42 protein-coding genes and 1 pseudogene (1 of these 43 only partly in view) are annotated in these 54,499 nt (G+C 33.5%); 20 read left to right on the top strand and 23 right to left on the bottom strand.

Translation table 11 applies throughout. From position 1 onward, the window contains the following. Positions 1-388: 388 nt before the first annotated feature. Together BW942_RS02565 and BW942_RS02560 are read right to left on the bottom strand one after the other, a co-directional pair. Positions 389-1,129: an SIR2 family NAD-dependent protein deacylase gene (locus BW942_RS02565; protein ID WP_000657518.1), complete on the bottom strand. Its 741-nt coding sequence runs from the start codon at positions 1,127-1,129 to the stop codon at positions 389-391. Next, a complete protein-coding gene (locus BW942_RS02560) occupies positions 1,126-1,671 on the bottom strand; it encodes a DJ-1 family glyoxalase III (RefSeq protein WP_001127205.1) in 546 nt (181 codons plus the stop codon). Before BW942_RS02560 ends, BW942_RS02565 begins: the two co-directional genes overlap by 4 nt. A gap of 158 nt (positions 1,672-1,829) precedes the next feature. Here BW942_RS02560 and BW942_RS02555 point away from each other — a divergent pair, with 158 nt between their 5' ends. Continuing rightward, a complete protein-coding gene (locus tag BW942_RS02555) occupies positions 1,830-2,948 on the top strand; it encodes a PHP domain-containing protein (RefSeq protein WP_000231432.1) in 1,119 nt (372 codons plus the stop codon). Between the two features lie 754 nt (positions 2,949-3,702). Beyond that, a complete protein-coding gene (locus BW942_RS02550) occupies positions 3,703-4,629 on the top strand; it encodes a S1/P1 nuclease (protein WP_000959932.1) in 927 nt (308 codons plus the stop codon). 313 nt (positions 4,630-4,942) lie between these two features. On the opposite strand, the pseudogene BW942_RS21655 reads toward BW942_RS02550, so the two are convergent. The 3 genes and pseudogenes from BW942_RS21655 to BW942_RS02520 all read right to left on the bottom strand — a co-directional run bounded on the left by BW942_RS21655 (position 4,943) and on the right by BW942_RS02520 (position 9,206). After that, a pseudogene (locus tag BW942_RS21655) lies at positions 4,943-5,823 on the bottom strand (FkbM family methyltransferase). A gap of 900 nt (positions 5,824-6,723) precedes the next feature. After that, on the bottom strand, positions 6,724-7,050 hold the full coding sequence (locus BW942_RS02530) for a hypothetical protein (protein ID WP_001001933.1): 327 nt from the start codon (positions 7,048-7,050) through the stop codon (positions 6,724-6,726). 560 nt (positions 7,051-7,610) lie between these two features. Next, positions 7,611-9,206 (bottom strand): methyl-accepting chemotaxis protein, encoded by a 1,596-nt coding sequence (locus BW942_RS02520; protein ID WP_001180837.1) that lies wholly within the window; start codon positions 9,204-9,206, stop codon positions 7,611-7,613. A gap of 12 nt (positions 9,207-9,218) precedes the next feature. Between BW942_RS02520 and BW942_RS02515 the strand changes: the two genes are divergently transcribed. The 5 genes from BW942_RS02515 (at position 9,219) to BW942_RS02495 (ending at position 15,885) form a co-directional block, all read left to right on the top strand. Next, positions 9,219-9,398 (top strand): hypothetical protein, encoded by a 180-nt coding sequence (locus BW942_RS02515; protein ID WP_000713528.1) that lies wholly within the window; start codon positions 9,219-9,221, stop codon positions 9,396-9,398. Positions 9,399-10,156: 758 nt separating this feature from the next. Continuing rightward, positions 10,157-10,657: an SRPBCC family protein gene (locus tag BW942_RS02510; protein ID WP_000697175.1), complete on the top strand. Its 501-nt coding sequence runs from the start codon at positions 10,157-10,159 to the stop codon at positions 10,655-10,657. A 1,434-nt stretch (positions 10,658-12,091) separates the two neighbouring features. After that, positions 12,092-14,284, top strand: a complete 2,193-nt coding sequence (locus BW942_RS02505) for a TonB-dependent receptor (protein WP_000656800.1) — start codon at positions 12,092-12,094, stop codon at positions 14,282-14,284. 26 nt (positions 14,285-14,310) lie between these two features. Beyond that, positions 14,311-14,871 carry an LIC_11695 family lipoprotein gene (locus tag BW942_RS02500; protein ID WP_000738272.1) on the top strand — a complete coding sequence of 187 codons (561 nt, stop codon included), beginning with the start codon at positions 14,311-14,313 and terminating at the stop codon, positions 14,869-14,871. 447 nt (positions 14,872-15,318) lie between these two features. Continuing rightward, positions 15,319-15,885, top strand: coding sequence for an LIC_11695 family lipoprotein (locus tag BW942_RS02495; RefSeq protein WP_000753426.1), 567 nt, complete (start codon positions 15,319-15,321; stop codon positions 15,883-15,885). A gap of 407 nt (positions 15,886-16,292) precedes the next feature. Here the strand turns inward: BW942_RS02495 and BW942_RS02490 are convergent, their stop codons facing one another. Both BW942_RS02490 and tyrS read right to left on the bottom strand, forming a co-directional pair. Next, positions 16,293-17,489 (bottom strand): polysaccharide deacetylase family protein, encoded by a 1,197-nt coding sequence (locus BW942_RS02490; RefSeq protein WP_000947641.1) that lies wholly within the window; start codon positions 17,487-17,489, stop codon positions 16,293-16,295. Between the two features lie 45 nt (positions 17,490-17,534). Next, positions 17,535-18,752 (bottom strand): tyrosine--tRNA ligase, encoded by a 1,218-nt coding sequence (gene tyrS, locus BW942_RS02485; RefSeq protein ID WP_000354445.1) that lies wholly within the window; start codon positions 18,750-18,752, stop codon positions 17,535-17,537. Positions 18,753-18,784: 32 nt separating this feature from the next. Between tyrS and BW942_RS02480 the strand changes: the two genes are divergently transcribed. The 3 genes from BW942_RS02480 (at position 18,785) to BW942_RS02475 (ending at position 20,943) form a co-directional block, all read left to right on the top strand. Next, a complete protein-coding gene (locus BW942_RS02480) occupies positions 18,785-20,437 on the top strand; it encodes a glycerol-3-phosphate dehydrogenase/oxidase (RefSeq protein WP_001165152.1) in 1,653 nt (550 codons plus the stop codon). Between the two features lie 92 nt (positions 20,438-20,529). After that, positions 20,530-20,694 carry a hypothetical protein gene (locus tag BW942_RS21370; RefSeq protein ID WP_000800311.1) on the top strand — a complete coding sequence of 55 codons (165 nt, stop codon included), beginning with the start codon at positions 20,530-20,532 and terminating at the stop codon, positions 20,692-20,694. A gap of 45 nt (positions 20,695-20,739) precedes the next feature. Beyond that, entirely contained in the window at positions 20,740-20,943 is a 204-nt protein-coding gene (locus BW942_RS02475) for a hypothetical protein (RefSeq protein WP_001074417.1), read from the top strand. A gap of 123 nt (positions 20,944-21,066) precedes the next feature. Here BW942_RS02475 and rpoD read toward each other — a convergent pair whose 3' ends face one another. The 6 genes from rpoD to BW942_RS02440 form a co-directional block, all read right to left on the bottom strand. After that, positions 21,067-22,824, bottom strand: coding sequence for an RNA polymerase sigma factor RpoD (gene rpoD / locus BW942_RS02470; protein WP_000429410.1), 1,758 nt, complete (start codon positions 22,822-22,824; stop codon positions 21,067-21,069). A gap of 16 nt (positions 22,825-22,840) precedes the next feature. Continuing rightward, positions 22,841-24,637 (bottom strand): DNA primase, encoded by a 1,797-nt coding sequence (gene dnaG / locus BW942_RS02465; protein ID WP_000066266.1) that lies wholly within the window; start codon positions 24,635-24,637, stop codon positions 22,841-22,843. Between the two features lie 18 nt (positions 24,638-24,655). Continuing rightward, positions 24,656-25,102, bottom strand: a complete 447-nt coding sequence (locus BW942_RS02460) for a GatB/YqeY domain-containing protein (RefSeq protein ID WP_000058095.1) — start codon at positions 25,100-25,102, stop codon at positions 24,656-24,658. Positions 25,103-25,161: 59 nt separating this feature from the next. Next, complete coding sequence (gene rpsU, locus BW942_RS02455; protein ID WP_000232823.1) at positions 25,162-25,371, bottom strand: 30S ribosomal protein S21; 210 nt, start codon at positions 25,369-25,371, stop codon at positions 25,162-25,164. A gap of 175 nt (positions 25,372-25,546) precedes the next feature. Next, positions 25,547-25,759: a hypothetical protein gene (locus tag BW942_RS02450; protein WP_000372884.1), complete on the bottom strand. Its 213-nt coding sequence runs from the start codon at positions 25,757-25,759 to the stop codon at positions 25,547-25,549. A gap of 111 nt (positions 25,760-25,870) precedes the next feature. Then, complete coding sequence (locus BW942_RS02440; RefSeq protein WP_000445974.1) at positions 25,871-26,314, bottom strand: hypothetical protein; 444 nt, start codon at positions 26,312-26,314, stop codon at positions 25,871-25,873. A gap of 163 nt (positions 26,315-26,477) precedes the next feature. Here BW942_RS02440 and fbp point away from each other — a divergent pair, with 163 nt between their 5' ends. Beyond that, entirely contained in the window at positions 26,478-27,506 is a 1,029-nt protein-coding gene (gene fbp, locus BW942_RS02435) for a class 1 fructose-bisphosphatase (protein ID WP_000110726.1), read from the top strand. Between the two features lie 791 nt (positions 27,507-28,297). On the opposite strand, the gene lvrB is transcribed toward fbp, so the two are convergent. From lvrB to mgtE, 5 genes are all read right to left on the bottom strand, one after another. Continuing rightward, positions 28,298-29,446, bottom strand: a complete 1,149-nt coding sequence (lvrB, locus tag BW942_RS02430; RefSeq protein WP_001045809.1) for a hybrid histidine kinase/response regulator LvrB — start codon at positions 29,444-29,446, stop codon at positions 28,298-28,300. Between the two features lie 38 nt (positions 29,447-29,484). Continuing rightward, on the bottom strand, positions 29,485-31,983 hold the full coding sequence (gene lvrA, locus BW942_RS02425; RefSeq protein ID WP_000610939.1) for a hybrid histidine kinase/response regulator LvrA: 2,499 nt from the start codon (positions 31,981-31,983) through the stop codon (positions 29,485-29,487). 636 nt (positions 31,984-32,619) lie between these two features. Beyond that, positions 32,620-35,151 (bottom strand): magnesium-translocating P-type ATPase, encoded by a 2,532-nt coding sequence (gene mgtA / locus BW942_RS21365; protein ID WP_000402038.1) that lies wholly within the window; start codon positions 35,149-35,151, stop codon positions 32,620-32,622. A 725-nt stretch (positions 35,152-35,876) separates the two neighbouring features. Continuing rightward, entirely contained in the window at positions 35,877-36,527 is a 651-nt protein-coding gene (locus BW942_RS02415) for an LA_2219 family laminin/E-cadherin/plasminogen-binding protein (protein WP_001274122.1), read from the bottom strand. A 207-nt stretch (positions 36,528-36,734) separates the two neighbouring features. Then, positions 36,735-38,126 carry a magnesium transporter gene (gene mgtE / locus BW942_RS02410; protein WP_000392647.1) on the bottom strand — a complete coding sequence of 464 codons (1,392 nt, stop codon included), beginning with the start codon at positions 38,124-38,126 and terminating at the stop codon, positions 36,735-36,737. 139 nt (positions 38,127-38,265) lie between these two features. Between mgtE and BW942_RS02405 the strand changes: the two genes are divergently transcribed. Together BW942_RS02405 and BW942_RS02400 are read left to right on the top strand one after the other, a co-directional pair. Next, a complete protein-coding gene (locus BW942_RS02405; RefSeq protein ID WP_000802062.1) occupies positions 38,266-39,276 on the top strand; it encodes an OmpA family protein in 1,011 nt (336 codons plus the stop codon). Beyond that, entirely contained in the window at positions 39,276-40,226 is a 951-nt protein-coding gene (locus BW942_RS02400) for a cation diffusion facilitator family transporter (protein ID WP_000340844.1), read from the top strand. Before BW942_RS02405 ends, BW942_RS02400 begins: the two co-directional genes overlap by 1 nt. 389 nt (positions 40,227-40,615) lie before the next feature. Here BW942_RS02400 and BW942_RS02395 read toward each other — a convergent pair whose 3' ends face one another. Next, positions 40,616-41,665, bottom strand: coding sequence for an acyl-CoA dehydrogenase family protein (locus tag BW942_RS02395; protein ID WP_000053472.1), 1,050 nt, complete (start codon positions 41,663-41,665; stop codon positions 40,616-40,618). 16 nt (positions 41,666-41,681) lie between these two features. Further along, complete coding sequence (uvrA, locus tag BW942_RS02390; RefSeq protein WP_001156251.1) at positions 41,682-44,528, bottom strand: excinuclease ABC subunit UvrA; 2,847 nt, start codon at positions 44,526-44,528, stop codon at positions 41,682-41,684. Positions 44,529-44,637: 109 nt separating this feature from the next. Between uvrA and sppA the strand changes: the two genes are divergently transcribed. Together sppA and BW942_RS20725 are read left to right on the top strand one after the other, a co-directional pair. After that, positions 44,638-46,377 (top strand): signal peptide peptidase SppA, encoded by a 1,740-nt coding sequence (sppA, locus tag BW942_RS02385; protein WP_000489489.1) that lies wholly within the window; start codon positions 44,638-44,640, stop codon positions 46,375-46,377. Between the two features lie 1,405 nt (positions 46,378-47,782). Then, complete coding sequence (locus tag BW942_RS20725) at positions 47,783-48,052, top strand: hypothetical protein (RefSeq protein WP_000376307.1); 270 nt, start codon at positions 47,783-47,785, stop codon at positions 48,050-48,052. A gap of 7 nt (positions 48,053-48,059) precedes the next feature. Here BW942_RS20725 and BW942_RS02375 read toward each other — a convergent pair whose 3' ends face one another. Together BW942_RS02375 and BW942_RS02370 are read right to left on the bottom strand one after the other, a co-directional pair. Further along, on the bottom strand, positions 48,060-49,007 hold the full coding sequence (locus tag BW942_RS02375; RefSeq protein WP_001293685.1) for an L-threonylcarbamoyladenylate synthase: 948 nt from the start codon (positions 49,005-49,007) through the stop codon (positions 48,060-48,062). Then, positions 48,988-50,595 carry a glycosyl hydrolase family 18 protein gene (locus BW942_RS02370; RefSeq protein ID WP_000940638.1) on the bottom strand — a complete coding sequence of 536 codons (1,608 nt, stop codon included), beginning with the start codon at positions 50,593-50,595 and terminating at the stop codon, positions 48,988-48,990. Before BW942_RS02370 ends, BW942_RS02375 begins: the two co-directional genes overlap by 20 nt. 163 nt (positions 50,596-50,758) lie before the next feature. Between BW942_RS02370 and BW942_RS02365 the strand changes: the two genes are divergently transcribed. The 4 genes from BW942_RS02365 (at position 50,759) to BW942_RS02350 (ending at position 53,795) form a co-directional block, all read left to right on the top strand. Beyond that, positions 50,759-51,466, top strand: coding sequence for a queuosine precursor transporter (locus tag BW942_RS02365; protein ID WP_002070937.1), 708 nt, complete (start codon positions 50,759-50,761; stop codon positions 51,464-51,466). A 158-nt stretch (positions 51,467-51,624) separates the two neighbouring features. Next, positions 51,625-52,143: a hypothetical protein gene (locus BW942_RS02360; RefSeq protein ID WP_000716861.1), complete on the top strand. Its 519-nt coding sequence runs from the start codon at positions 51,625-51,627 to the stop codon at positions 52,141-52,143. A 12-nt stretch (positions 52,144-52,155) separates the two neighbouring features. Then, complete coding sequence (locus tag BW942_RS02355; RefSeq protein WP_000594556.1) at positions 52,156-52,722, top strand: hypothetical protein; 567 nt, start codon at positions 52,156-52,158, stop codon at positions 52,720-52,722. Positions 52,723-53,204: 482 nt separating this feature from the next. Continuing rightward, positions 53,205-53,795, top strand: a complete 591-nt coding sequence (locus BW942_RS02350; RefSeq protein ID WP_000231419.1) for a hypothetical protein — start codon at positions 53,205-53,207, stop codon at positions 53,793-53,795. Between the two features lie 119 nt (positions 53,796-53,914). Here BW942_RS02350 and BW942_RS02345 read toward each other — a convergent pair whose 3' ends face one another. Continuing rightward, positions 53,915-54,247 (bottom strand): glyoxalase/bleomycin resistance/dioxygenase family protein, encoded by a 333-nt coding sequence (locus BW942_RS02345; protein WP_000249791.1) that lies wholly within the window; start codon positions 54,245-54,247, stop codon positions 53,915-53,917. A 68-nt stretch (positions 54,248-54,315) separates the two neighbouring features. On the opposite strand from BW942_RS02345, the gene BW942_RS02340 reads away from it, so the two are divergent. Further along, positions 54,316-54,499: the beginning of a 2-isopropylmalate synthase gene (locus BW942_RS02340; protein WP_000116258.1), read on the top strand. 1,403 nt of this gene lie beyond the right edge of the window; only the first 184 of its 1,587 coding nucleotides appear in the window; its start codon is at positions 54,316-54,318; its stop codon lies beyond the right edge, outside the window.

Raw genomic sequence — 54,499 nt, 5'->3', positions numbered from 1 at the left:
TGAGTTTTCCAACGCGATTCATAAAGAGCGTTGTGTTGAGTTTTCCCTATTTTTGGGTGGGGGACGGAGGTGGTAAGGTTCGGAAAATTTTTTTCTATCAGAAAAACATACTTTTTGCAAGTAAAAAGACTCATTCTTGTCGGAACACTTGAAAAATGTGCCTTTTTGAGCCTAGAACGGCGATCCATAGAAAGCCCGTTCTGTTGAGTTCATTTTGATTCTAAAATCCTATTCAACTTGTGGGGTTGGTTATGGCTCTCTCCTATGTTTCTTGTATGCAATTTATTAACCAGAGTTAAAGAGCCTACTAGTCTGGCTTGTTATAGGCAAGCTGGATCGTCTCGATTTTATTACGACGTACTCAAGTTAACATAAGTCAAATGAGACGTTAGGATGGATTGTCTAAAATTTCTCGTATTAATTCTGGTAAAACCTCACCCGTCTTGCCTTGTAGAAATAAATCAACGGAAGAAGAAAAGGAAGAACGTTCCGGGTTGATTTCTACAAGAAGCGCACCAGAGTCCTTTGCGATCTGCGCTAGATAAACGGGCATACTGACAGAACCCGAAGTTCCAAGAACGAGTAATAGATCTGTATGTTTCATTCTTTGGATAGAAAAATTCAATTTAAAATCATCATAACTTTCTCCGAACCAAACGACTCCTGGTCTTAAAAAAGAATTACAATTCTGGCATTGTGGGGGAAGAGGAGTTGTGTTTTCAGATATCGTTTCCTTAGATTCTTGTCCGCAAGAAATACATCGATTGATAAAAATATTTCCATGAATTTCGGTTAACTTTTTAGAACCTGCTTGAGAATGGAGCCCATCCACATTTTGGGTGATTAGAAAAAAATCAGGATGTATTCTTTCTAATTCTACAAGAGCAAAATGTCCAGGGTTGGGACGTTTGGTCTCGATGATATTTCTTCTCCAAAGATACCATTCCCAGACTAGTTTAGGGTTTTTGGAAAAAGCTTGAGGAGTTGCAAGATCTTCCGCTCTAAAATTTTTCCATAGACCTTCACTTCCACGAAACGTAGGAATTCCACTTTCGGCAGAAATACCTGCTCCGGAAATTGCGCTAATTTTTTGAAATTTATCTCTGTGTTTTGTTATAAATTCTTTCATGAAGCCAGTTGAAGGGCTGATTTTACTTTTAACATGGATTCTTCTCCAGATAGAATTTTAACGAGTTCTAAAGCAAATTCAAATGCGGAACCAGGGCCTATGCTCGTAATTATTTTTCCGGAAATTTCTAACCGGGAACCAGTGTAACCGGAGTTATTCGATATAATTCCTGGAAACGCAGTAAAACGATCCTTAGATGTTAAAATATTTTGATGTACTAAAATACTAGGAGCTGCGCAGATTGCGGCGATCCATTTGTTTTTTTCTTTTGCATTTTTGAGAAGTTCTGAAACTTTTGGTTCTGCACTTAAAACTTTTGTTCCACCTCCACCTCCTGGAAGAACAATCATATCAAAATCTTCGAAATTAATTTCATCTAATGTTGTATCTGCTAAAATACGTATTCCTCTGGACGCCTTTACTGGACCTTCTTTTAGAGATGCGCTTAAAACTTCTATTCCGGCCCTACGAAGAACGTCTACTATGATAACTGCCTCCATCTCCTCCATTCCTTCTGCAAATGGAACTAAAACCTTTGGCATAAAATACCTCCTGGAAAACTAATTTAAATTATCTATAAATGAAAGATTACAAATCTCTGACATTTTAAAAAAACTTCTAAAAAATCCGAATATAAAAATTGAAAAAGAAAAGAATATTTTTTTTCAGAAAATACGGAAATTTTGAAATGGAATTTATCATGGTATTTAAAAGAAGAATTCATCCTAGAGTCCTGTATAAAGTTTTAGGCGCGTTTACTTTTTTTGTTATTATACATCTTCTTACTTCTTTTATTTTAACAAAAGATCTAAGATTGACCAAAAATTCTCCATTTAAAGGAAATAGAATTTATTCTCCTTATTCTGAAACGAAACATAGATGGTTAAAGATGGCGTTTCATCTTCATTCGGATCGGGATGGTTTTTCTCCTTTTAGAAGTTCTCCGGAAGAGATTCAGGAAAAATATTTAGAAAAAAAATACGATCTAATTAGTATTACGGATTATTTAAAAATTAGCGGAACTGAATCTAAAGATCTTAAGTATTTTCCGGGGTATGAATGGGGAAGGGACTTTAATAGGAAACACATTCTTGCGTTAGGTGCTGAAAGCTTAATTCGAGATTTTTTTCCTCTATATGCTTCTAAAGAAAATATACAATGGACGATTGATCAGATGCAAAAATCGGGAGCTTTTATTGTGATAAGTCATCCCGGTTTAGAAGGATCCATTTCTTATAAAATTTTAGAACGTTTACAAGGAGTAGATGCAGTGGAAGTGTTTTCTACTTACGGAGATACTTTTGAAAATTGGATTCGACTTTTAGATCAAGGAATTCCGATGTTTGCAACGAGTGGGGACGATTTGCATTATTTTCCCGGAGAATTGATTCGAGCTATGAAACTTCCTCTTTATCAGAGAATTTTTCATGAACTTACTTTTTCAGATCAAAATGAAGGAGAGGCTTTTGTTCGTTATATTTTATTGAATACCCATTCGACAGAACGGGATGAAATTATTCGGAATCTTAAAAAAGGAAATTATGTTTCTGTAATAAAGATTGCGGATTATATGGAAGATCCTAAAATTACGGAATTAAAATTAACAAAAGATCGGATCTTTGCGGAGTTTCCAGATAAATTTCTCAAAATAGTATTTATTGGAAAAAATGGAAAAATTCTCAAAGAAGATCAACTAGAATTTAGATCTTCTTATCAATTTCAAAACGAAGACGAATATGTAATCGTGAAAGTAACTTTTTCTTCCGGGTATATATATTCAAATCCATTTTATAGAACCTCTAACTCTGATACAAAATAATATTTTTATCTAAACGTAGGATTCATTTTGAAAGTGAATTCTGTTTTATTAAAACTATAGAACAAAGTGGCTACTTAGAAAATTACATAATAGTGTATCCAACCAATCATTTACACATCAATTCAAAGTAAGAAAACCGGGGCGAATCGGCTTTGCTAAACTGTGCTTTTAACTCCAATCAATAAATTGTATGAAAGAAGCGTAATGTGATATTTCGTTTTAATTGATTATAGAACGCGATCTGTTGAACTCTCCAGAAACCCCAGCAGACCTCTCTAAGGATCGGCATTCAGGGAGTGATCTCTAAAGTTTGAAAGAGTGTTTTGCTGTGCTGAGTTTAGTTACGCCTCATAAAGTTGATTACCTAAATTTTTATCTAAAAACCTATTTCGAAGCAAAATTCTGTTATATAGTTTTAATATAAATTTTTATCACAAAATTCCGTTTAGATTCAAAATATTATTCATCCTTATAAAATTAGTTACCTAAGAATCTATCACAAAGTGTTGCTTCTGTAAGTTTGATAAAATCCAATGCAAAAGCGCAATTGAGGATCAAGTGATTTTCAATTGAATATTTGTTTTGTGACTTTACTGTTATATTTTCAATAAAAACATTTATATCATATCTTAAAAAAATTATTTTTTTTGTTAAATTTTTATATGTATACTTCCTTTTATTATTTTTAATATTTTATTTTTTGAATATAATACTTAAGTAATTTTTATGTAATAAAATAAAGTTTTTAAAAATTTTGCTTGTATTTCAACAAATTCAATTTAAGAAAAGGAGTTTTATGAAAAAGGTTTTTTTTCAGATAAAGTTTTTAACTTTTGTGATTATTTTTTTATTATGTAATTATAATGTTTATGCTTGGGGATGGGAAGGGCATCGTACAATTGGAATTATTGCGCAACAATTATTGATAAATTCTAAAAAGTTTGATCCAATAAATGATATTTTAGGAGATCTAACTTTAGAACAAATTTCTACTTGTCCGGATGAGTTAAAAGCATTTCAGTCTCAAAGAAGAGAGATGAGTCCAGTTTGTAGTCAAGTGTTTAGCAGTCCAGCACCTCCGACAAATACAGGTCCTTGGCATTTTATAGATATTCCCATTTCATTGACGAATCCTACCCATGACGATATAGAAAAAATTTGTAAATCTACCTGTGTAGTAGCTGAAATTAATAAATGGAGTAGTGTGTTAGCGGATACAACTCAGACAAAAGCAAAACGATTACAAGCTCTTTCTTTTGTTGTACATTTTATTGGGGATTTACATCAACCTTTACATACTGCGGAAAGAAACAATGATCTTGGGGGAAATCGGGTGAGTGTGCAAATTGGAAAACGTAAGACTAATTTGCATAGTATGTGGGATATCAATTTAGTAAATTATATCAGTACAAACCCAGTCACGGTGACTATTATTTTAAAATCGGACATAGCTTTTGCACAAAGTGAAACTCAAATGAATCCTGAGGTTTGGACGTTTCAAAGTTTTCATTTTGCTCGCAATGTCGCTTATGATGGAATTCCAAGTGGTCGTTCAATTACAAGAATTTCAGATTCATATATTCAAAATGCGTTGCCAGTTGTAAAACATCAGCTTGCAAATGCAGGCGTTAGATTAGCTAGGCATTTGGAGAAATTATTTTCTAAGCCTGGTTCTGAATAATGCTAAATTAGTATTTAATAATATATTGAATTTATAGATTAATTAATTTTTTGAATATCTGTATGTTATATAATATGTATTATGGGAATTTAATGGTTCGTAGTTAAGTTTTGGAGAAATAAATTTTTATTACTCGATTTATAAAAATTAGTAAGTGTCTATTTTTAATAAAAAGTATTTTATGGGTGCTTTGTGATTTTGGTCGTATGAAAAGTCTAAGCATATATATTATTCTATTTTTGAAATATAATATCTGAGTAGAAAGTAAATTCTTAATTATGTAGAATTAATTTTAATAGACACAATAAAAAGCTTATTTTGATTTTTTATAGAAAATGTAATTATAAAAAGAAGAATAACTCTCTTTATGAAATATTGTTTCATGTTGGTATTTTTCAATTTTATGAAAACCTGATTTTTTCATTATCGAAACAACACGAGTAACATGATCAATTTCATTGTCATTAAGTTCGATTGATACTGATTTTAATTTAGGATTGTTCAATATCTTTACGCCTCCTTTTATAATTTTATACCCAAAATTATCAACGTCGATTTTAATATAATTTGGAAGAGGTGGTTTGTACAGATCAACAAAGGAATCGATTGTATAAGATGTTATAGCTTGTCTACAGTTAATTTGAATAATTCTACCGCCAACTTTAGTTTCTTTTATTATATCTTTTTCACTAAAAAAATTCATAGTACCTCCGGGAGTATCAGAATTCATATGAAGATAACCAAGAGAGTTAAGATCATTAAATGCTATTGGATAGGCACTGATGCTTTGGTCCATTTCGTTTAAAAATATATTTCTATTCAATAAAAAAAATTTACTGCAGATGGCTCAAAAGCTAATATTTTTAAATTCTTATTTAAATTTCCTGCATATATAGAATAATTTCCTATATTAGCTCCAATATCCCAAAAAACAGAATCGTTTGAAAATGTTTCTATCCATTCAATAGTCTCAGGTTCTTGTATAAATAAAGTTTGAGCCTTCCAAATTGTAATTGGTCCAAAACCAAAAAATTTAATTTTTCCTTTTTCTGTTTTGATTAATATATTTTCGAAAGATGAGTATAGATCTAAATTGATAATCTTTTTTATAATTTTATCTAGTTTTATTAAAGTTTTAAATTTGCAAATTAAAGGCTTTAAAAGTTTTGTTATTTTGCCAAAAATCAAAAGCATATCCTCAACTTCCCATAATACATATTATGTCCCTTTATGGGGAAACTGGGGAAGAGGGGTTGCTCACGGGAGCGATCTTCTTTACCAGAAAGTTGTCGTCCAAGCTTGTCGGTGAAAGTCCGATCCGGGTAAACGCCAGAGCCCGGTAGCTATTCTCGGATGTTTTTGGGCAACCGGAGATGTCTGCAGCGCTGTTAGATTAACAGTAGAAATACCGGACAAAGAGTCGAGCCTGTCGTAGTGAGGCGAAGACAATAGAAGAAGCGAAGATTCTGGAAATGCAGCTTCGAAGAACTCCTCGGCGTAAGGAAAATCCTGATGAATTTCATAGCCAAGAATGGTTCAACTGCACTGAACTCGACAATTTCTCACTTCTAATTATACCAAAAATTACATCGGTTGTGGGACCGATGATCTGATAGGATCTCTCACGTTCCGTCGTCGTCCACTTTCACAACATTCCGATCCCCTTACGCCGAACTTACATTAATTAGAAAGTTATTATTTGTTTAGTTTGTTGATAAAGATGTTTGATTTGGGTAAACACTGAAAAGCTGGTAGAAAATTCTGGATATTTCCCTAAATAAAATTTCTAGGTAAAATCACTGTTAGATGATAATGTTGCCAAATAAAAAATTTATTTTACCCAGAACGTTATCTTTAGAGTTTGTTTTCAAACCTCAAAGAATTTTACGAGATAATTTTTTAGAAATTTTTAATAATATGCAGTAGTTCCTACAATTAGGTCCCATTTGCGAACTTTCAAGCAGTTTTAATCTCGTTAAACTTTCGTAGTAGTTCCCACACATTATGGGTTTTGGAACAAGCTCTTAAATTTTTTTAAAAATAAATAATGGTGCTCCATTTATGAAAATAAGATAAAACACCATTTAAAAATTTTTAATAATACTGGCCGAGACTGATTGTAACAATAGTTTTATTGTTATCTTTTTTGTTGATACATTCACATTTAACTTGAGCCGACTGACTATAATAACCTTGTTGCGCGGAAAAGCCTGGGGCTGCTTTGCAACTTTTGTACATTCCCTCGTTTACCAAACGATTACATGCCTCTTGAATCGCAGCTGCAGCATCACTTGCTTGCGAAAATACTTTTCCAGGCAGCAACAAAACTCCAGTTAAAACTAAACTTAAAAATAACACTGTTTGAAAATGTTTTTGAATCACGTAAAAATTCCTCTCTTTACGAAGAGAGAATTCATTCATGATTTGTTAAAATTTCAAGAGAGAATCATGAATTTTGAAATAAATTTTTGAAAATTCTAAAGATTTTCTAAAAGTATAAGTTTTCTTGCTATAGACAGAAATAACGTGAATTCTGAGTAAAATCCATTTTTGAGCTTGTCCCAAAACCTCAAATAATTTTACGCAATAATTCTTTAGAAATTTTTAATAAAATGTAAGTTCCTATAAATTAGGTTGTATTTGGGCAATTCGCGAACTTTCGAACGGTTCTAATTTTGTTAAATTTTCATAGTAGCTCGTTTCTTCTTTACATTTTGTGAAACTCAAATCCACTCCTAAGGATCGTTTGATAGATTTTGGGACAAAGTTCTTTGTCAAAAAAGTTGAGATCTAAATTTTTACACATCGATTTTTAAAATGTGAGAACTACTGCACTGCAGATTGCAAATCAGGATTTTTATGAACAAATTCTACAATTGTAAGAACTCATAAATTGCCTCAAAATCCTTGGTATACTATTTTATAGGAATTTACAGAATCGATTTTAAAAAGGATAAAAAATATTTTTTAAAATTTCGAAATCAACTTTCAGATTGAATACTTAAAAGTCTAAGTTCAGAAGCTTGGGTTTTAATTCTTACAATTTCCTCTTGGAGTTGTCCCGAATCTTCGTTGATTTGATTGATTTCAGAACCTAAATTTCCCATCGTCTGAACCATCTCTTTTTGTCCCAACATTTGCTCCTGAGTAGATCTGAGAATTTTTTCAGAAGTCAATTTAATTCGATTCACTTCTGAGACAAATTTTTGGATAATTGATTTTTGCTCTAGATAGAACTGATTCATCTTATCGATTCGATCTGCGGTATCTAAATTTTTCATCTTCTGATTTTCCGTCAGATTTCCAGTTTCTGTAGATGCAATTCTTGCCTCTTCAATAAATTTTCTGGACTGATTGACAATTTCAGAAATAGATTTGGCATTACTGGAAGTAAATTCTGCAAGTTTACTTACTTCATTTGCGACTACTGCAAACCCTCTTCCGGCTACACCTGCCCTTGCGGCTTCGATCGAAGCATTCAGAGCAAGCAGGTTAGTTTTATCTGCAATTTCACTCATAATTCGATTGATTTCGTCTACTTTGTTAAACGAATTCGAAATATCCATGAGATAGGATTTTGTTTTTTCTGCAGCGATCGTTACGTTTTCCATATCTATTTTATTCTCTTTAGCAAAAATGGCGAGAGCTTCACTTAGAGAAGCGCTGTTTTTTAAGATTTCGTCTAACTTTTCTGAATTGCCAACAAGTTCGCTTAAACTCAAATTCTGGGTTTCGATAGAATGTGTAGTGTTTGAAGAGGAAACGGAAAGTTCTTCAATCACTGCGTTGACTTCTTCGATAGCAGCAGCTTGGGATTCCATCTTTTCTCCGGTTCGATTGATAAATTCCGCGAACTTACGAATTGAAGATTCCAAATTTTCAGCTGAATTTTCCAATACTTCACGATCCTGAGTGAGTTTCTTTAAGAGGTGTTGAGAATCTTCGTAAAGCCTTGAACCTTCTGTAGTAAGTTTATCAAAAAGTTTCATCAAATGAAAAAGAATCACACTGGCAGTAAATACGAAGGTAACTTTAATGATCTGGACGGAAAATATCAGGCTACCTGGATTTTTACCTATTTCTGGATCTTCTGTGAGAATCATACCACCTTTCCAAGCTACAAAAACTGAAGTAATGATGCCTAACGCAGAAAAAACACCAACCAGAAGTATGAATTTCTTTTCACCTAAAAAAGACGAATAAAGCATGATGTAAAAGTAAATAAAGAATATAAGCATATTAGCGAGTATGCCGGAAGATACTTCTGGCTCGATAGAACAATCTACCATGAGAGTTAAAGAAAGAATGTTAACATCAAAAAGAACTAACGTTTTCTGAAATCGAACTCCTACTTTACCGGCCCGATGAAGAATAAATTCTAAAAGACAATAAAGTCCCATTAAAGTTGTACCGGCTACGTGTGCGATTACTTGAGTGGGATGATTCGTTTTAGAAACGCTGATTAATGTAAGAGAAAAAAGAATGACCAATCCGAAACGAATTCGATTGATAACTACGGCACCTTCTTTCCAAATCTGATGGATGGAAGATTTTTCGGATTGGATTGGATTCTGCATGAGAATGCTCCTATGAAGAAGTTCATTTTGAAAGTGCGGATAAAAAAGAAAAGCAAAAACTTCGGAATAAAAAAATCGGATTTAAGCGTCCGTTGTAAAAAGGTAAATTCAAAGGATGTAATATTCCCAGTGTTAAATAAAAAAGTAAAAAGACACTTATCTTTTCTAGATGTTTCCCATCCTGAAAAATGAAAAAGTTTATAAAATTATAACGAAAAGACTTCTAACTTAAATTTTATAACTGTGCTTTTTTAAGTCAAAAATTATCTGAAACATTTGTTGTCATCACTCCTCTAAACAGTAAAATTTATAATTTTAAAAATAAGTACAACCTAAGATAAGTTTTGAAAATATTTACTAAAACAGAAAAATGTTTGAGTGAGAATTTATTTTGATTTGTAACAGTAAACTTTATTTTTATACAATTGAAACGAATATTTTTCGGAACAAAAGTAATTTCATTTCTGAAATTTTTTTATAAGTTTAAAATTCTGGTAAACTAGAAATCCCTTATTATTATTCTATTAAATTCTGTGCTTGTGGTTTATACAAAATCAAATTCCAAGTTTACACTTTGATTACAAAATCTATGATACATCTTTGAATAGGTTTATAAGAGAAGATACTTATAAGTTCGAATAGAGTATCCAAAATTCTGTCTTTAAACTGAGATTTGGTTTAAAATTTATGGTATTTTTATATAGGAATGAGTAGTACAAAATTATAAGATTTACTTGACAAGAAATCTTAGATTATTAACGAATGAATGGCTCCTTTGGAAAAATTTAGGAGAGAAAATTTTGAGGGTCTATGTAAAATCCAAAAAAAGAATGATTATCCAATCAAATTTCAGCATAGAAGCTCTGTTTGGCGATGATCATAGTAGCTAAAATTTATTTTATAGAGATTTCATTAAGTAAAATTTTAAAAACATAATAAAGGAAAAAATAATGAAAATATTATTCGGTTTATTAGGAACGATTTGTATTCTTGGTTTGGTTTTTTTGGGTTTAGGAGCTTTTGCAAATCCGAAATTTGAAGGTGACATTTCGGGAACGATAAATGCGCCTGTGAAAAAAGTATTTCAACATCTGTTAAATTTAGAAGAGATTCCAAAATATAGAAAAGAAGTGGTGGATGTAATTCTGGAAGGAAAAAACACAAAAGGATATCCGATTTGGAAAGAAGGAACGGATATGGGGGGATATATTCATTTCGAAATGACTGAAAGAGAAGAAAACTCTCGGGTTCGAGTTGAAATGAAAGAAAGTAGCTTTGGAATGAAAGGATCTTGGGATTATAGATTGCAACCTGATGGAGACAAAACAAAAATTACGATTAGTGAGGTTTCAGAAGTTTCTAGTATTCCAATTCGAGCGATTTTTATGATTGTTGGAAAAGATGCAAATCTCAAGAAGGAACTTGAAATCTTAAATAATGTTTTTCCTTAAAAGAGTTTTATTAGAAATCTTGATCGTATTTAATTTGAATTTAAGAATTGTTTGTTATCCTAAAATTTGATTTTTCAATCATGAAAGGAAAATACAACACATTCCATAAAATTTTGTTAGAATGTGTAAATTTTTTAAAGGAACGTAGGATACAATTGAATTATTGTATATGTTAAAGTTCTAATTTTAAAATGTGAAAAACTTTAACTCAACTTCTGTAAGTTTTCCAAAAATTGAAAATTCACCTATAATTTAAAAAACAATATGCAAAAAATAGAGATTACTTTTCATTTGAAAACAAGTCATAATTGTTCTTCGAGTTGTTATTTAACGTAAATTCTATGTAAGAGATCCTTACATAGAATAGAAAGAACTTTTAATACGAATATCTACTTTAAAACCAGAATTCTGAGTATTTAATACGAATTCGAGAATTTGATGTAAGAAGAAAAATTTTTCTTAAAGTCTGTAATTCTATTAGATGATTTATGTTTAATTTCCTAAAGACCTCAAAAACAATAGAGTTTCCACGTTCATTTTTCTATTTCCACAAAAAATCAAATTCTATAAAACAGATCAGTTACAAATCTCAATAACTAAAAATGATTGTTTAAAAATCTGTAATGTGGCTTGGCTTAATTAATTTGTAGAAATTATTACCACAAATTAAAATTTCACCCTACTACTCTTGTTTTCTCCTACTTAACGTGAGTTCGACATAAAGAATCCCGTGATTCATTTTCTAAAAAAGTTAGAATTTGAACTTTGCAGATCCTATCCCTAAAATGTGGGAACTCCCGCAAATCACGATTTTAAAAACAAATTCTAAAATTGTAGGAACTCATACTTTTGGAAAATTCTTTCTTGTTTTCTTAGGTCGAGTTTCACGTTAATTTTGAACGATTAGTAATATTATTTTTAGAGAAGTCCTTTTTATTTTTATATGTCATCACAACGTTTCTTTTGATAGATCTGATTTTTTTATCCAAATCGGACCATTTAAATTAATTTCAATTTATAAAATAGTTATTTTGTTGGTATACTTTTTGATTTCTTAAATGTGAATTTTATAGTAACAATAATTGTCAATTGGGTTCCAATTTTACGAAATCAGCTTTTTCTCAACCGAAAACTTTCATTTGATCCATTTTTAACATAATTGATTTTGAGTCCTAAAATCATATATCCTCTTTACAAATAAAACAACTTATTTCTAATGTGTTCATGTTATATAAGTTTGTTGTTCTATCTTGTTTCCTAAGTGATGCAGTTAGAAAGTATCTTTTAATTTTAAAAAATACAACTCAGCACATAACTTTAAAAATAAGATTCTTAAATTCTAATGTTATTTTTAATTTTTATAAATCATTTATTAGAATATTATTATTTATAATAACACTCACTCTTGATGGACAAGAGTCTACCCTCCCTACTTTGAAAGAAGAAGATAAAAAAACTTCTGAAAAAGAAAACGGAATTATGGTTCAGGGTAAAAAAGATAAAAGGGATATTGAAATATTCAAAACCCCGAGTAGTATTTCTAGATTTAATGAACAGGATATTTTAGATAAAGGTATATCTAGAACTAATGATATTGATAAGCAAGTTCCAAATTTTGCAATCATAGATTCGGGCGCTCGTAATTTTACATATTATAATATTCGAGGAATGAGAAGTACTCTTTTCAGTGACCCTTCCGTTGGTTTGATTGTAGATGGAGTTCCTCTTGTCGATAACGTCGCATTAAACACGGAACTATTTGCACTAGATAGTATCGAAGTTCATAGGGGTTCTCAAGCGACTGTATTTGCAAAAAATTTCCAAGGTGGTGTGATAGAGATTAATACCAAAAAACCGAATAATATGCCTCAGGGCAGATTTATGGTTGATTGGGGGAATTACAAAAAGAAGGAATATTCTTTTTTTTATAATACGCCTCTAATTAAAAATAAACTCTATATAAGTATTTCAGGAAAATCTACTCAAAGAAATGGATATTTAAATAATGTAAGTGGATTTAATTACCCTAATAATTTAGTTTCTGACATACCAATTGAAGTTCATAAAACACATCCAGATGGACGAAGAGGAAAATCTGGAAGACTTAGATTGTTTTGGACTCCTTTAGAAAATTTAGAAGTCGATTTACAAACAAACGCCGAAAGTTTTGACGACGGCTCCTTAAATATAGTCAATTACCTTGCTTCAAAAACGGAAAGACGCAAAAGCCTAGTAAAAGGATGTGTGGTTAGCCCAGAAGTTTGCGATAAAAATATCCGCACTTATATCAATCGTACGAAAGCAGTTCGAAAAGTGTTTTGGGATTATGAAGGTGTTTCAAATACAACTGGGAAAACATATTCCAGTAATATTACCTATAAATTGCCTAAGGCAATTTTTAAGACAGTTTATAGCATTAGAAAAATGGAAATTGATCCTTTAATTGTGGATGGAGATTTTACAAGAAGTCCGGTAATTAAATCCGAATATATAGAACATTCCACAACTAGAACTCACGAGACAAGTATAGAATCAAAAAATAAAAAAGAACCATTACAATTTAAAATCGGAACATTATTTTATCATAAAATATCTGATAAAGAGTTTATTCAAGAACGTTTGATGCAAGCGTATACATATAATGTGCTTAAAGGATTAAATGCTCCCGCTAAAGAGATACATCATTCCAGAGTTGTAGATAAATCTTTCAGTTTTTTTACTCATAATAGTTATACGTTTTGGGAAAAATTTACTCTTACCTTAGGCGCCAGAATTGAAACTCAAAAAATTGGTATAGGTCACAGTCGTGATGCGAGAGGTGTTTTATTCGATAATCCTTATGGAGACGTAAGAATTTTATCCCCCCACTACGTTCGAAACGATTCCTATCGTTACAACGTTTCTAGAATCATTTTTGATTATAAACCTATAGAGTCTTTGATGATTTTTATCGGTTTAAGTCGCGGATATAAAAACGGAGGATTTAGTACCGTTGTTAATCAACCATCACTGGCTGCATTTAAACCAGAGATCAACGATACACTGGAAGTAGGAATCAAATCTAAATATTTCAACGAAACCTTAGGAATGAATCTCGCTTATTTTTATACGGAAACTGCGGATTTTCATGTAATCAGAGCTATTTCTATAGCTGAGGCTATCAATTTGAACGCCGAAAAAGTTACAATTCGAGGGGCTGAAATGGAAGCCTATCTAAAACCTCATAAATCATTACAGCTTGGTTTTTTAGCAGGATATACGGAAGGGATTTTTAATAAATTTTATGATCGGATTTTAAATACAAACTTTGATGGTAAACATGTACATTTTATTCCACAGTATGACGTAGTCAGTTATCTGCAATATCGTTCTTCGCCAGGTTTGTTTTTCAGATATGAATTTCAAGTTGTAGGTAAGATGTATTTTGCCGCAGATAATACGATCTATAGCAGTCCTTATGCGATCACGAATCTGAAAATAGGATACGAAGAAGAACGTTTATCTGCTTACCTTTATTGTAATAACATCAATAATGAATATTATTTTACTTCCTATATAGACGGTACTTTTCAAGCAGTCCCAGGAGCACCACGGACTTATGGATTTATTGTAAATTATAAAATATAAATAAAGTTTAAGGAGATTTAAATTCAATGAAAAAAATGATAAGGGTAGTATTGGCGGTCGTTTTGATGATCACTAACTTATCTTTTTGTAAGCAGGAGGATAATATAAATGTAAATGAAACTCTTGGGTTTTTACTTTTAAAAAAAACTTCTGAAAGTGTGGGTGAAAGTTTAGGGCTTACGATTGCGTTTAGCCATAGATTAAGAAGACCTAATGGAGAAATTTTTTCATGTAAGGAATATTCAACTGCATATTTAGACAAAAGAGCGGAATGGGATGGAGGTCTTGAGGAGTTTGCAAATAATCTCAAAGTGGGAATCAATTTAGATTTAGTAATCGATCGTGTAGATGGTCCTTGTGTGGTTCCAAATAAAGTAAGCGCTTGTATCTACGAAGGAGAAGGAGGAATCAACTCTCCAATTCCTCATTCTTATTCCTATGCTGGAGAAAGGGAGTATTGGGTTCCTACGATGCATTTTTACCAATTACCGGTTCAAACCGCAAAAGAAGCTTGTACAAATACTACGATCAATCGTGGAATTTCTTCAGAGTATAAATGTTACGTTCAAGGAAGATGTTGGGAATAAACTTAATCTAAATTAAAAATATTATAATTTATTTATTGTCATCAGAGTTGTTGAAAGATGAATTCTCTATCCGTTTTTTATTTTATAAGAGCGGTTGATTGAATTAGTTTTGTTAATTTGAGCTGTGGAATTTTTCAACAACTCTATTTTAGAGAATTGTGTGGATCGATTTTCCTGAAGTTAGAGATTTAATGTTGTGTATTGATTCGAATTTTTTGCGCTCAGAAAAATAAAAACAGATTTAAAAATATTAAAAAATATTTTTTTTGCAAATTCAAGTTAAATTAGAGAAGGTCAATTATTTATTATATAATAAGAATATTCATTTTATTTAATTATTAAAATTAAAAATTTAGTTTGCAAAATTAAAAACTAAAGATTGGGTTTTGAGGATTCATTATGAATTACAAAATATAAGAATCAAATTTTAAAGATATGGAGAATACAATGAAAAAAACAATGAAAATGGGAGTCATCTTTTTGGTGATTTTTACCTTATTATCTTTTTGTAAAAATGAACAGAAACAGGATCTACAAGATATTCTTGGAATTTTGCTTTTAAAACAAAATTCACAGAGTGAAGGAGAAAGTTTAGGGCTTACGATTGCGTTTAGTACTAGATTTAAAAAACCAGATGGAGAAATCCTTTCTTGTCATGAATGGACAAAAGCATTTTTAGATAAAAAAGCACTTTGGAATCAATCTGCTCAAAATTTTGTAAAAAGAATGAAAGAAATATACGACTACGATATGGCTTACGATATTATTGATGGTTCTTGTGCGGTTCCCAATAAGGTTGCGGCTTGTAATTATGAAGGTTTTATGGGCATTAATGAGGTCGTTCCAAATGTATATTCTTATGCTGGAGAAAGAGAATATTTTGTGCCTATTTGGAATTCATATAATTTTGCTTTCGGAAATAGTAGTTCTGGAAAAGAGCTTTGTAACAATCTGCAGAGTTTTGGGCATGCAACTCATTACAAATGTTTTGCACCAGGACAATGTTGGGAGTAATTGGAAGATTCGTTTTTGATAATTATTTGATTTTAGAACAATATTTAGAATCAATTTTAATTTATCATAGATAGATAAGAAAGAAAGGGATTTCTTTTAAATGATTTCAAAAAGCTGATTTATTTACTTTATTGTAAATTGTCTTATTCCGTTAGGCTACCAAATTGTATAAGAATTTAAGGAAATTCCTTTCTTTAAAAATTGTGAATATTACTTTTTTGAGAATTCAAAGTGAAAATGATTTAATGTTTTTTATATGATAGGAATTATTTAAAAATTAAAATTTTTATTCAGTAAAATTGTTTATAAGTTTCCCGATAAAAAGTTGTTACTGTAAATGATTTCAGGAAATTCTATCTATTTTTAGAAAATTAACATAGATTTACTTTGAATGCCAGTAAGTAGAATTAATCTTGGCGATCATTAATGATTTCCGGAACGGTTACAAAACTATATCCTTTAGAAAGCATTTCTTGAATAAAATCTGGTAGAATGTAAATCAGTTTTTCTGATTGTCTAGGAGAACCCAAGTGCATTAAAATGATTGCTCCATTCATACCATTTTTGTCTGCTTCTTCCCAACGATATAGAAAATCGAGAGTTTCTGCTTTGGTTTTATAGTTTGGATTGGGGACGATTCTGGTTTTTCCGGTTTGAGGATCTTTTTTATAAATAAATTTCTTATATACAAAATCTGGAATATCTAAAGAGCCCTCCGAGTTGTTGCTCCAAAAAATATGGTGTGTGTAACCTAATCTTCCGAAGGTTTGTATCACCAAAGGGTCAAACCCTCCATAAGGAAGCCTGTAGTATTTAGTCAATGGTTTCCCGGTAATAGATTGGAATTTCTCTTCTACCATTTTCATTTCTTGTTGGAGAAAATTTGCATCTGGAACTTCATTGGAAATGTAACTTAGTAGAGCTCTTTTGTGAAGAGAGGTTTCATATAAACTTCTTGGAATATTATAATGACTCCAAGTATGATTTCCAAAAACGACTCTATTTCCTAATTCCGATAATTTTTTTAAATAATATAAATTGGTATTACTAAAGAAGGAACCATTTTTAAGAGCTGGATTTTCGTTTGAAACAAACAAAGTAATTTTAATTGGAAATTGAGAAAGGTATTCATAAATCAGTTTTAAGTCTTCTCCGGTTCCAAGATCAAATGTAAGTGCAATTTCTTTAAAGCGTGTATTTCCCCGATTGATATTTTTTCCAATTTCGGAACCCGCAAGTGTTTCTAAGTTTGTTTTGTTTTGTGCAACCTGATCGGATAAATCTCCATCCGGGATTGTCTCATAAAGATCCGATTTGAATTTCAGAAGTTCTTCTTCTTTTTGTTGTTCTTCAAGACGAAGAGAGGTTAACGTTTCTTCCAAATCGGTAATATGAAGTGTTTGTTTTTCTACGGTAGCTTCTAATTTAAAGATTTTATTGGTTAGAGTAAGAGCGGAAACAGTGCCTAGGAATGTAAAAAATCCGATCGAAAAAATAATACGAATCGTTCTAAATTTCCGTTCAATTACTTCAGACTCAATTCCGTTTTTTTTAATTTCGGAAATTGTCCTGAAAAGTTCCGATGATTCTTCTTCGCTTAACATAAAGACTCGATTGAAATAAGGAATTTCGAATCCTTCAAATCATTTTTAGGAAATAATTTTTAAAAATTTCCCTTTTTTCCCCTGCCTCACTAGATATTCTTTTCCTTTTTGAATTGGAAATTTTTCGTCTGTAATTTTATCTTCAGAAAGATAAAGCCCTCCCGCTTTGATCAGTCTTCTTCCTTCGGAAACGGAAGGTATAAAGGAAAGTTTACTTAATACCCAAACTAACAAAGGTTCTGGTGTTTCTGCAAAAAATTCTTCCCCTAACTTAATTTCTTTTACATCATCCGGAACGGCTCTGGACTTAGGGTTATGAATTTTTTTCCATTCCTGGATGGCTTCTTCATTTTCAGAAGGAGATGAAAATTGATCCATGATCAATTTTGCAAGTTCGGTTTTTATTTCTTTTGGATGAAGTTCTTTTTTTGCCATTCCATTTTTTCGATTTTCAATTTCGGGCAAAGGAAGATCGGTTAAAAGTTCGAAATAGTTCCACATTAGATCGTCGCTAATTGACATGAGTTTTCCAAACATATCAATTGGGGTTTCTGTAATCCCAACATAATTTCCAAGGGATTTAGACATCTTTTTGGATCCGTCTAGTCCTACAAGTAACGGGAGAGTTAGAACACACTGCGCTTCTTTTCCATATTCTCTTTGTAAGTCTCTTCCTACGAGAAGATTAAATTTCTGATCGGTTCCGCCTAACTCTACGTCACATTCCATTGCAACAGAATCATAACCTTGTACTAAAGGGTATAAGAATTCTATCATAGAGATGGGTTGGCCCGCTTTATAACGTTTACTGAAATCGTCTCTTTCGAGCATTCTAGCTACGTTATATTTAGAACTAAGAACTAAAACGTCTTCGAAATTCATTTTAGAACACCAGTTTGAGTTGTAGACGATTTTGGTTTTAACTGGGTCTAAAACTTTAAAAACTTGGTTCTGATAAGTTTTTGAGTTTTCTAGAACTTCTTCTCTGGAAAGCCTCTTTCTGGTTTCTGATTTTCCGGTAGGATCTCCGATCATTGCGGTAAAGTCTCCTAGTAAAAAAGAAACTTCATGACCCAGGTCTTGGAAATGTTTTAATTTTTTGAGCTGAACAAAATGGCCTAAATGAAGATCGGGAGCGGTTGGATCAAAACCAGCTTTGATTTTAAGAGTTTTTTTCTTTTGAAGTTTGGATTTTAATTCCTCTTCGCTAATCAGATCAACGGTGCCGCGACGGATAATTTCGATTTGTTTTTGAATGTCCATGAAAGAAAATCCGAATTGGATTGTGAAACTTAATGCAAATTTGTAGGGGGAAAGAAACCTGTAAAGCAGGAAGAGTTCTCAAAATGGAAAAACAAAAACGAGTCGATCAAATTTCTAAACTACAAAAAGAATCCTTTGATATTTTAGTAATCGGAGGTGGGTCTACAGGTGCTGGAGCCGCTTTCGACGCAGCAAAAAGAGGTTATAAAACAGCTCTGATTGAAAGAAAAGATTTTGCTTCGGGAACTTCTTCCCGTTCCACCAAACTGATTCATGGTGGGGTCCGTTATTTAGCTCAGTTCCATTTTAAATTGATTCACGAGGCTTTGACGGAAAGGCAGAGGTTATTGGAAAACGCACCTCACTTAGTCAAACCTCTTAAGTTCGTTTTACCTGCATATCGATTTTACGAAAGACCGTATTACGGAATCGGTCTTACTCTCTATGATATTCTTGCGTCTAAGGGAAAACTTCCTTCTCACAAAACGGTTTCTAAATCCGAAACAATTTCCGAGTTTAAAGCCATCAAGAAGGAAGGTTTATTTGGTGGAATTACCTATTACGACGCTCAGTTTAATGATGCTCGTTTGAATGTTCTTTTGGCAAGATCTGCACAAAAAGAAGGAGCCGTAGTTGCCAATCGAATAGAACTCGTTTCTTTTATTAAAAAGAGCGGAAAGATTGTAGGAGCCAATCTCAAAGATTTAGAGACCGCAAAAACCTTTCCAGTTTATACAAAGGTAATCGCAAATACAACTGGAATCTGGGTAGATCACATTCGTAAGTTAGACGATCCAAGAACGTTTAACGTGCTTTCTCCCAGCCAAGGGATCCACTTAGTATTCTCCAAAGAAAGAGTTCCTTGTACATCCGCCATGATCATTCCGAAAACAAAGGATGGGCGAGTCGTATTTATCATTCCTTGGGAAGACCACGTAATTCTTGGAACCACGGATACTCCGATTGAAAATCCAGGAGAAGAACCACTTCCGATCGGAAATGAGGTTCAATTTTTATTGGATACTGGAAACGAATATTTGGAAAATCCAGTCACTGAAAAAGATATTCTTTCCGTGTTTGTAGGAATTCGTCCTTTGATTTCACCAGAGGGAAATCAGGATACGAAGAATATTTCGAGAGAGGAAGTGATTTTAGTTTCTAATTCCGGTTTGGTTACGATGGGAGGAGGAAAATGGTCCACTTACAGAAAGATGGCTGAGGATTTGGTGGATAAACTCATTCAGATCGGAAATCTAGAAGTTAGAGAAAAATGTTCTACTAAATTTTATGTTTATCCTGGAGCTGCAGATTATTCAGAATCTCTTTACCAGGAAATTGAAAAAACATATAAGATCGATACGATCTTTGCAAAAAGGCTTCAAAATTATTATGGAACGGAAGTTTTCGAAGTTTTGGGAAAAAAACCGAAACTATTGGGAAAAGGAATTCCGTATTTCGAAGAGGAAGTTTTGTTTGCGGTTAACGAAGAATTTGCGTTAGGCGTCACGGACGTTCTTGCAAGAAGATTTAGAATTCTATTTGTAGATCTCAGTTTGGCGCAGAAGATGGTCGCTCCTGTGGCTATGGTTCTTTCCAAACAACTCAAGTGGAAGGACAAAACAAAAAAAGCGGAAGAATCCGCTGCAATGGAGCTAATCGAAAGTTTGAGGAAGTCGTATCGATAAGATTGGATAATTTGGAAAAAAGTTAGAATATTAAAAATATTTAATTCTTAAATTGAAATTTGTTTTATTTGTCGGAGCTACGACGATTCCCCATGAAAAACGTTAGCCCCGCCCTAGAAATTTTTGGGTGGGGGTTAGGCGGTGGGAAGAAAATCGGACAAGTTTCCCTGTACTATAAAATTCTCATATTTTCAAGAAGAATTTTTAAAGCTTACTTTGTCGGAACTACGACAATCCCGTTTTTAGGTTCAGCGTAAATCGGCTAAGGTTCGCCACTTGCTCTTTCTGCGGAAATAATATTCATGGCGAAAAAAGCACAGTGTCCCCTTTTGGAATGTCGGGAAATCGCAATAAGAAAGAACAATGGATTTATTTCTCAGCGTCCAGAGGCTCTCTCGAATCTGATACTTTTCCAAAATACTCTTCTAAATAAAACCACTCGATTTGATATTGAATCATTGCTAAATTTACCTTGCAAAATAATAGTGAAAACAAAGGAGTTCTAGGCAAATTTCCCTTTTTAAATTTACAAAAAACGTTAGGTGTTAGTCATAACTATCTCGCTTTCTATCATAACCAATCCCCACAAGTGTTGTATTTCAATATCAATCCGTCGGAGTTCCGACAAATCAACCGTCGATATAATCCTTCAGCTTCTTAGAACGAGACGGATGTCTGAGTCTTCGAAGAGCCTTCGCTTCGATCTGACGAATCCTCTCTCTTGTCACTTTGAATTGATAGCCTACTTCTTCCAACGTTTGAGGATAACCGTCGTCCAAACCGAAACGCATCCGAATTACCTTTTGTTCGCGCGCGGGAAGAGTATGTAACACTTGGCGAATTTGTTCCGCTAAAATACTGGACGCCGCTGCATTTACAGGAGTTTCCACTTCAGTATCTGGAATAAAATCTCCCAATTCCGAATCTTCTTCGGAGCCCACAGGAATTTCCAAAGAAATTGGTTCCCTCGCAACGTTCTTAACCATTTTCACTTTTTGAACCGGCCAACCAAGTCTTTCTGCAATCTCTTCGTTATTTGGATCGCGTCCAAATTCTTGGATAAACAATCTGGTTTCACGAATGACCTTATTGACTTGTTCGATCATGTGAACTGGAACTCGAATCGTTCTTGCTTGATCGGAAATTGCACGTGTAATTGCCTGGCGAATCCACCAAGTAGCGTATGTGGAAAATTTATAACCTTTTTTATATTCGAATTTATCTACCGCTTTGATAAGTCCAATGTTTCCTTCTTGAATTAAATCGAAGAAGTGCATACCACGATTCGCATAACGTTTTGCGATGGAAACCACGAGTCTAAGATTTGCTTTAACGAGCTCTTTTTTTGCTTGGGAAATTTCCCTTTCCCCTTTGATGATTTTTTCGCCCCAGTCTTTGATTTCTTGGACTGTGGAGCCAGCTTCTTGTTCCATACGACGAAGTTTTCTTTCGTTGTTTCGGATGTCCTTGATAACTTCTCGAACCTCGTCTATGTTGACTCCCATCTTGACTTCGATGTCGTCTAACTTTTCATTCTTTTCGATAAAACGATTAAACGCTTTGATGTCTCGGACGTCTTGACCATATTGTGCTTTGATCTTTAAAAAATGACGATCTATTTCCTTGATTCTAAAAACCATGGACTTGATCTTTTGAGAAATTTTTTGAATTTCTTTTTGGGAAACTCCAAGTTCTCTAATCGCGTTGTGTATGATTTCTGTAGAAGCGTCTATCTTCTCTTTAAATTCCTTGTACTTTTTAGAAGTTTCAGAATACTTTCTAATTTTAGAAACTGCTTCTTGAAGAACTTTCTCTTGTTCTTGAATCACTAAAATGTTTTTAAAAAATAATTCTTCTAGTTTATGAGCCTCTTCTGCGTTGAGAGCATACATTTTATCAACTCGAATCAGATCATAAACCTTGATCTTCTTACTTCGAATTTTAGGTAAAAGTTTAATATAATTCGCTCTGAGAATGGAGGAACTTAAGATTGTCTCTTCGATAATCTTTTCTCCCTTTTCAATTCTTTTTGCTAAAAAAACCTCTGTTTCACCGGAAATCAAACTTACCTTACCGATTTCTCTTAAGTAAAGTTTGATGGGATCTTCGGAACCGCTTGTAGAAGCGGAGGATTCTTTTTTCTTTCTAGCTGGTTTAGAATCGTCTTTAGGAACGAGAGTAGAAGCAGGTTCCAGAGTGTTTCTGGTATATTCTTCTACGATTTCGATTCCCATCTCGTGCAGTAGTGTAAAAAAATCGTCTATCTTTTCCGAGTTCAGAATTTTATCGGGAAGTATTTCGTTAATATCATCGTAAGAAACTTCACCGTTTGCTTTTCCGAGGGAAATAATTTTTTGAACCTCGGGCATACTTTGTAGATTTTCCATTCGAACCCCTCTAAATTTATGTGGTTGATTGACTCCGGATATGTTCCAGAATCTTTTCTTTTTCTTTACGGTAAAAACTCAGTTCCGTAAAAATTTCGGGTGTAAAAAAACGTTCTCTTTTTTGATCGAGTTCCCGAATTTTTTCCTCGATTCTAAACTTCTTTTGTTGTAACAAAAGAATTCTAAAGACCTTATGTAGTTCTCCCGGTTCCGTTTTTTCAGAATCTTCTTCTAAAAGATAAGGAGCCAGAATTTGTTTTAAATCCTCCGGAAGTTCGGAGGTTAAAATTCCTACCGGAGAAATTTCTTCTTCTCCCGTGTAAATTGTGTATAAATAATCCCAAAGATAAGAACTTGCAATGTCCATGAATTCCATCGAAGAAATTTCTTCCGAATATGAAAACAACCCAGTATGTTTTACGAGCATGGAAACGATCTTTCTTTCACAATCTAAGGCCGGACCAGAGATTCCCTGAACTTCCTTTAAGTTAGAATTAGTATCGGCATTGGAAGGTCCATTCTTTGCACCAGTTCCACCTTTAAAATCTCTAAGGACTGCATCCATACTAATTCCGAGTTTGTTTGCACCCAATCCGAGTAAGAATTGTTTATCCGTTTCCCGGCCTAGGGTTTGGATGAAGGAATATAAATTTTGAAGTGACTTTCTTTTTTTTTCTGGTAGGGCACGAGAATCTGCGTTTTCCAGCAACTCTTCTACAACAAATTCGGAACCCTGAATCCGATCAGAAAGTATTTCGTGTAATTCTGGTCTGCTAAGTGATTTGGACAGATCAAAAGGGTCTTTTCCTTCTGGAAGAAGTACAATGGAGCATTCCATTCCTTCTTTTAGACAGATTTCCGCGGCTCTTAACGCACCTTTCTTACCAGCTATATCCCCATCTAAAACAAAAGTAACCCTTTCCGCAAATTTTTTAAGAGTTCGAATATGATTTTCTGTAATTGCAGTTCCCATAGAAGCGATAACGTTTTCGTAACCTCTTCTAACCAATCCGATTACGTCTAAATAACCTTCGACGAGCATAGCCTCTCCAGACTTACGGACCCCTTCTCTGGCCTTAAAGAAATTATAAAAGGTTCTACTTTTATCAAAGATCAACGAGGCCTGGCTATTGATATACTTTGCTTCTTTTCCCGGACCTAAAATTCTTCCTGAGAATGCTACCGTTCTGCCAGAAAGATCCAATACCGGAAACATGATTCGATCTCGGAAAAAGTCGTAAGGACGTCCGTTACCAGCTTCTTTTTCTCTGAGAAGTCCTAGTTGAATTGCTCCAGAGATTTCTTCCTTAGTCTTTAACACTTCTTTGGCGAGTGTATCAAAACCTTCAGGGGCATAACCTAAACCGAATAAACGAATTTCTGAGTCTTCTATTTCCCTAGATTTTAGATAATCAAGTGCATTTTTACCTGTGGGGGTATGTAACAGATGTTGATAATATTCAGAAACCTTTAAATTAATTTTATAAAGAAAATCTGAAAATTCAGAATTTTTAGAACTTTTTTCTTCAAGTGGGATTCCAGAATATTCGGAGAGAATTTCCAGAGATCTGGAAAAATCTACTCGTTCGTAACTCATTACAAAACGTATGAGATCTCCGGATGCCTTACATCCAAAACAGTAATAAAATTGTTTTTCTGCGGAAACGTTGAAGGAAGGAGATTTTTCTTGGTGAAATGGACAAAGACCTATAAAATTTTTGCCACGTTTTTTAAGAGGAATAAAACGAGATATATAGGACTCGATGGGAACTTCCCGGTGAATTCGATCGATGAAATCCTTTTTGTTGGACAAAGGGGGCTCACTTAGTACTTAGGAAAGCCTGGATTTAACGATTGCCGAAACTTTAGTACCGTCGATACTTTTTCCTTTGAACGCAGCCATAACCCGCCCCATTACCTTTCCCATATCTTTTGCAGTTGGTTGTAATTCCGCAAAAATTTGATCAATGGTTGCGATTATCTCAGATTCTGGAATTTCAGGAGGAAGATATTCTTTTAGAACGGAAGCCTCACCTTCTTCTTGAGCCAAAAGATCGGTTCTTCCCGCTTTTTGATACATTTGAATTGCATCTAAACGTTTTGCGTATGCTTTTTTGATCACGGAAACTACCTGATCGTCTGCAAGTTCTTTTGCTCCGGTTTTAGTCAGCTCATATTGAATATCAGATTTGAGAAGACGAAGCGTAGAAAGATGAGGTTCTTTCTTTGCTTTCATCGCCTCTTTCAGGTCATCGTTGATTTTTATCTGCAAGGACATAGGTTTTTTAGATTCGAGTAAGTGGAATCAATCGATTCCAAGTTCGACGAAGTCAAAAATTAGGCTTTGTCTTTTTTGGAGAAAAGACGTTTTTTCTTTTCTGCTTTTCTTTTTGCGGATTCGATCGCTTTCTTCTTTTTAATACTTGGTTTTTCGAAGTATTCTCTACGTTTGATCTCGCTCATAATTCCTGCATTTGCACAGTCACGTTTGAAACGTTTTAGAGCAGATTCGATCGACTCTCCGTCTTTTACAATAATTCCTACCATTCGATTTTTAGGTTCCTTTGTTTTAATTGCAATTCTCCAAATGAACACTTGGAGACAAAATACGTGAAAAAATAACTATTTAATTTCTTGTGCAGAAATAGATAGACAAGATACACGATACCAGAAAAAGGGAGGATTCTGTCAAGGGTTTTACGACAAAATTTCAAAAAGGTATTTAGGCGGCAAAAAATTCCGCTTTTTGAATCTCCGAAATTTCAATCTCTGCTACGATTCCAAATTTTCCATTTTTAATGACTACGTCCCCATTCAATCTTCTGTTTTTATCCAATTCGATTACAGTTCCGTTTTTAAGATGAAGTACGATATCGATTCCTCTGTAATCAATATATCGAGCCAGTGTTTTTTTGAACTTTTCCGTTTGATCCATTCTTTCCTCCGAGAATTGCCTCGTGAAAATTTACGGTACAAACGTTCATTCTCTGAAGAATTTTTTGAAAAAGATTTAATTTTAGGTCGATTCTACTTCGCTTAACAAGTGTCAGGTACTTTTGAAAGAAACGAGCAATTGTTTCCAAATTGGTTCGATCGAATCGATCGGAGAATCCAGTTCCATAAATTGAATTTCATAATCTACGATGAGATGGTTTACTTGAAATACTACTTCGTTAAATCTTCCTTGTACAACTTCTATTTTACAATCTGGAGACAAGGTAAGCATGGATCTGGAATTGGCTACATATAGTTTATCATATGGACGAAGATGAGCTTGTATGATGAGTTTAAGCTCTTTTATGATTTCACCAGATTTTTGTTCTCCTAGAAGTTTAAAATAAGAATATAAATCTTGAAAATAAAAATGAGTGACCACAATTTCATTACTCAAAGAATTTCGAATATCTCTAATCATTTGATCTGAAAATTCCTCAAACGGGTCTTCCGTAATTTTATACTTGTGTGTGATCGGTTTGATTGAGGATTCCATCGGAAACTAACTCCTTTCTTCCTTACAAATATCGGATAAGAACCTTCTAAAAAATCGTAAGATTCTTTTGAGTTTTCATTTTCAGACTTTTTATGGGATCTTTTCGCTTGAATTCACAGACCCACAAAAAAACTCTGTTGGAATCATTTTCTTAGAGGAATCTATGTCTGTTCATCCTACACAAACATTGAGTCTTTCCCAGTATTTAATCGAGGAACAGCTCAAATTACCCCAGGCTACTGGAGATTTTACCGCCTTGATGAGCCATTTGGTTTATGCAGCTAAAATTGTTTCCAGAGAGGTTCGAAAAGCGGGACTTTTAGAAAATATTTTAGGTGCGACGGAAACTGTCAATGTTCAAGGGGAAACCCAAATGAAATTGGACGAATACGCAGATAAGGTTTTTAATCATACACTGACTCGTTCGGGTCATCTTTGTATTTTAGGAAGTGAAGAACACGAAGAAACCGTTCCCGTTCCAAACGGGTATAAAATCGGTAAGTATACAATCGCAATTGATCCGTTAGACGGTTCTTCTAATATAGATGCCAATGTTTCTATTGGGACTATTTTTTCCGTTCATTTGAGAAAAAGTCCTGCTGGAACTCCAGGAACGTTAAGCGATCTTTTACAACAAGGTTCTGGACAAAGGGCTGCAGGTTATGTTTTATATGGGTCTTCTACAATGCTTATTCTTTGTACCGGCAAAGGAGTTTCTGGTTTTACGTTAGATCCTTCTTGCGGTGAATTTATACTCTCGCATCCGGATATGCAGATTCCGGAAACGGGTGGAATTTATTCTATCAACGAAGGAAATTATAACTATTGGTCCGACGAAGTAAAAAATTATATTCGTGACATCAAATCGATTGAAGGAGGTAGAAAACCTCAATCGGGTAGATACATTGGTTCCTTAGTTGCGGATTTTCATAGAAATCTTCTAAAAGGAGGAATCTTTCTCTATCCAAACGATACTAAGTCCACGAAATATCCGAACGGTAAATTAAGACTTCTTTATGAAGCGGCTCCTATGGCTTTTATTGCGGAACAAGCGGGTGGTATGGCTGTGACTGTTTATGGAGAAAGAATTCTGGATCTTACTCCTAAAGAGCTTCATGAACGTACGACTTTAGTTGTGGGAAGTAAAAAGGAAGTGGAACATTTTTTAAAGTTTGCTCCTAAAAAATCTTAATCCGAAATAAAAAACATTTTCTATACGTTATATGAAATTGTTCGGGAATATTTTTTGCGAGATTCTATTATTTGTAAATTATATTCTGAGGATTCTCTATAGATTAACACGAGTTCGAAGTAAAGAAATTCATGGTTCATTTTTCTAAAAATTTGTGATCTCGATTCCTAAAATGTGAGAACTACTGCAAATCACGATTTTACGAACAAATTCTAAAATTGTAGGAATTCATACTTTTAGAAAATTCTTTCTCATTTTCTTACGCCGAACTCGTGTTAGATTAGTTTTTTCATTTTTGTGATAGTCGCAAAATGACGATTTTAAGTAAATGTCTGCTTGGACGAAAATTCTTAATAAAACGTGTGAGTTCCTACATTTTAAGTTTTAAAACAAACTCAAAGTATATTAAATTAACGTAAATTCGGCGTAAGAAAATTTAGGCGAATTACTTGCGAATTTCATAGATAGAAATATTGAAAAATTAATTTTCTTTCGTTTTTTTTATTAAAATGAACCCATAAAAAACTGCTTGTAACTCGTAGATATGGATTTTTTCAACAACTATCTGGGAATATCTGCAATTTCTGATTTACCGGTCAAATTCTAAAAATGTCAGAACTATCATTTTTTTTAATTTTCTTATGTTGAACGTATATTGAATTAAAAGAATATTATAAAAAATTAAAATTTCAAAAAGAAATGAAGATTCTAAAAAATCTATCTACATTTAGCAACTTACAAATACAGAGTAACTTATGGGGATTACCATTGTCTTTTTATTAAGGTGGCAATTATTGAACACTTGGGTCGAAGATAGGAACTCTCAGATAAAAACGAGTATATCTTCCGGGTTCACTTTCGAAATTCAAACTTCCTCCGTGTTCTTTTGCAATTCCTAAACTAACCGACAAACCGAGTCCGGTTCCTTTGTCAGCAGACTTTGTCGTGAAAAAAGTTTTAAATATAGATTTTTGAATGTCGATTGGAATTCCTGTGCCGAAATCTTGAATCGAAAATTCAGCATATTTCTTATGATTTTCTTCTACGATAGAATTTTCTAAAATGATTCTTTTTTCGGTATCATATTCTGGATACTTTTGGTTTAAACTGTCCACCGCGTTATTGACTAAGTTCAAAAGGATTTGAAGAATTTGCCCTTCCCTACATTGAATTGAATGTCCCGGTTCTACGTTTTTCCAAGAAGCGTCTATCCGATTCATTTTAAAAATTTGTTGTGTAATCGATTCTAGTTTTACAAGTATTTCTCCTACTTCTACCGGATAAAGTGAACCTTTGTCGTCTCTGGAAAATCGGAGAAGGTTTTTCATAATGGTAGAAATTCGTGCACTTTCGTCTCGGATTTTAGAAGCTAATTGTTTTGCCTTTTCTGAATCTACTTCTCCTTTTGCGATCATTGCCGCGTATTCCGAAATTGCAATTAAAGGATTGTTGATCTCATGCGCCATTGTTCCAGCCATTACTCCCATTGCCTCGAGTTTTTGACTTTGCCTAAGTTGTTCTTCTAATTCGTATCTCTCTTTTTCAGCCTTAATTCGTAATTCATGATCTTCTAATTCGTGTAAGGCTCTTTGTACTGCAGGAAGAAGTTTTTCGATTCTATCTTTAAGTACGTAATCGGTTGCACCCATAGTAAGGGTTTGTATGGCCGCTTCTTCTCCGTAAGTACCTGAAACGAATATAAACGGAGTTGTAGGACAGATCTTCTTTGCCAGTTTCAAAGCGGAGAATCCATCGTATTTAGGAAGGCTAAAATCAGATAAGATTAGATGAGGCTTTTGATCCAGGATTGCCTGAGAGAATCCTTCCGAATCGCTGACATGAATTGGATAATAATCGATTTTGGCTCGATTCAATTGTCTTTGAATCAATTCCAAGTCGACTAAAGAATCTTCTAAGAAAAGGAATTTCCATTTATTCATTTATGTTGTACCACTTTCAATATTTTTATGACGCTTTTTTAAACGTTTTCGTTTCGTGAAAGTTTAGGAAGAGTGAATGAAAACTTAGAACCTTTGTTTACCTCCCCTTCTGCAAATACTTGACCTCCATGGCGTTGCACAATTTTAGATACTATCGCTAGACCTACTCCGGTTCCCTCAAATTCTTCTTGTGTGTGAAGCCTTTGAAATACCTTGAACAATTTATTTGAATAAGCTTTATTAAAACCAACACCGTTATCTTCTATAAAATAGTTATTAAACCCATCCATTTCCTCAAAACCAATCTTGATGAAAGGTGTTTCTCTCGTGGAAGAATATTTAACCGCATTTGAAATCAGATTCATCCATACTTGTTTGAGAGCAGCTCCGTTTGCAAGTGCGTTCGGTAGTTCGTCTACTTGAAACAAGTAGTTCTTTTTAGGATAATTTTGAAGAACGGTTGCTATTACATCTTGTACCATTTTATCCATCTCTATCAACCGGATTGGCAAATCTATTTTTGAAACCTTATGAAAACTCAAAAGATCTTGGATAAGGTGATTCATATAAACCACGTTTTTATGTACGATCTTAAGTGATCTCAGAGCTTCTGGATCCATCTTTTCAGAAAAATCTTCTAAGATGATTTGGAGAAATCCTTCGATTACTAAAATTGGAGCTCTAAGATCGTGTGATACCGAATAACTGAAAGATTCCATGTCTGCATTTGCGTTTTCCAAAGTTTCGATCGTTTTTTTAAGAACGGAAAAGTTATGAACTTTTACGTTTAATTCTTCGGGAGTAAAAGGTTTAATTAGGTAATCATGAGCTCCTTCTTGAAGTAGTTTGATTCTGAAGTTCTGATCTGACTTCGCGCTTAAAAAAAGTATATAAGTGCCTGAAAGTTCCGGAATTTTTTTCAGTTCTTTTAACATCTGGTCCCCACTCATCACAGGCATCATAATATCTGTAACGATAATATCTGGCTTTTCAAGAATTGCCTTTTCTAAACCTTGTTTTCCATCCACTGCCATAGAAAGATTAAAATCATCGCATAACGTATTGAAAATATATTTCCTCATTTCTGCGTTATCTTCTACAATCAGAACCTTAGAACGATTGTAAGAATTAGTTAATTCTTTTGTCTCGATTTTACTCTTTTTCAATTCGTTGATACTACTCATCAAAGCGGGAACAAATTCTTCCGTTTTGACCGGTTGTTCTGTCTCTTCTATATGAATAGGGGCATAAATTGGAATCTGCACTTTAAAAAGAGCTCCTCCTAAAAAAGAATCAAAAACTCCGATAGAACCCAAATGTAAATCTACGAACTCTTTTACAATGGCAAGTCCAAGTCCAGTTCCTCCAAATGAACGGGAATCCCCTTCTTCTATTTGTCTGAATTTTTCGAAGATCTGATCCCTTAGATGTATTGGAATTCCAGGACCATTGTCTGCTATATAAATAGAAGCCATTGTACCTTCTGTTTTTAACTCACAAAGAATTTTGCCAGAATCTGGAACAAACTTAAAAGCGTTTGATATAAGATTCAAAATGATACGTTCCACCTTAGAAACATCCATCTGAATTGGAAAATTTTCTGGAATCATTAGAACAAAATCTATATTTCTTTCTTTTGTTATGGAATCGAAATGGGACGCAATATAACGAATTACTTCGGAAAGATTTGCATTCGAATATTTTAATGTCATTTTTCCTGAATCTAATTTAGAAAGATCTAGAAGGTCGTTTACGTGTTTCAACAAAGTGTAAGAATTCCTTTCTATTGTTTCTAAAAATGTCCTTTGTGTGGAAGTAATTCCTTGATCCTTTAGTAATGCTCTGGTTGGGCCAAGTATTAAAGTCAAAGGTGTTCTCAGTTCATGACTTACGTTTGCAAAAAATTGAGATTTCAATTGATCCATATTGAATAAACGTTGATAAACCTCCTGAATTTCTCTTTCTCTCTGAGTCAATTCTTCGTTGAGCCTAATCAATTCTTTGTTGTTTTTTTGAATCTCTTGGGCCCTTTGATAAATTTCGGTTTCCATAGATACGGTTAGATTTTTAAGTTCTTCTGTGATTTTGTTTTGTTCTTTTCCCTTATTTTTAAGTTGAACAAACTCTGTGACTTCCTCCACTCTATGGACGATGTATATGACTTCTCTTTTTTCGTTTAGAATCGGGGAATTCATTGGGCTCCAATATTTTTCTTCAAATCCTCCTCCTTCTGATTCTGGTCGCCTAACGTCGTATTTTTGAACGGCCATCGTGTTTGGAATTTTTTCCTTTAAAACTAATAAAAGAGAACTATATAAATTACCCACACCATCTGCATTTGGGTCCGAAGGATTATCAGGGAAAACGTCGAAAATTCCTCTGCCTAAAATTTCGTCCCGTTTTGTATTTGTGGCTTTTAAATACGAGTCACTTACCGCGGCGATCCTAAGATCTGGAAAAAGAATGAGGTAAAGCCCAGGAAGAGACTCGAAAATGAGCCGATATTCGTTGTGTTTTAAATCGGTTGAATTTATCATAAATTTCTAATTATGCTTTGAAATCGTGTCAAAGTTATTATTTACTTTGATTTCAAATTGCAAAACATAAAAGTACCAAAAATTAAATGGAATTTCAAATTCTTTTTACTGAAATTTATAATTAGATGCGCTTTAATAAAAAAGTATAACATAATTATTTAAAAAGAAATCGATTTTTCTAAAATAAAAAATGAATCTATATTTATTCAGTTAGATGTACTTTTTAGTAGAAATTTGTCGTCAAAAGTTCAAGATTTTGTCTACTCCTAAGTTGAAATGTTTGAAGTGAAGTATTTCTTGGAGTAGACAAAAATAAATAATTTCTACAGTATACTAGTATACTTTTCTTTAAAAGATCAAATCTTACGTTATTCAATCAACTAACTCTATAATTTATCCAAATTTTACAAATTCAAGTGGTTTTAAAGAACCGAGACTATACTTTTTAGTTTTTGGGGTTGTATTTGTGGAAAGATGATCCAGCCTGAATCGTAGCTTATGGATCCGATTTAGCGTTATTGGATAGTACAAAAATAGTAGACGAATCCAAAAAAACAAAAATTACTTCTATATTTCATGAAACCAGTCTATATTTTTAGAATATTCTAAAAAACGAACGTATTTAATGATATATTATCAAATTGGAACCAATTTATAAAAAATCCGTTTTGTTATTTCTGCAGCCATTCCGTAAATAAGCACAATCCCAACCAACATTCCCAAAAACGAAAGAGGAAGAGGAACCAGACCAAACCAATCCGCGATAGGGCTATAGGGAATGGATATGGTAAAACAAATTACACAAAGAGTTGTTAAAAAAAGAGATCTACTGGGTTTACTCACAAAAAATACATTTCTGGTTCTAATTATAAGTACGATCAAAGAAGCGGAGACGATAGATTCTATAAACCAGCCAGTTCGAAACTGATCTTGATTTACTTTTAATAACCAGTGTAAAACTCCAAATGTAAGATAATCGAAAAACGAACTTACCATCCCAAAAACTACCATAAATTTACGAATTGCGGAAATATCCCAACGTTTCGGAGAAGAAATCATTTCTGAATCTACACGATCTGTTGCGATCGTCATTTCTGGAAAATCGGTCAAAAAATTAGTGAGTAAAATTTGTTTGGGCAAAAGGGGTAAAAAAGGAAGAAACATAGAAACCCCCGCCATACTAAACATGTTTCCGAAGTTTGCACTTGTCGCCATGAACACGTATTTTAGAGTATTTGCAAATGTATTTCTACCTTCTTTAACACCGTCCACAAGAACTTCTAGATCCTTTTCAAGTAAAACCAAATCGGCTGCGTTTTTTGCAACGTCCACCGCCTTTTCTACGGAAATTCCAACATCTGAAGAGTGTAGAGCAGAAACGTCATTGATTCCGTCTCCAATATAACCTACTACATTGCCTGCTTTTTTCAGAGCAATTATGATCCTTTCTTTCCCGTTTGGTTCTATTTCTGCAAATACGTTTACCTTACCAACTTGATGGATCAAAGCTTCGTTACTCATTTTTTCAAGTTCATGTCCGGAAAGAATATTTGGATTTTCTAATCCAATTTGAGAAGACAAATTCATGGCTACAAAACGATTATCGCCGGTAATTACTTTGAGAGTAACTCCTAAATTTTTTAAATTCGTAATCGTTTCTTTGATTTTTGTTTTAGGAGGATCATAAAAAGATAACATTCCTAAAAATACCATATTCTTTTCTTCTAATTTTTCAATTTTTGATTGTTCTCCGATTTCTTTGACTGCGATTCCTAAAATTCTATATCCTTTTGCTCCTAAAGTCTCGTATCTTTGTAGGATTTGATCTCTTACTTTTTCGATTTCAATTTGAGATCCGTCTTGAGATTTTGCCGTGTTACAGATTTCTAATATGTTTATAAGAGCTCCTTTGGTTATAATTCTATGTCCACCAGAATGAGAGACTAAAATACTGAGTCTTTTTCGTTGAAAGTCATAGGGTATTTCGTCTTTTTTTTCAAAACCGGAAAGATTGAAGTTTAAATTCTCTCGAATGGATTGATCGATTGCATTTACAAATCCAGTTTCAAAAGAAGCATTTAAAAAAGCGCTCAATGCAACTTCTTGATTTTCATTTCCGTATATATCTAAAGAAGATTGTAGTTTTACAGTTCCTTCGGTCAAGGTCCCGGTTTTATCAGAACAAATAATGTTCATGTTTCCAAAATTTTCTATAGCCGCAAGTCGTTTAACAATTACCTTTTTTTCTGCCATTTTTCTTGCGCCGTGAGAAAGATTAACGCTTATAATCGCAGGAAGAAGTTGAGGGGTTAGTCCAACTGATAGGGCTAAAGAAAATAAAAAAGATTCTAAAACTGATTTATGAAGAAATACGTTCGCTATGAAAATAGTTATGACTAAAAGAAGAGTAACGTGAAGCAAAAAAAATCCGAACTTACGAACTCCTACTTCAAATTCGGTTTCCATGGGACGTAGTTTTAATCTTTCAGATATTTTTCCAAATTCTGTTTTTTTTCCAGTTTGGATTACAAGTGCAATCGCTTCTCCGCTGACTACGTGAGTTCCCATCCAGAGGGAATTGGTCCTTTGAGAAAGAGAAGAATTTTTGGAAATTGTTTCTATGAATTTTTCTATGGGAAAGGTTTCTCCGGTAAGGGTAGCTTCATTGACAAATAAATCTTTGGACTCAAGTAGGATACAATCCGCTGGAATCATATCTCCTGCGCTCAATTTTAAAATGTCTCCAGGTACTACTTCTTCTGATGGAATTTCTCGAATGGAAGAATTACGCATTACGGAAACTCGAATCTGTACCATTGCAAGAAGTTTGCGAACCGCATTTATAGCTCCTTTTTCTTGCCAAAAGCCTAGTAAACCGCTTAAAAAAACAATCCCTAAAATGATTGTAGCGTCTACAGAGTCCTGAACGATTACGGATAATCCAGCGGCGAATAACAGAAGTAAAACGATCGGACTTTTAAATTGAGAAAAAAATAAACCAATTGCGGTAGTTTCTTTTTTAGAAGAAAGTTTATTTTCACCAAATTGAAGAAGACGTTTTTTTGCTTCTTCTTCGGATAAACCATTTCGATTGGATTGGGTAAGTGTTAGACATTCGTTGGAAGTTAAACTCCAAAAATGAGAAAGTTTGTCTTTTTCAATTTCCATAATCTTTTTTCAGTGAATAGAATTTACTCAACTTAAAAAATGTAAATTTTAATTTAGAGTAAGTTATTTAAACTTCTAAAAGCGTACAAGAAAAAAACTCAGAGTAAAGACAGAATTAATGGAGTTGTCGAAAAATGAATCTCTGTTTCTGTTTTATGAATGATCGAATAGAAACAATTTTATTAATCAGAACTATGGAATTTTTCAACAACTCTAACAGACAAAAAGACTGGCTTAATAATGTTGCTTTTGCAGAGTGAAGGATTTTCTGGAAATACTGACTAGATAAAATATATTATGGCTTTCTAAAGCGTTGATTGACTGTTGTTTTTAGAAGGAAATGAGAATGATGTTCAATCGTTTTTCTTTGAATAGAGTTGTTGAAAAATTTCATAGCAACAATTAACAAAACGCTTCAATCGACCGTTTTCATACAACGAAAACCCATAGAGAATTAATTTTTCAACAATTCTAATGATTTTAAATTAAAAAATATTCCAAATTTTTTAAGTAATTTATTATCCGTACACAAAAAGATAATGTTATGCTGAATTTTTTTAAAAACCTAACATTTCAAAAAGGCCAACGATTTCGAGTTAGACGTAGTTATCTAGAACTTCTGTATCTTTAGTAAAATTGCCCATTCATCATTTTAGTATTATTTTATGTGTTTGATTAGTATATACTGAGAATTTTATAGAAATCTAAAATGTTATCATAGCTAATTATTTTCTGCGAATCACTTCTTTTTTTAATTCTTCTTTGACCGCGTCTCGAGTGCTGCCGGTTTTATTTTTTAATTCTAAAGAATAGTGGATCTGAAATTTGGTCACAACCGGTTTTTCTTCGGAATGTTCCATAGACCAACGTGTTACGTCGTTTTGAACGATTTTAGCGAGATCATTAATTCTGGGGACCCTGGTATTAAAACGAATCGTTTCAAATGCTCCCGTATTTCCGTTCAATACTACGATGATGATTCCATCGTCTATAAAATTGATTTTGTTATAACGAGCCAATTCTTCGCTGATCAAAACGTCTCCCCCTTTATCTACTTTTCTTTTGATAAATTTAGAACCTCTCAATTGACGTAGCTGATAACCGTCGCTCGAAATATGAACTCTAAAATATTCTAAAGGGTCTTTGGAAGGTTTTAAAAAAGAAGCAGGATCTCCCGTATTTAAAGTTGTTTCTTGGCCTTCTTCGTTTAATACAACTTCGTTTTCTCCTGCTGGATTAGGAACCGATTCGTATTTTATCGATTCGTTATCTGTACTTTTTGTAGTAAAACAAGAAAGTAACAAAAATAACAATCCGCTTATTCCTAAAAAAAATAAGGCATTTTTAAAAATGGATTTTGATTTTATAGCCGACATTGATCGTTGATTCTCCGAACTGATTTCTGATTAAAAAATGAAAACTTCTATAAAAATCCAAAATGGAATGGTTTTTAAAAATGGGAACTCTATAAAACCCTAAGACGGTGTCCTCAATATCAATTTTCTTCATAAAGCCACAGTTTTATAATTGTTATTCAATAAAAAATTCATTTTACTATAGACGTCGCAAGAAAATTAATAATATCATAATATTTGAATAAATAAAGTGGCTAGTCCTAAAAAACAGAAAAATCCAAACACATCGGTAAACGTAGTCACAAAAATAGAAGAAGCGATTGCCGGATCAATTCCCAATGCTCGCAAAAACAAAGGAATCGAAGTTCCAATTACTGCGGCGATCATCAAATTAGCTTGTAGAGCCATAAACATAACCATTGAAAGAGTAAAATTTCCGGTAAGAAAATAAACGATCAATCCCGCGATAATTCCTACCATAAAACCATTGAGAATTCCTACAAGACCTTCCTTTCGAATTGCGGATTTCCAGTTTCCAGTTGTAAGATCTCCGGTTGCTAGGTTTCGAACGATCAATGTAATTGATTGTGTTCCCGCATTTCCACCCATTCCAGCGACGATAGGCATAAGAGAAGCAAGTAAGACGTATTTTTCGATTGTTTCTCCAAAAAAGGAAACAACAGAAGCCGCAAGAGAGGCGGTTCCTAAATTGATCATAAGCCAGACCATTCTTCTTCTTGCAGAAGTAAGAACCGAGGAAGATAATTTTTCTTCTTCAGAGACTCCTCCCAAACGAAGAATGTCTTCCGAGGCTTCTTCGTGAACGATATCTAAAATATCATCCACGGTAATTCTTCCTAAAATTCTTCCTAAATCGTCGAGCACAGCCACAGAAACTAAATCATATTTACGAAAAATTTTAGCGATTTCTTCCTGATCCGTATCGTAGTGAATCGAAGTAAATCCGGTTTTCATCAGACGATGTACTTTTGTATTGAGAGGAGCGAGGAATAAATTTTTTAGTTTTACATATCCCTTGAGTACGTTGTTTTCGTCAGTGATATATAAATGATAAATATCATCCGTATCTCTTGCGATTTTTCTAAGTTTGATGATTGCCTTTCGAACCGTATCCGTTTCTACTGCGGAAGCAAACACTGTATTCATTAATCTTCCAGCGGAGTCTTCTCGAAACGTAAGTTGTTTTCTAACTTGAGAAGAATCTTCTTTATCGATCGAATTTAAAATTTCTTCTGCTTTGTCTTTCGGAAATTCGGAAATGAGACTAGATAATTCGTCCGTTTCTAAATTTTCCAGAATGGGAGAAATTTCTTTCATCTGAAAACGAGAGATTAAGTCTGCTTGGAATTCTTCGTCGAACTCTACTAAAATAGAACTCTGCAATTCGGAATCACATCGTTTGAATACATAAAAGGCTTCGTCTTCTTCTAATTTTTCCAGAACCTCCGCTATGTCTGCAGGGTGATTCTGTTTGAGAAAAAGATCTAAAAAAGCGTTTTGTTCGGCTTTGATTTTTTCCGAGAAAAATTCAATCCACTCCTGAGAAGAGGGATTTGCCTTTTCCGAAAATAGTTCGTGTCCCACTCCTCTTTCTTCCATAAACTTCTCTCCAAGAAAAAACGGTTTTTAGTGAACAGGATTGAGAACGGAACCGACTGATCAATGAATTTCTAAACAAACTTTAAAAAAGGAGTGACCCGATCGTAAAGCGCTCCATCTTAGAAAGAAAGTGATCAAGATGAAGCCGTTTCTGAAATTCTATTTTCTCTTCGTTTTAACTTTAAATTCCGTTTCCGCGGACGTATTTTATTATCCTTGGGAATACAACAAAGTGTATAACGAGAAAATCACTTTGGAAATTGAATTGGATTCCCTGAGAACCAGATATAGAAATGAAACTGAAAATTCTAAAAAGGAGCGTTTAGAGTTCGACTCTAAAATTCGTTCTTTGGAAGAATTACTTTCCAGAGAAAAGGAATTTAGAGCCAAAGATAATGATTTAAACATAGAAAAAATTAAAGTTTTAGAGAATCAGATCGCGGTTTTAAAAACGAAAAGTTCTAATAAGGAAAAAGAACTGATCGATGAAAATGAAAAACAATCTAAAAAGTTTAGAGATCTGATTGATGGCTTAAAAGAGGATTTGGAAAGAGAAAGAGAAAATTGTCAAAAAAAAACGGAGGCTCTTCAAAAAGAATACGAAAGAAAAATTTCGGATCTGGAAAGTAGAATTTTAGTTTTAAATGATGAAATCTCTAAATTGAAACATCTTTCTGAAAATCAAAAAAAGGAATTGGATCGTCTTTCTGATCAAGCGAATGAACTGGAAAATAAACTTACCGATGAAATTAAAAAAGGACAGATCCGTCTCAAACGATTTCACGACAGACTTGTAATCAATATAGATGATAAGATTTCATTTGATTCCGGTTCTGCAGATTTAAAAAAACAGATCCTTCCTGCACTGGATAAGATCAAAGAAATTTTGGGAAATTATCCTGGAAATTTAATCATCATAGAAGGACATACCGATAACGTTCCGATTCGAACCAAAAAATTTTCGGATAACTGGCAACTTTCCGGAGAAAGAGCCCTTTCCGTACTTCATTATTTTTTAGAAAGTAAGATTTTAGATCCTAGAAACTTTTCACTCGCTGGTTACGGTGAGTTTCAGCCAATCGTTTCTAACGACACTCCCGAAAATAGAGCACTCAACCGAAGAGTGGATATAGTAGTTGTTCCACGTTGATGGATGATTTTTTTCAACTTTATCACGTAAAAAGAAGTCAGGAGAAAGGTCTAAAAAGATCTATTCTCCTTGCGATTTTAGTTTCTATTTCCATTTTTTTTGTAGAGTTATTTGGAGGATTTCAAAGCGGTAGTATTGCTCTTCTTGCGGATGCGGGACATATCATTACAGATACAATTGCTTTGTCCTTGTCCTTGATTGCTGTATTACTTTCTTCTAAAAAACCGAATTATAGATTTTCATTTGGCTATTATAGAATTGAAATTCTGACTTCTCTTTTAAATTCTATTTTAATTTTTGGGATTTCGTTTTATATCTTTTATGAAAGTATCGAACGATTTCAAAATCAGAAAGAGATTTTGAGTTTTCAGATGATCTTTTACAGTTCTTTCGGAATTATTTTTAATCTAATCAGTGCTTGGATTTTATTTCGTTTTAGTGGCGAAAATATTAATATCAAGTCTGCTTACGTTCACGTTTTAAGTGATCTTTTATCTACGGTCGGAGTTTTAGTTGGTTCTATTTTAATTTATATTACGAATTGGAACTGGATTGATCCTTTGATCAGCGTTTTGATTTCGATTTTAATTTTACGTTCTGCCTGGGGAATTTTTAGGGAAACAATATTCGTTCTTTTGGAATCCTCTCCAAATACATTCGAAATTACTCATATTCTAGAATACGTTCGTAAGGTGGAAGGAGTAAGTCAAATTTTGGATTATCACTTTTGGGCAATTACGAGAGGAATTTATGCTTGTACTTTGAGGGTTTCGATTGTGGATTTAAAATTTGCAGAGGAAGTTGTATTTAAGTTCAATCAAATTTTGAAATCTTCTTTTGGATTTGATTTTGTTACTATTCAATGTGAAGTGCCGAATTTAACCGAAAAAATTCAAGAACTACCTCTTGCAAATTATCAGGAAATAAATCAACATCATCACCATCATTAAATTTTCAAGATTCATTTCGTAAAATCCATGATTTGTAATAGTTCCCACATTTTGAAAGTTTGATTGTAAAACTTCGATTTATAATAGTTCCCACATTTTGAAAGTTTGACTGTAAAACTTTGATTTATAATAGTTCCCACATTTTGAAAGTTTGACTGTAAAACTTTGATTTGTAATAGTTCCCACATTTTGAAAGTTTGACTGTAAAACTTCGATTTGTAATAGTTCCCACATTTTGAAAGTTTGACTGTAAAACTTCGATTTGTAATAGTTCCCACATTTTGAAAGTTTGACTGTAAAACTTTGATTTGTAATAGTTCCTACGGTTCCCATTTTAAAAATGATCTAAGATTTTCTTTGATTGAATTAAAAAACTTTTTAAAACGATTTTAGCGTAAGGCTCGAATTTTTTTCAGTATGTTTTTTTGATAAATAGGGGTTTTACCAGGATGAATCGAATAAAAAAGCCCTATATCCGGAAACATATTGGATAATTCCACACCACTAACAAGATCCGTAAACCAAGAATAGATTAAGTCCAGAGCGGTTTCATAGCCGTAGGGATGAACTTCTTCCATTCTAAAATCTGGATTTTGATCTTTTTTTCTAGATATTTCAAGAATTTTAGAATATAATAATTGTTGAATATCTAATATTTTTCCAGCGATTCTAGGATCTATGTCCTTTTTTTCTTTTAAAAGGGTTTTTACAATTAAATCCACATACCCACAAAAAAGAGCCGAAGCGGATAACATTTCGGATAAATGAATGTCTGGAGCAAAATTTTGGTAATTTAAAAAAATTAGATTCTTGAGAGGAAGAGATAAATCATTTCCCTTGAGTCTACAATGAGTTGCTTCTTTTGCGTATTCCAAATCAAAAATTTCTAAATCAAGACCTTCAGAATCTCGTGGCAAATAAATAATGTCGAAGGTTTCGGAAGGAGATTTGGCTACGATTAAAAATCCGCTACAATTTGCTCCATTGGTTAAAAAGGACTTGGATAAATTTAGGATAATCCGTTCATTTTCTATCCTATAATTGGTAAGTATATTGGAAATTCTTCCTTTCCATCCGGTTTCACTTACACCCATCGAAACGATATTTTTTCCTAAACTTATATCATTTAAAAGTTTGATTCCAATTTGGATTGCCTCTTCCTTTTGAAAAATTTTATGGATCGTGTTTTCGTTTAAAAAACCGTCTGATACAAATTTTAAAATTCTTCCAGCGACGTTGGTCTGCGCCATTACTGCAATTCCGAGTCCAATTCCTCTTGGATAAGAACCGAGTTGATAAATTTTTTGGTGAAACGTTTCGAAGGATCCGCCTGCAAGGGCTTCTAAATATCCCTCTTCTATCAAATAAGGAAAAGAATCTTTGAAAACATTTCGATATTCATTAGGCGGAATAGAAGATAAATATTCTTTTAAACTCATAATACTCTATTACTTTTTATTTTGTTTTTCGTGAGATTTTTTCTGAAGATGTAAATATTTTTTTTAAATACTGCCCCGTATAAGAATTTTTTATTTTGGCTATATCTTTTGGAATCCCTTCCGCAATGACAAGTCCTCCACCATCTCCTCCCTCTGGTCCCATGTCTACGATCCAGTCAGCTTGTTTGATTACGTCTAAATTGTGTTCGATGACAATCATAGAGTTTCCACGATCAACTAACGTATGGAGTACTTCTGAAAGACGTCTAACGTCTTCAAAATGAAGCCCGGTAGTAGGTTCATCTAAGATGTAGAGCGTTTTTCCAGTTGGTCTTTTAGAAAGTTCCGTTGCGAGTTTGATTCTTTGAGCTTCTCCTCCGGAAAAAGTAGTCGCAGGTTGTCCTAGACGAATATAACCTAGACCTACTTCTAATAAAGTTTCCAGTTTTCGTTTTACGATCGGAATATTTTCAAAAAATTGATTCGCGTCTTCCACTGTCATTTCTAATACGTCAAATATATTTTTTCCTTTATAGCGAACTTCTAATGTTTCTTGATTGTATCTTTTACCTTTACAGACTTCGCAAGTTACGTATACATCCGGTAAAAAGTGCATTTCAATTTTAAGAATTCCATCTCCTTCGCAAGTTTCACAACGTCCACCGCTCACGTTAAAACTAAACCTACCTGGACCATAACCGCGTAGTTTTGCCTCTTCCAGTCCGGCAAACATCTCTCGGATCGGCGTAAATAAACCTGTATAAGTAGCCGGATTAGAACGAGGAGTTCTTCCGATGGGAGATTGGTCTATATTGATGATCTTATCTATATTTTCGAATCCTTTGATCGTTTTGTGTTTTCCCGCTAAGGTTTTCATCTTCATCACCTTATGGGCCGCTGCATTATAAAGAATATCGTTGATAAGTGTAGATTTACCGGAACCGGATACGCCTGTAATGACGACTAACTTTCCTAAAGGAATATTTACATCTATGTTTTTAAGATTATTTTCCTTCGCTCCTATAATTTGTAGTTTAGATCCGTTTCCTTCTCTCAGTTTTGCAGGAATTGGAACTTTTAATCTTCCGGAGAGATACTTCCCAGTAAGGGAGTTCTTGTGTTTTGAAACTTCAGCAGGAGTTCCCGCACAAACGATAGAACCTCCATGAACTCCCGCTCCTGGTCCCATGTCGATCAACCAATCTGATTCTTCCATAGTCTCTTGGTCGTGTTCTACGACTAATACAGTGTTGCCAAGGTCTCTTAGATTTTTGAGAGTAGAAACTAGTTTAGTGTTGTCTCTTTGATGAAGGCCAATAGAAGGTTCGTCTAAAATATACAAAACTCCCATTAATCTGGAACCGATTTGAGTTGCTAAACGAATTCTCTGTGCTTCTCCTCCAGATAAAGAACCAGCACTTCTTTCCAGAGTAAGATAGCCTACTCCTACATCGTTTAAAAAAGAAAGTCTCTGGTGGATTTCTTTTAATATAGGTTTGGCGATGATTTCTTCTGCACCAGTTACCTTGAGGTTTTGAACGAAGTTGAGTGCTTTTTCGATTGAATATGAAGTGAATTCGTCTACTGGAACGTTATGCACTTTTACAGAAAGACTTTCCCGTTTCAGACGTTTGCCTTTGCAGGAAGGACAAGGGTGATTCGTCATGTAGGATTCGAACCACTGGCGCATAGAATCTGATTTGGTTTCTTTATATCTTCTTTGAAGATTTGGAATTACACCTTCGTATTCTTTCGTAAATTCGTAATGAGAATTGGCTCCTCTAAAATCATATTCAATTTTTATTTTTTTGTCTCCATAAAGAATCGTTTGTCTAGTTTTTTCGGGAAGATCCTTCCAAGGTGTGTTCATTTTAAATTTAAGAGAATCGGATAAGGATTTGAGAGTAGCCATAAACCAAAATCCGTTACTTTTAGAACCGGCCCAAGCTTCGATACAGCCGTCTACCAAGGAAAGTTCTGGATCATTTACTAAAAGATCTTCATCAAATTCTAATAAACTTCCTAAACCGTCGCAAGTTTCGCAGGCTCCATAAGGAGAATTGAATGAAAACATTCTAGGGGAAAGTTCTGTAAAACCAATATCGTGTCCGTTGGGACATGCCATTTTTTGGGAAAGAATGTGGTCTTTAGAACCGTCGTCTAGGATTACAAGTCCTTCCGATTGTTTGAGAGCGGTTTCTACGGAATCGGCAAGTCTACTTCGGATTCCTTCTTTCATTACGATTCTATCTACTACGATTTCGATGGAAGTTTTAAAATTCTTTTTTAATACGATTTCTTCTTCTAGGGTTCTGATTTCACCGTTGATTCTCACCCGATTGAAACCGTCTTTGCGGATCTTTTCGAGTACATCCTTGTGTTCTCCTTTTTTACCCGAAATCACAGGTGCAAGAATTTGCAATTTGGATCCTTGAGGAAACGCAAGTACCCGAGCAGTGATTTGGTCAATCGACATGGATTGAATGGGAGTTCCACATTCGGGACAATGTGGTTTTCCTACTCTGGCGTATAAAAGTCGTAGATAGTCGTAGATTTCCGTAACTGTTCCGACAGTGGATCTTGGATTTCTATGAGTGGTTTTTTGTTCGATTGAAATGGCAGGGGAAAGACCTTCGATCAGATCTAAATCTGGTTTTTCCATCTGGCCTAAAAATTGTCTCGCGTAAGCGGAAAGACTTTCTACATATCTTCTTTGACCTTCCGCGTAAATTGTATCAAAAGCGAGAGAAGATTTACCGGAACCGGACAATCCTGTAATGACTACGAGTTGATCTCTAGGAATATCCACGTTTATGTTTTTAAGATTATGTTCTCTCGCTCCGCGAATCCTAATTTCCTGCAATGAAATACCCTCTTGCTTTTTAGGATTTATAGCGTGATTAAATCTGAAAACTCCTTTCCTAAAAGAAATTCTTCTTTTTCAAGAAGAATCTGGTTTTCAAACTGACAGCATGTTTCGAAATTTTCTGCAAATTGTATTCATTCCTTTCCGATTGATTTTCCAACTCGTTCGTTGGATTCGATTTCGATTTTTTTCTGGAGATCATTATTTTTTAGAAATTCCATCCGAATTTTCAAACTATCGAAAATCCTTTTTGATGAAACTTCTCTCTTCTAAAGAAGAAGAAGTTTTTTTTACAGATTTTCTATTAGAGCTCAAATTACTTTCTCAAGTTCCTAATTTGAAAAAAGTTTCTATACTCATTCAACAACCTGAGTACGGATTTGGTGAAACTTTAAACATTGCGGAAGGATTACAGATTTTGAAAGAACGCGGGATTGTGTTGGAAGGATTTGCACTTACAGGAGGGCTTAAATCCCTGTTTTTATTAGGAGTTTGTAACAAAAGATTTAGCAGTGAATCTTCCGAATTTTTTCCAGTTTTACCTTCTGCCGAATCTTTTTTCTTCGGGAACGCAGGCAAAAAATGGGGAGTCAAGGCAGAAACTTTTCAGAGCGGACCTTATAAATCTTTTGGAGAAACATTTCAAAGAGATAAGTTTTCATCTAAAGCGAGAGAGAATCTAAATTCTCTTCTCAAACAAATGACGGATGATTTAGAATCGATATTCAAACGTTATACTGGGTTTACACTGAAAACTTTTGCTGAACCTTTTTTATCCGCAAAGGTATTACAAGAAAGGAAATTTATCACCGGATTTTTAAATGAAGAGGATTTTAAAGAGAATTTTATTTATATAAATTATCAAAACGAAAACGAAGATCAAAAACCTTCTTCGAAAGAATTGAATCTTTCTTCTTTATATCGTTTTTCTAAATTAAAGAACTTTAAACTAGTCTCTCAAAAGGAATCTGTGGTGGCCGTTCTTCCTTTAAAGGGAAATATCCATCATGATACAATTGGAAAGGGAGAAGGTAAAACGGACGGTATTTCTTATTATTCAATTAAAGAAGCACTCAAAGAATTAAAAAAAGAATCCTCGGTTAAGGCGGTGATTTTAGAAGTGGATTCTCCGGGCGGTTCTGCTTTTGTATCTGAATTGTTATATCAGGAAATTCTAAAGCTACAAAAAAAGAAACCTGTATATGCGTATATACAAAACATTTCTGCAAGCGGAGGATATTATCTTTCTTGTGGAGCTTCTAAAATTTACGCTTCCCCCTATGGAATTGTAGGAAGTATTGGAAGTATATCGATTCGTTTTGATTTAAAAAATCTTTATTCTAAATTAGGAATTACTAAAGACAGAGTGGGATTTTATAAATACAGGGATCTTCTTTCTGAATATGGGCCAATTCATCCAGAATCTAAGAAACTAATGGAACAGGAGATTAAAGAATCGGAAGGACTTTTTTACAAAAGGGTCTCTGATTCTAGAAAAATTCCTATTTCTGATTTAGATAAACGGTTTGGGCAGGGAAAGGTTTTTACTTCGAGTCAATTTTTAAAGGAAAGGATGATCGATTCTATCACTGATTTTTTAAGTTTATTAGAAGACATTAAACAAGATTTAAAAGTAGAAAAGGTTCAAGTTCGATATTTACCTTCTTTATTTACGTTTCAAAGTTTTCTAAAGTCTTTAAAACCAGGGTTTTTATCGAACGTTTTTAGTAAGGATTTGACTTCTTATTTTCCTAATGTTTTGGAATCTGAGAATTCGTTGAGAAAAAAATTTCAATCCATAGAAGCCCAATCTTTATTGGGATCCTCGTTTTGGAATCAAAGTTGATCAAACCGTTTTTTCTAAATTGTAAGAGTTCCCACATTTTAGGATTTTAAATATGTGTTTTGTAAGTGCGATTAAAAAATCTTTTTACATAGTTATATAGTAAAATACTAATATTTTTTTGCAATAAAAACGGAAAGTTTCCTTTTGTCTCAAAATCTTATGATCAATTATCTTTGAATCTGCTACAAAAAAGTAAAAGTAGTAGTTCCTACATTTTAATTTTTGTGGAAGAATTAGTTTTTATAAAGAGCTTGTCTCAAAACTTCAAAAAATTTTACACGATAATTCTTTAGAAATTTTTAATAAAATGCACTAGTTCCTACAAATTAGGTCATATTTGGCAATTTACGAACTTTCGAGTGGTTCTAATCTCGTTAAATTTTCGTAGTAATTCCCACATTGTGAGGTTTTGAGACAAGTTCAAAACAAAAAGTATCATAAATTTTGAGACAAATACAAATTACAAGTTTTAGAGACAGAGTTCTATCGTTTTTGAGTCAGGATTCTATTTTGTTTACTAAATTTTCTTAAATTGTGGGAACTCATACAAAAATTTCCAGACAAAAGAACTTTAGAAGATTATAAAATAATGTGAATTTGAAGTAAAAAATCCATGATTCATTTTTCTGAAAAAAATTGGAACCTGGACCTTATAAATCTATTCTTTAAATGCGGGCTACCTCAAATCACGATTTTACGAACAAATTCTAAAATTGTAGGAACTCATACTTTTAGAAAAAAATTTTTACTACTCAGAGCTATATAATCAAATACCCAATATTTTGTGCAGAAACAGTGTTTTGCGATAAAAATTAACAGTACTCAGTTTTATAGAGATCAGTAATTTCTATTATCTCGAATCACGTTAAATAAAAACTAACAATCACTTCTATATTTAAAGAAATATAAACCCTAAACTAGTTTGATATGCAAAATATTCCAATTTCCTAAAATGTGGGACTCCCATAAACTTAGAATGTATTTGTTTCTATCAATCGATCACTAAACGTAAAAAATATCACTTATATTAATATATTATAGTATCATGATTTTTAAAAGGAATACACGCCTCAGAGATAGAATTTTAGACGCTCTGTTCTATAGTTCTGAGTAAAATAGGAAAAGATGTAAAATGTGGGAACTCCCACGAAATCACTCATTCCTATGAAATTCAATGCCTAAACGTTGATTACAAAGTACCGTTCAGTTATGTTCGAAAAAATCCAATGAGAAAACGATTGAAACGTAGTCAATTGAACCGAAACTAAAGACGAAATTGTATTAAGTTTCTTTCATGCAATTTGTTGGCTGGAATTGAAAGAGTTTATGGAGAACGCCATACATAACTAATCTCACAAGTTGAGAAAAATTTTAGAATCAAAATTAAACTCAGCAACGCTCTTTTATGGATCGCGTTGGAAAACTCAACACAACGCTTTCTATGGATCGCGTTGTGGAGTGTAAGTTTTACAGAGAGATTTGTCGTAATTCCGACGGATTTATATTGAGATCCAAATGCATATGTAAGTTTATGGAGAACGCCGAATTTGCCAAAATTTTTTTCGCTAAATTTACATTAGAATTGTTGAAAGTGGATATTAACTGCTTCCATCGACCCGTTCCCATAAAACAGAAGGAGAATTTATTTTTTAACAACTCTATGGTTGAAGTGTAAAATTCTTTTATTTTGAAGCAGCTTTTGAAATTCGATTAATCAGCACTTCTTTCCATTTCTCTTCTTTTGGAATTTCACACCATGCTTCTGTAATTCCTCTACGATCGCATTCCACAAAAAAAGAATAGATTTCCTTCATATATTCTTTGTTAGATGAAACTAAAACTTGATAAACCGAATTGGATTCAAAATGAAAACCAATTTGAGCAAATTCTTTAGGAATTCCTTTTAAAGAATTTTTGAATATAACTTTGCAATTGGGAGAATAATGTTTGTATTTAAGACCAGGACTTATAGGCGTCGTATAGGAATTTTTGTCTAATGATTTCATTTCTTGAAGGTCTGGTAAAATTTCTGAAAGGTCATTTTTATCTATAAAACCAGGGCGAAGTAAAATTGGAGGTTTAGAAATAAAATCAACCACCGTGGATTCAATTCCTATTTGAGGTTCTTCACCTTTTAGAATACAGTCCACTTTTCCAATAAATTCTTCCAAAATATATTCTATTTTTGTTAAGGATGGTTTTCCCGAAAAATTAGCAGAAGGAGCTGCAACCGGAATTTTACAGAATTTTAAAAAACCTAAAGCTGTAGGATTGGAAGGAATTCGAATGGCAACCGAATCTAATCCAGCTGTAAAAAGATTTTGATTTTTCTTTTTGAAAATTCCTGTAATCGGGCCAGGAGAAAGTTTTTGGAAAACCAGATTGGCCCTATCGTCAATTTCCCCACAATCTTTAAGAGAAGAAAAATTTGCCACGTGAAGTATAAGAGGATTGTCGGAAGGTCTGTTCTTTACTTTATAGATTCGTTTACAAGCGTCTATGTCAAAAGCGGAAGCTCCGATGCCATAGACCGTTTCCGTAGGAAAAACGACAAGCCCTCCTTTCAGCAAAATTTTTGCCGCCTCCGAAGTTGAATCTGTGATTAAAGTGTTAACCTTGTTTTCCGACAAACTTTTCAGAATGATCTTGAGAATCTATCTTTGCTTCTTCTGGATTGGTAGGCTCTACTTTAGATTTATTTGGATCTTGAACCGGTTCTTTTATTTTTTCCACAGGAGGCAATTTATTAGAAACCAATAATTCTAGATAATCGTTGATTCCAGGATCGTTATCGCTGATCAATTGCCAAAAAGAAAAACCACCTAGGTCGTATTGTCTTAAAAGATTCATCTTGTCTTCGAATGCTTTACGGTTCATATAAAAAGCTACACGATCACAACCTTCCGATTTATACCAGATGCTTGGATCTTCGTAAGTTTTGCCGGTATGAACCCAAGAAAATTTGGAAAGATTAATCCAAGAACTGGAGTTTTTAGTGTTCGCAAGAATCTGATCTATGTTAGTCGGTTGTCTGTGAATTCCGAATTCTTTTTTACGAACTGCGTCCTGATAATAAACAGATTTGATTTTAGAATTACAATTTAAGGCCCAATCGTAACCATAAGTAGGAATTGCCATATATAATTGTTTAGCCGGAACCCTTGCCTTCGCATATTCAATGATACTTTTGATCCAAGTGTTGGGAGCCTGTGGACCAGGACCAGGATTTCTATATTTTCTAGGATGTAATTCATATGCCATAATCTTAATGCGATCTGCATACTTTGCGAGAAAGGCATAATCATGAGTCATAGGCCCTCTCCAATTTTCCGCGTAATCCATTTTGATTTTATCTTTTAAACCTTTACAGGCTTTCATAGATTCCTTTTTGGCAGGAGTTTTTGGATGAACTGCAACCGAAAGAATTTTTCCTCGTTTGTGAATTTCCTTAGAAAGAATAACTATAAATTCTTCGAACTTTTCTTTTTTTTCGCAGCTCATTCCTTCGTAGTCTATATCGATCCCGTCGTAGCCGTATGTGTCTAATTCATAAAGAATATTAGAAAGATGTTTATCTCGAATGTCGTTACGCCCATTCATTCCAATGTTTTCGGAAATTTTTTCATATTTATTTTCCCAACGAAAGATCGTGGGAATGATCTTAATGTTCGGATTGAGTTTACGAAGTTCAGAAATGCGTTCGTGTTTTTGAGAACTTCCCCAACTAGAATAAAGGTCTCCGTTATTGGTCTCGCGCCCTTTCATTCCATAGATAAAAGGATGAATTTCATTATAAAGATGAACCGTTTTTTTCATCGCTTCGTAATCAGAAAACCAAGTGGAAGCTCTAAAAGAAGTATTTTCGTCAGCCTTTGGAAGTAAGGTAGCTTCGGGCATATCCTGGTCGTCTTTATTGAATGAAAAAAAATTAGATTTCGATTCTGATTGAGTGGAAGAGGAATTTTCTGTTTCAGATGAGTTTGTAGTTTTCTGATTGGGAAAAAAATTTCGAATTTCGTCTACGATTCCGATGGAGCTGGAACGAAAGTTTTCGTTGGAGAGAGCGGAATCCCCCTTTTTTAGAAGATGAATCCCTAAAAAAAAGGAAAGTGCAGATAATAAAAACCAACTCAAAGAATAAACTAGGATTTTGTATTTAGGTTCTGGTTTTAGAGAATCGTTAGAAATGGGTTGTATGTCTTCTTGTTTGTGTGCCATCGGTTTTATAGTTTCATTATCGAATCAAAAACTAAGAAAATAAAGAAGTTTCTTAAATCGATGAACTGGAAACTCACTTCCAAAAATTTATTAGATGAGAGACTGTCAAACGGTTCTTTTTTACAAGTTGACGAATTCGTGTGATAAGGATAAAAAATCGCTTATGCAACTTTCTAAATCCGTGAAATTATTTATTATCTTAAATGCGTTCTTTTTATCTTTTTTAATTTTAGCGGAAGTAACCGGTTCCAAACTTTTTGTCTCATTTGGTTTTACCCTTACGATGGGAGTTATTCCGTTTCCGGTGACGTTTATTGTAACCGACCTTTTAAACGAATATTTTGGGAGAAAAGGAGTTCGTTTTACTACACTTGTCGGAATGGTTATGATCTTTGTGGCCTATTTTCTTTTGGTGTTGGATATGTCTATTCCTGCGGCACCCAATTCTCCTGTAGACGATCATTCTTTTAACGTAGTTTTTGGGAATTCAGGAAAGGTAATCGTAGGTTCGATTGTGGCGTATTTAATCGGTCAATTGATTGATATTCAGATCTTTCATTTTTTACGCGTAAAAACGAATAATAAATATATTTGGTTACGTGCCACAGGTTCTACAATCGTTTCTCAACTTGTGGATTCTTTTGTAGTGATTTATATCGCGCTCGGAGGGGGTAAACTTAGTTTTCAAGAATTGAATCAAATTTCCACTAATAACTTTCTTTATAAATGTGGGGTGGCGATTGCAATTACTCCTTTGATCTACGTGGCTCATAGTTTGATCGATTGGTATTTAGGACCGATGGCGAAAACGATGATCCAAGAGGCGTTGGAACAAGGACGTTCGGATGTGGAACCAATTTCACCGGGATGAATCGAAATGGATTGAATTCGACAAAGTGTTTTTTTACGTTAAAGAATGGATAATCTTTGTTTCTTTTCTCAGAAGTTCTTGAAAAACGAGAGCTTACGGAATAACGTTAGACGTCCTTTTGTGATTTTGATCCTTCCATAAAAAAGGAAACGATTCTCTTGAAAAAAATAGCAATTCCAATTTTCATTTTTTACTTTCTAATCTCGATAAATCAATGCAGACGAACCTTCCATATAGGCATTTTAAATGATTCGAAATACGAAATCACATTGACATTAAAATTGAAGACACCCGTTTCTAAATCGGAATTTCTAACTACAATTCTTGAAATCCCTTCCGATGCCGATAATCATCACCTTTATTCTACTATATATTTTCGCGTGCCCGCGAATGATTCCAATCGTTTAGATAGTAGCAAATTAGAGGCAATCTCTTCGAATGAAATTAGTTACAATCATACGTTAGGCGAAATTAAATTGAAACTGCAACCCAGGTTTGCCTATTTTTTTCTCAATTCCCATTCGTCTAACGAACATTATGTGCATTCGATCGAAAATCGTTTTTCCGAAATTAGAATCGATTCCCAAAATACTTCTAGCATTCTTAGGCAAAACGTAATACGCTCTCTTTTCCCCTACAATGAGAACTGTGAATGTTTTCTTTGGATAATCAAGTAAAGGTAAAGAAATATGATTAAAAACAAATCATTTCTAGCATTTCTTATGATTTTTGTTTCTTTTGGTTGTGGATCCCGAGACACTTTCGAAACGATTCAACAAGGAAAGAATTTAGAAAAAATTCCTATCATTTCTATGAAAGATTTTTTCCAACTATGGATCAAAAATCAAAGAAAACTTAAGTTTAAAACTAATGTAACTGTTTTGTTGAAAGACTCTGAATATGTCTATTTTGGAAAGAACGATATTTCAGGTTATAGTTGGAAATCTCGTTTCTTTAAATTAAGTGTGGATCTTCTAAAAAAGGAATTTCCAAATTACGAATCTTTTTTTGCCGAAGACTTGGAACGATATTACTGGGACCATATGGTATCAAAAGAAAACCGCGATCTCTGGACTTATGCGGAGGACAAAACTAGGCAGGAATGCAAACCCGAATATTTCTATTCTCTTTCGGATCAAAAAGTGGCTCTACAAGTACATTGGAAAGTAGATTCAAGTTGTCCTAAACTGTCTGTTTTTCAAGGAAGAATAGATAAAATCTATTATGATTTAAATAGTGGAAAAATCTCTCAATAGAATTTTAAGTTTGCTACATTTTATCAATAGTATGCACTAAAACCTAATTGTATTTTATCCAAAAGATTAAATGAAGTTAGGTAATTAAAACGTTTCGCTTCTATTGTGGCGCTCGAGGAAACTCAACGTCTCGCTTTTATTGGCGCTCGACGACCTAAAATTTTTTGTAGTGTATTGTTATTTTTAAATGGCATTTAAATTTTTAAAAGGATTTAGGTTGTATTATTGAAATTGCTTACTTTCAAAAGAAGAACATAATCTTTGGATAGGAATATTATTGTTTTATAATCAATAAAAAACTAATGCTTTAAGTGTTTTGGAATTTGAAATTGAACTACCTAACTTTTAAAAAAGAGCGAGATTTAGAGTGTCTGGAAAAATCGAAAAATAAACGAATGTGTTTTTAAACACGCCCTAATAAAAAACAAGTAGTTTGAGATTTAGATTTTGTTACAATTAAAATATTCAATAAAATTAATATAATGGTTTTTAAAAATATGAAAAAAGGAATTTTCTCAATTTTATTTCTAATTTCCTGCAGTATAAAACCAAACATATCTTCTGAAATGGTTCAAAAAGGAAAAAATTTAGAAAAAATACCTCTCGTTTCTTTAGATGAATTTTTTCAACTTTGGTTACGAAATCAAAAATATCCAAAAATGGCGGGGATCAATTTTGAAAAACTTTTTGAAGATAAAGAGTTTCAATATTTTGGAAAAATAGAATGGAATCGTTTTATTCCCATATCTAAATGGCGTTTTTTCAAAATTCAAAAAGAAATTCTAAGTAAAGAATTCCCAAATTATGAATCTGTTTTTAGACAGGACTTTAGTGGTCATTTTCAGAATCAAGTTCTTCCAGAATCAGATAGAAAGCTTTACTTGGATATAAAGGCAAAAGTGATAGATAAAGAATATTGTATAGATCCCTATCAGTATTCTTATTCTCTTGTAGAAAATAAAATCGTACTTACTATAAAATGGAATGTGGAAAGTTGTGAAGAACTAATTTTACTCAAAGATAAAACCTATCGATTGGTCTACGATCTTAGAAAGAAACAATTTGAAGAATGATTTGTCCCGTTTGATTTTATTAGATCAAAAAAATTGGTTTTAATCTGACTCAAATTCGATGATTGAAAATCTTAAGGTAGAGACGGTGATTCTAAAAATGAAAGATCATTGATTTTTTTTTAAGAAAAATAAAACCAGATTCTATTTTTCCAAGGATCTAAAACGGAAACATATCTAGGACCTTGAGCTTCCACGATAAACCCTCTGGAAAACAAAATCGTTTTAAAATCTTCCCATTCTTCTTTGTCTATCCTAAATGTCAGTGTTCCTGGGCTAACTGGGCAATTTTTAGATTCTTTACTAAAGATTAAAATTCCTTTTTTATCCGGCCAGAAAAGTTCAGAATGTGTTCCTGAGCTGACTACAATCTTTAAACCGAAAAGTTCAGAATAAAGATTCGCGGATACGGTACAATCCGTGGATTGAAAGTTAGACGCGTAGAATTGAACCATTCTTTTAGAAAAGAGTATAATAATAAAAAAAGAAATTATTATTTTTCAATCGATTATTTTCGTTTTAAATGAGTGTTCGTTTAATTGATTGTCTAAAGAATAAAACCCAAAAAACTGGAAGTAGAATTTTTTGCGAGAAAGATATGGCAATGGATCTAAAAGACTACGTTCGTATATTTGATACAACTCTCAGAGACGGAGAACAATGTCCCGGGGCTGCGATGACCGAAAACGAAAAGTTGGAAATTGCTT

Origin of the sequence: Leptospira interrogans (assembly GCF_900156205.1) — a bacterium.
GTDB lineage: Bacteria > Spirochaetota > Leptospiria > Leptospirales > Leptospiraceae > Leptospira > Leptospira interrogans.
This window is presented reverse-complemented; position numbering and strand designations above follow the sequence as displayed.

Excerpts from the sequence above, each read along its gene's own strand:
- BW942_RS02565 (WP_000657518.1), bottom strand. The coding sequence starts at position 1,129 with ATGAAAGAATTTATAACAAAACACAGAGATAAATTTCAAAAAATTAGC.
- BW942_RS02560 (WP_001127205.1), bottom strand. The coding sequence starts at position 1,671 with ATGCCAAAGGTTTTAGTTCCATTTGCAGAAGGAATGGAGGAGATGGAG.
- BW942_RS02555 (WP_000231432.1), top strand. The coding sequence starts at position 1,830 with ATGGTATTTAAAAGAAGAATTCATCCTAGAGTCCTGTATAAAGTTTTA.
- BW942_RS02530 (WP_001001933.1), bottom strand. The coding sequence starts at position 7,050 with ATGAATGAATTCTCTCTTCGTAAAGAGAGGAATTTTTACGTGATTCAA.
- BW942_RS02520 (WP_001180837.1), bottom strand. The coding sequence starts at position 9,206 with ATGCAGAATCCAATCCAATCCGAAAAATCTTCCATCCATCAGATTTGG.
- BW942_RS02515 (WP_000713528.1), top strand. The coding sequence starts at position 9,219 with ATGAAGAAGTTCATTTTGAAAGTGCGGATAAAAAAGAAAAGCAAAAAC.
- BW942_RS02510 (WP_000697175.1), top strand. The coding sequence starts at position 10,157 with ATGAAAATATTATTCGGTTTATTAGGAACGATTTGTATTCTTGGTTTG.
- BW942_RS02500 (WP_000738272.1), top strand. The coding sequence starts at position 14,311 with ATGAAAAAAATGATAAGGGTAGTATTGGCGGTCGTTTTGATGATCACT.
- BW942_RS02495 (WP_000753426.1), top strand. The coding sequence starts at position 15,319 with ATGAAAAAAACAATGAAAATGGGAGTCATCTTTTTGGTGATTTTTACC.
- BW942_RS02490 (WP_000947641.1), bottom strand. The coding sequence starts at position 17,489 with ATGTTAAGCGAAGAAGAATCATCGGAACTTTTCAGGACAATTTCCGAA.
- tyrS (WP_000354445.1), bottom strand. The coding sequence starts at position 18,752 with ATGGACATTCAAAAACAAATCGAAATTATCCGTCGCGGCACCGTTGAT.
- BW942_RS02480 (WP_001165152.1), top strand. The coding sequence starts at position 18,785 with ATGCAAATTTGTAGGGGGAAAGAAACCTGTAAAGCAGGAAGAGTTCTC.
- BW942_RS21370 (WP_000800311.1), top strand. The coding sequence starts at position 20,530 with ATGAAAAACGTTAGCCCCGCCCTAGAAATTTTTGGGTGGGGGTTAGGC.
- BW942_RS02475 (WP_001074417.1), top strand. The coding sequence starts at position 20,740 with ATGGCGAAAAAAGCACAGTGTCCCCTTTTGGAATGTCGGGAAATCGCA.
- rpoD (WP_000429410.1), bottom strand. The coding sequence starts at position 22,824 with ATGGAAAATCTACAAAGTATGCCCGAGGTTCAAAAAATTATTTCCCTC.
- BW942_RS02460 (WP_000058095.1), bottom strand. The coding sequence starts at position 25,102 with ATGTCCTTGCAGATAAAAATCAACGATGACCTGAAAGAGGCGATGAAA.
- rpsU (WP_000232823.1), bottom strand. The coding sequence starts at position 25,371 with ATGGTAGGAATTATTGTAAAAGACGGAGAGTCGATCGAATCTGCTCTA.
- BW942_RS02450 (WP_000372884.1), bottom strand. The coding sequence starts at position 25,759 with ATGGATCAAACGGAAAAGTTCAAAAAAACACTGGCTCGATATATTGAT.
- BW942_RS02440 (WP_000445974.1), bottom strand. The coding sequence starts at position 26,314 with ATGGAATCCTCAATCAAACCGATCACACACAAGTATAAAATTACGGAA.
- fbp (WP_000110726.1), top strand. The coding sequence starts at position 26,478 with ATGTCTGTTCATCCTACACAAACATTGAGTCTTTCCCAGTATTTAATC.
- lvrB (WP_001045809.1), bottom strand. The coding sequence starts at position 29,446 with ATGAATAAATGGAAATTCCTTTTCTTAGAAGATTCTTTAGTCGACTTG.
- lvrA (WP_000610939.1), bottom strand. The coding sequence starts at position 31,983 with ATGATAAATTCAACCGATTTAAAACACAACGAATATCGGCTCATTTTC.
- mgtA (WP_000402038.1), bottom strand. The coding sequence starts at position 35,151 with ATGGAAATTGAAAAAGACAAACTTTCTCATTTTTGGAGTTTAACTTCC.
- BW942_RS02415 (WP_001274122.1), bottom strand. The coding sequence starts at position 36,527 with ATGTCGGCTATAAAATCAAAATCCATTTTTAAAAATGCCTTATTTTTT.
- mgtE (WP_000392647.1), bottom strand. The coding sequence starts at position 38,126 with ATGGAAGAAAGAGGAGTGGGACACGAACTATTTTCGGAAAAGGCAAAT.
- BW942_RS02405 (WP_000802062.1), top strand. The coding sequence starts at position 38,266 with ATGAAGCCGTTTCTGAAATTCTATTTTCTCTTCGTTTTAACTTTAAAT.
- BW942_RS02400 (WP_000340844.1), top strand. The coding sequence starts at position 39,276 with ATGGATGATTTTTTTCAACTTTATCACGTAAAAAGAAGTCAGGAGAAA.
- BW942_RS02395 (WP_000053472.1), bottom strand. The coding sequence starts at position 41,665 with ATGAGTTTAAAAGAATATTTATCTTCTATTCCGCCTAATGAATATCGA.
- sppA (WP_000489489.1), top strand. The coding sequence starts at position 44,638 with ATGTTTCGAAATTTTCTGCAAATTGTATTCATTCCTTTCCGATTGATT.
- BW942_RS20725 (WP_000376307.1), top strand. The coding sequence starts at position 47,783 with ATGGATCGCGTTGGAAAACTCAACACAACGCTTTCTATGGATCGCGTT.
- BW942_RS02370 (WP_000940638.1), bottom strand. The coding sequence starts at position 50,595 with ATGGCACACAAACAAGAAGACATACAACCCATTTCTAACGATTCTCTA.
- BW942_RS02365 (WP_002070937.1), top strand. The coding sequence starts at position 50,759 with ATGCAACTTTCTAAATCCGTGAAATTATTTATTATCTTAAATGCGTTC.
- BW942_RS02355 (WP_000594556.1), top strand. The coding sequence starts at position 52,156 with ATGATTAAAAACAAATCATTTCTAGCATTTCTTATGATTTTTGTTTCT.
- BW942_RS02350 (WP_000231419.1), top strand. The coding sequence starts at position 53,205 with ATGGTTTTTAAAAATATGAAAAAAGGAATTTTCTCAATTTTATTTCTA.
- BW942_RS02345 (WP_000249791.1), bottom strand. The coding sequence starts at position 54,247 with ATGGTTCAATTCTACGCGTCTAACTTTCAATCCACGGATTGTACCGTA.